Origin of the sequence: Microbispora hainanensis, assembly GCF_006874475.1 — a bacterium.
Lineage (GTDB): Bacteria > Actinomycetota > Actinomycetes > Streptosporangiales > Streptosporangiaceae > Microbispora > Microbispora hainanensis.
The window spans coordinates 1-56,097 of record NZ_VIRM01000016.1; the positions used below are offsets into that span (position 1 = coordinate 1).

At 70.9% G+C, this 56,097-nt stretch carries 54 protein-coding genes and 1 riboswitch (1 of these 55 only partly in view); of the genes, 30 read left to right on the forward strand and 24 right to left on the reverse strand.

Features of this window, described 5'->3' with window-relative positions; translation table 11 throughout:
• Positions 1-108: 108 nt before the first annotated feature.
• The 4 genes from FLX08_RS15095 to FLX08_RS15110 form a co-directional block, all read right to left on the reverse strand.
• Entirely contained in the window at positions 109-1,422 is a 1,314-nt protein-coding gene (locus FLX08_RS15095; protein ID WP_142619593.1) for a hypothetical protein, read from the reverse strand.
• A gap of 379 nt (positions 1,423-1,801) precedes the next feature.
• Positions 1,802-3,523 (reverse strand): arginine--tRNA ligase, encoded by a 1,722-nt coding sequence (argS, locus tag FLX08_RS15100; RefSeq protein ID WP_142619476.1) that lies wholly within the window; start codon positions 3,521-3,523, stop codon positions 1,802-1,804.
• Positions 3,524-3,573: 50 nt separating this feature from the next.
• Entirely contained in the window at positions 3,574-4,602 is a 1,029-nt protein-coding gene (gene plsX, locus FLX08_RS15105; protein ID WP_244312654.1) for a phosphate acyltransferase PlsX, read from the reverse strand.
• Positions 4,603-4,619: 17 nt separating this feature from the next.
• Positions 4,620-5,189 carry a DUF1707 SHOCT-like domain-containing protein gene (locus tag FLX08_RS15110; protein ID WP_142619477.1) on the reverse strand — a complete coding sequence of 190 codons (570 nt, stop codon included), beginning with the start codon at positions 5,187-5,189 and terminating at the stop codon, positions 4,620-4,622.
• A gap of 387 nt (positions 5,190-5,576) precedes the next feature.
• On the opposite strand from FLX08_RS15110, the gene FLX08_RS15115 reads away from it, so the two are divergent.
• On the forward strand, positions 5,577-6,521 hold the full coding sequence (locus tag FLX08_RS15115; protein ID WP_142619478.1) for a hypothetical protein: 945 nt from the start codon (positions 5,577-5,579) through the stop codon (positions 6,519-6,521).
• Between the two features lie 293 nt (positions 6,522-6,814).
• Here FLX08_RS15115 and FLX08_RS15120 read toward each other — a convergent pair whose 3' ends face one another.
• The 4 genes from FLX08_RS15120 to FLX08_RS15135 all read right to left on the reverse strand — a co-directional run bounded on the left by FLX08_RS15120 (position 6,815) and on the right by FLX08_RS15135 (position 9,337).
• Positions 6,815-6,994 (reverse strand): hypothetical protein, encoded by a 180-nt coding sequence (locus FLX08_RS15120; protein WP_142619479.1) that lies wholly within the window; start codon positions 6,992-6,994, stop codon positions 6,815-6,817.
• A gap of 61 nt (positions 6,995-7,055) precedes the next feature.
• On the reverse strand, positions 7,056-7,592 hold the full coding sequence (locus FLX08_RS15125; RefSeq protein WP_142619480.1) for a YbhB/YbcL family Raf kinase inhibitor-like protein: 537 nt from the start codon (positions 7,590-7,592) through the stop codon (positions 7,056-7,058).
• A 19-nt stretch (positions 7,593-7,611) separates the two neighbouring features.
• Positions 7,612-8,409, reverse strand: a complete 798-nt coding sequence (locus FLX08_RS15130) for an ABC transporter ATP-binding protein (protein WP_167530433.1) — start codon at positions 8,407-8,409, stop codon at positions 7,612-7,614.
• Positions 8,410-8,431: 22 nt separating this feature from the next.
• Positions 8,432-9,337 carry an ABC transporter permease gene (locus tag FLX08_RS15135; RefSeq protein WP_142619482.1) on the reverse strand — a complete coding sequence of 302 codons (906 nt, stop codon included), beginning with the start codon at positions 9,335-9,337 and terminating at the stop codon, positions 8,432-8,434.
• 399 nt (positions 9,338-9,736) lie between these two features.
• Here FLX08_RS15135 and FLX08_RS15140 point away from each other — a divergent pair, with 399 nt between their 5' ends.
• From FLX08_RS15140 to FLX08_RS15160, 5 genes are all read left to right on the forward strand, one after another.
• Entirely contained in the window at positions 9,737-11,416 is a 1,680-nt protein-coding gene (locus FLX08_RS15140; RefSeq protein WP_208761474.1) for a peptide ABC transporter substrate-binding protein, read from the forward strand.
• A gap of 134 nt (positions 11,417-11,550) precedes the next feature.
• Positions 11,551-12,477: an ABC transporter permease gene (locus tag FLX08_RS15145; protein WP_142619484.1), complete on the forward strand. Its 927-nt coding sequence runs from the start codon at positions 11,551-11,553 to the stop codon at positions 12,475-12,477.
• A complete protein-coding gene (locus FLX08_RS15150) occupies positions 12,470-13,417 on the forward strand; it encodes an ABC transporter permease (RefSeq protein ID WP_142619485.1) in 948 nt (315 codons plus the stop codon). Before FLX08_RS15145 ends, FLX08_RS15150 begins: the two co-directional genes overlap by 8 nt.
• Positions 13,418-13,430: 13 nt before the next feature.
• Complete coding sequence (locus FLX08_RS15155) at positions 13,431-14,462, forward strand: ABC transporter ATP-binding protein (RefSeq protein WP_208761475.1); 1,032 nt, start codon at positions 13,431-13,433, stop codon at positions 14,460-14,462.
• A complete protein-coding gene (locus FLX08_RS15160) occupies positions 14,446-15,462 on the forward strand; it encodes an ABC transporter ATP-binding protein (protein ID WP_142619486.1) in 1,017 nt (338 codons plus the stop codon). The genes FLX08_RS15155 and FLX08_RS15160 overlap by 17 nt, the downstream gene beginning before the upstream one ends.
• Positions 15,463-15,473: 11 nt before the next feature.
• Here the strand turns inward: FLX08_RS15160 and FLX08_RS15165 are convergent, their stop codons facing one another.
• A complete protein-coding gene (locus FLX08_RS15165) occupies positions 15,474-16,280 on the reverse strand; it encodes an SAM hydrolase/SAM-dependent halogenase family protein (protein WP_142619487.1) in 807 nt (268 codons plus the stop codon).
• A gap of 106 nt (positions 16,281-16,386) precedes the next feature.
• Here FLX08_RS15165 and FLX08_RS15170 point away from each other — a divergent pair, with 106 nt between their 5' ends.
• The 4 genes from FLX08_RS15170 (at position 16,387) to FLX08_RS15185 (ending at position 18,859) form a co-directional block, all read left to right on the forward strand.
• Entirely contained in the window at positions 16,387-16,668 is a 282-nt protein-coding gene (locus tag FLX08_RS15170) for a DUF3263 domain-containing protein (RefSeq protein WP_208761476.1), read from the forward strand.
• A gap of 86 nt (positions 16,669-16,754) precedes the next feature.
• Complete coding sequence (gene otsB / locus FLX08_RS15175) at positions 16,755-17,576, forward strand: trehalose-phosphatase (protein ID WP_142619489.1); 822 nt, start codon at positions 16,755-16,757, stop codon at positions 17,574-17,576.
• Between the two features lie 10 nt (positions 17,577-17,586).
• Positions 17,587-18,186 carry a hypothetical protein gene (locus FLX08_RS15180; protein ID WP_142619490.1) on the forward strand — a complete coding sequence of 200 codons (600 nt, stop codon included), beginning with the start codon at positions 17,587-17,589 and terminating at the stop codon, positions 18,184-18,186.
• A 70-nt stretch (positions 18,187-18,256) separates the two neighbouring features.
• Positions 18,257-18,859, forward strand: coding sequence for a hypothetical protein (locus tag FLX08_RS15185; protein WP_142619491.1), 603 nt, complete (start codon positions 18,257-18,259; stop codon positions 18,857-18,859).
• Positions 18,860-18,884: 25 nt separating this feature from the next.
• Here FLX08_RS15185 and FLX08_RS15190 read toward each other — a convergent pair whose 3' ends face one another.
• Entirely contained in the window at positions 18,885-20,054 is a 1,170-nt protein-coding gene (locus FLX08_RS15190; RefSeq protein ID WP_167530424.1) for an MFS transporter, read from the reverse strand.
• 89 nt (positions 20,055-20,143) lie between these two features.
• Positions 20,144-21,568: an alpha,alpha-trehalose-phosphate synthase (UDP-forming) gene (locus FLX08_RS15195; protein ID WP_142619493.1), complete on the reverse strand. Its 1,425-nt coding sequence runs from the start codon at positions 21,566-21,568 to the stop codon at positions 20,144-20,146.
• 103 nt (positions 21,569-21,671) lie between these two features.
• Between FLX08_RS15195 and FLX08_RS15200 the strand changes: the two genes are divergently transcribed.
• From FLX08_RS15200 to groL, 5 genes are all read left to right on the forward strand, one after another.
• Positions 21,672-22,223: an RNA polymerase sigma factor gene (locus FLX08_RS15200; RefSeq protein WP_142619494.1), complete on the forward strand. Its 552-nt coding sequence runs from the start codon at positions 21,672-21,674 to the stop codon at positions 22,221-22,223.
• 261 nt (positions 22,224-22,484) lie between these two features.
• Positions 22,485-22,624: riboswitch (SAM riboswitch) on the forward strand.
• A 14-nt stretch (positions 22,625-22,638) separates the two neighbouring features.
• Positions 22,639-23,913: a threonine synthase gene (gene thrC, locus FLX08_RS15205; RefSeq protein WP_142619495.1), complete on the forward strand. Its 1,275-nt coding sequence runs from the start codon at positions 22,639-22,641 to the stop codon at positions 23,911-23,913.
• A gap of 45 nt (positions 23,914-23,958) precedes the next feature.
• A complete protein-coding gene (locus tag FLX08_RS15210; protein ID WP_142619496.1) occupies positions 23,959-24,234 on the forward strand; it encodes a MoaD/ThiS family protein in 276 nt (91 codons plus the stop codon).
• A gap of 256 nt (positions 24,235-24,490) precedes the next feature.
• The gene (locus tag FLX08_RS15215; protein ID WP_030509192.1) at positions 24,491-24,691 is read left to right on the forward strand and encodes a cold-shock protein; all 201 of its coding nucleotides are present in this window, start codon (positions 24,491-24,493) and stop codon (positions 24,689-24,691) included.
• A 412-nt stretch (positions 24,692-25,103) separates the two neighbouring features.
• A complete protein-coding gene (gene groL / locus FLX08_RS15220) occupies positions 25,104-26,726 on the forward strand; it encodes a chaperonin GroEL (protein WP_142619497.1) in 1,623 nt (540 codons plus the stop codon).
• A 71-nt stretch (positions 26,727-26,797) separates the two neighbouring features.
• On the opposite strand, the gene FLX08_RS15225 is transcribed toward groL, so the two are convergent.
• Both FLX08_RS15225 and FLX08_RS15230 read right to left on the reverse strand, forming a co-directional pair.
• Positions 26,798-27,226: a GNAT family N-acetyltransferase gene (locus FLX08_RS15225; RefSeq protein WP_142619498.1), complete on the reverse strand. Its 429-nt coding sequence runs from the start codon at positions 27,224-27,226 to the stop codon at positions 26,798-26,800.
• On the reverse strand, positions 27,223-29,208 hold the full coding sequence (locus tag FLX08_RS15230; protein WP_142619499.1) for a HelD family protein: 1,986 nt from the start codon (positions 29,206-29,208) through the stop codon (positions 27,223-27,225). The genes FLX08_RS15225 and FLX08_RS15230 overlap by 4 nt, the downstream gene beginning before the upstream one ends.
• 137 nt (positions 29,209-29,345) lie before the next feature.
• Between FLX08_RS15230 and FLX08_RS15235 the strand changes: the two genes are divergently transcribed.
• Complete coding sequence (locus tag FLX08_RS15235) at positions 29,346-29,654, forward strand: hypothetical protein (protein WP_142619500.1); 309 nt, start codon at positions 29,346-29,348, stop codon at positions 29,652-29,654.
• Between the two features lie 622 nt (positions 29,655-30,276).
• Here FLX08_RS15235 and FLX08_RS15240 read toward each other — a convergent pair.
• The 3 genes from FLX08_RS15240 to FLX08_RS15250 all read right to left on the reverse strand — a co-directional run bounded on the left by FLX08_RS15240 (position 30,277) and on the right by FLX08_RS15250 (position 34,952).
• A complete protein-coding gene (locus FLX08_RS15240; protein ID WP_142619501.1) occupies positions 30,277-31,932 on the reverse strand; it encodes a DNA repair helicase XPB in 1,656 nt (551 codons plus the stop codon).
• Positions 31,933-32,004: 72 nt separating this feature from the next.
• On the reverse strand, positions 32,005-32,517 hold the full coding sequence (locus FLX08_RS15245; protein ID WP_142619502.1) for a hypothetical protein: 513 nt from the start codon (positions 32,515-32,517) through the stop codon (positions 32,005-32,007).
• Positions 32,518-32,564: 47 nt separating this feature from the next.
• The gene (locus tag FLX08_RS15250) at positions 32,565-34,952 is read right to left on the reverse strand and encodes a helicase-associated domain-containing protein (RefSeq protein ID WP_142619503.1); all 2,388 of its coding nucleotides are present in this window, start codon (positions 34,950-34,952) and stop codon (positions 32,565-32,567) included.
• Between the two features lie 196 nt (positions 34,953-35,148).
• Here FLX08_RS15250 and FLX08_RS15255 point away from each other — a divergent pair, with 196 nt between their 5' ends.
• Positions 35,149-35,547 carry a cold-shock protein gene (locus FLX08_RS15255; protein WP_142619504.1) on the forward strand — a complete coding sequence of 133 codons (399 nt, stop codon included), beginning with the start codon at positions 35,149-35,151 and terminating at the stop codon, positions 35,545-35,547.
• A 185-nt stretch (positions 35,548-35,732) separates the two neighbouring features.
• Here the strand turns inward: FLX08_RS15255 and FLX08_RS15265 are convergent, their stop codons facing one another.
• A complete protein-coding gene (locus tag FLX08_RS15265) occupies positions 35,733-36,971 on the reverse strand; it encodes an MFS transporter (RefSeq protein WP_244312655.1) in 1,239 nt (412 codons plus the stop codon).
• Positions 36,972-37,099: 128 nt separating this feature from the next.
• Here FLX08_RS15265 and FLX08_RS15270 point away from each other — a divergent pair, with 128 nt between their 5' ends.
• Together FLX08_RS15270 and FLX08_RS15275 are read left to right on the forward strand one after the other, a co-directional pair.
• Positions 37,100-37,897, forward strand: a complete 798-nt coding sequence (locus tag FLX08_RS15270; protein WP_142619507.1) for a DUF3027 domain-containing protein — start codon at positions 37,100-37,102, stop codon at positions 37,895-37,897.
• 2 nt (positions 37,898-37,899) lie between these two features.
• The gene (locus tag FLX08_RS15275; protein WP_142619508.1) at positions 37,900-40,857 is read left to right on the forward strand and encodes a sacsin N-terminal ATP-binding-like domain-containing protein; all 2,958 of its coding nucleotides are present in this window, start codon (positions 37,900-37,902) and stop codon (positions 40,855-40,857) included.
• 30 nt (positions 40,858-40,887) lie between these two features.
• Here the strand turns inward: FLX08_RS15275 and FLX08_RS15280 are convergent, their stop codons facing one another.
• Positions 40,888-42,093, reverse strand: coding sequence for an FAD-dependent monooxygenase (locus tag FLX08_RS15280; RefSeq protein ID WP_142619509.1), 1,206 nt, complete (start codon positions 42,091-42,093; stop codon positions 40,888-40,890).
• Between the two features lie 155 nt (positions 42,094-42,248).
• Between FLX08_RS15280 and FLX08_RS15285 the strand changes: the two genes are divergently transcribed.
• Positions 42,249-43,247 (forward strand): TetR/AcrR family transcriptional regulator C-terminal domain-containing protein, encoded by a 999-nt coding sequence (locus FLX08_RS15285; RefSeq protein WP_142619510.1) that lies wholly within the window; start codon positions 42,249-42,251, stop codon positions 43,245-43,247.
• Between the two features lie 13 nt (positions 43,248-43,260).
• Here FLX08_RS15285 and FLX08_RS15290 read toward each other — a convergent pair whose 3' ends face one another.
• A complete protein-coding gene (locus FLX08_RS15290; protein ID WP_208761477.1) occupies positions 43,261-43,521 on the reverse strand; it encodes a DUF2530 domain-containing protein in 261 nt (86 codons plus the stop codon).
• Positions 43,522-43,657: 136 nt separating this feature from the next.
• Between FLX08_RS15290 and FLX08_RS15295 the strand changes: the two genes are divergently transcribed.
• Entirely contained in the window at positions 43,658-45,121 is a 1,464-nt protein-coding gene (locus FLX08_RS15295) for an NCS2 family permease (RefSeq protein WP_244312656.1), read from the forward strand.
• 51 nt (positions 45,122-45,172) lie between these two features.
• Here FLX08_RS15295 and FLX08_RS15300 read toward each other — a convergent pair whose 3' ends face one another.
• Complete coding sequence (locus tag FLX08_RS15300) at positions 45,173-45,643, reverse strand: hypothetical protein (RefSeq protein ID WP_142619513.1); 471 nt, start codon at positions 45,641-45,643, stop codon at positions 45,173-45,175.
• A 34-nt stretch (positions 45,644-45,677) separates the two neighbouring features.
• Positions 45,678-46,241 carry a TetR/AcrR family transcriptional regulator gene (locus tag FLX08_RS15305; RefSeq protein WP_142619514.1) on the reverse strand — a complete coding sequence of 188 codons (564 nt, stop codon included), beginning with the start codon at positions 46,239-46,241 and terminating at the stop codon, positions 45,678-45,680.
• Positions 46,242-46,337: 96 nt separating this feature from the next.
• On the opposite strand from FLX08_RS15305, the gene FLX08_RS15310 reads away from it, so the two are divergent.
• From FLX08_RS15310 to thpR, 5 genes are all read left to right on the forward strand, one after another.
• Positions 46,338-46,820 carry a helix-turn-helix transcriptional regulator gene (locus tag FLX08_RS15310; protein ID WP_244312657.1) on the forward strand — a complete coding sequence of 161 codons (483 nt, stop codon included), beginning with the start codon at positions 46,338-46,340 and terminating at the stop codon, positions 46,818-46,820.
• A 10-nt stretch (positions 46,821-46,830) separates the two neighbouring features.
• The gene (locus tag FLX08_RS15315) at positions 46,831-47,256 is read left to right on the forward strand and encodes a VOC family protein (protein WP_142619515.1); all 426 of its coding nucleotides are present in this window, start codon (positions 46,831-46,833) and stop codon (positions 47,254-47,256) included.
• Positions 47,257-47,434: 178 nt separating this feature from the next.
• Positions 47,435-47,878: a MarR family winged helix-turn-helix transcriptional regulator gene (locus FLX08_RS15320; protein WP_142619516.1), complete on the forward strand. Its 444-nt coding sequence runs from the start codon at positions 47,435-47,437 to the stop codon at positions 47,876-47,878.
• A 5-nt stretch (positions 47,879-47,883) separates the two neighbouring features.
• On the forward strand, positions 47,884-49,137 hold the full coding sequence (locus FLX08_RS15325) for an MFS transporter (RefSeq protein ID WP_142619517.1): 1,254 nt from the start codon (positions 47,884-47,886) through the stop codon (positions 49,135-49,137).
• Entirely contained in the window at positions 49,100-49,669 is a 570-nt protein-coding gene (gene thpR / locus FLX08_RS15330; protein WP_142619518.1) for an RNA 2',3'-cyclic phosphodiesterase, read from the forward strand. Before FLX08_RS15325 ends, thpR begins: the two co-directional genes overlap by 38 nt.
• Before the next feature lie 159 nt (positions 49,670-49,828).
• Here the strand turns inward: thpR and FLX08_RS15335 are convergent, their stop codons facing one another.
• Together FLX08_RS15335 and FLX08_RS15340 are read right to left on the reverse strand one after the other, a co-directional pair.
• The gene (locus tag FLX08_RS15335; RefSeq protein WP_142619519.1) at positions 49,829-50,797 is read right to left on the reverse strand and encodes an aldo/keto reductase; all 969 of its coding nucleotides are present in this window, start codon (positions 50,795-50,797) and stop codon (positions 49,829-49,831) included.
• Positions 50,798-50,847: 50 nt separating this feature from the next.
• Complete coding sequence (locus FLX08_RS15340) at positions 50,848-51,417, reverse strand: PadR family transcriptional regulator (protein ID WP_244312658.1); 570 nt, start codon at positions 51,415-51,417, stop codon at positions 50,848-50,850.
• 55 nt (positions 51,418-51,472) lie between these two features.
• On the opposite strand from FLX08_RS15340, the gene FLX08_RS15345 reads away from it, so the two are divergent.
• From FLX08_RS15345 to FLX08_RS15360, 4 genes are read left to right on the forward strand one after another with little or no spacing between them, the layout of a single operon-like run.
• Positions 51,473-52,645 (forward strand): FAD-dependent oxidoreductase, encoded by a 1,173-nt coding sequence (locus FLX08_RS15345; protein ID WP_142619521.1) that lies wholly within the window; start codon positions 51,473-51,475, stop codon positions 52,643-52,645.
• A 37-nt stretch (positions 52,646-52,682) separates the two neighbouring features.
• Complete coding sequence (locus tag FLX08_RS15350) at positions 52,683-53,264, forward strand: TetR/AcrR family transcriptional regulator (protein ID WP_142619522.1); 582 nt, start codon at positions 52,683-52,685, stop codon at positions 53,262-53,264.
• 59 nt (positions 53,265-53,323) lie between these two features.
• Positions 53,324-54,751 carry an MFS transporter gene (locus FLX08_RS15355; RefSeq protein ID WP_244312659.1) on the forward strand — a complete coding sequence of 476 codons (1,428 nt, stop codon included), beginning with the start codon at positions 53,324-53,326 and terminating at the stop codon, positions 54,749-54,751.
• Complete coding sequence (locus FLX08_RS15360; protein WP_142619524.1) at positions 54,748-55,500, forward strand: SDR family NAD(P)-dependent oxidoreductase; 753 nt, start codon at positions 54,748-54,750, stop codon at positions 55,498-55,500. Before FLX08_RS15355 ends, FLX08_RS15360 begins: the two co-directional genes overlap by 4 nt.
• Positions 55,501-55,563: 63 nt before the next feature.
• Here FLX08_RS15360 and FLX08_RS15365 read toward each other — a convergent pair whose 3' ends face one another.
• Positions 55,564-56,097, reverse strand: the 3' portion of a protein-coding gene (locus tag FLX08_RS15365; RefSeq protein ID WP_142619525.1) for a helix-turn-helix transcriptional regulator. 513 nt of this gene lie beyond the right edge of the window; the window shows 534 of its 1,047 coding nt (coding positions 514-1,047); its start codon lies off the right edge, out of view — the gene reads right to left on this strand; the stop codon is at positions 55,564-55,566.

Genomic DNA, 56,097 nt, shown 5'->3' on the forward strand with positions numbered 1-56,097 from the left:
CCCATGCCGCACGAGGGCCACCAGCCACGTGGCCGACACCGGCCAGGTGCCACACCACGCACACGGCCCACCCACTGGGCCCACTGTGTCGGGGCCGGCGTGGCGTCGCTACGCGGCCCGGGGGCCTCGGCGCAGGAGTGTGGACACCTCGGTCAGGTCGCGGGAGGCCTCGGAGGCACGCTCCTCGGACTCTCTCGCGTACTCGTGCAGGGCCCAGACGGCCTTGTCGGCGAGGTCGGCGAGCTTGCCCGCGCGGGTCTGGACGAACCGTACGTCGGAGTGTTCCCGGACGCGGTGCCGCCAGAGCAGATGTCCGCCCACGGCGGCGATCAACAGGCCGACGAGGGCGAGCGGCGGCTTGACCGCGAACCCGGTGACGATGACGACGACGGCCAGGACCAGGAGGACGTAGCCGGGCCAGGGCCGGGTGCGCTTCGGCACGCACTCGGTGACGAGCCGCTGCTCGGCGGTCGCCATCGACTCCTGGTCGGGTCCTTCGGGCCTGAGCCTGATCGGATAGCCGAGGATCGGCACGTCCAGGGTGTCGGGCGGCGGCTCGCGCACCACCTCGACCAGGGACTCCGCCGCCGCCTTGACCGCCGGAGCCGCCACGTGCAGGGCGAGCGCGGCCATGTGCGGATCGGCGTCGGGAGCCAGGTCCTGGAGCAGATGCCCGGTGAGCGAGCTCAGCGGTCCTTCCTGGCCGCCCTGACCCGCCAGGGCGCGGAGCACGGCCAGCGGCTCGTCCTCGGCCCACACGGTGCCGCGTACGACCTTGGTGACCTCGCCGGCCTGCCGGGTGGAGGTGATCTCGGTGCAGCGCTCGCGCAGACGGCGCAGGGTGGCCGACGCCTGTAGCGACCGCTCGATCTCGGCTACCTTCGCCAGCTCGGGGAACGGCTCCAGAGAGGCGGGCACGGATGTTTCCGGCAGGCCGGGCACGAGGGCCTTGAGCCACCGTTCGTCGGTGGCCGGTACGTCCACCGCGTCGAGCTTGCGGAGCACGAAGATCTTGCCGACCGGTCCGTACGCCCCGCGAGCGGCGGCGAGCCACAGCGCCCGCTGGCCGGGCGTCACCGGACGGTCTTCGGACAGGTCGCCGAAGGCGGTGCCGAGCCAGGAGGCGTGGATGCGGTCGCCATGACCACAGACGGCGAGGGCCAGGCACAGGAACAGGGAGGTGCGCCGCTCGTCCAGCTCGTTGGCCAGCGCCAGCGGCTCCAGGGCGTCCTTGCCGGACAGGATGAGGACGAGGGTCTCGACGGCGGGCCCGAGCCAGTAGCCCGGCACGTCGGTGATCCCCGGCGGCAGGTCGGGCGCTGTGCCGTCGGCCGCCAGGCTGACGATCAGCGCCTCGGCGTAGCGGTGCAGCTCCGTGGCCTCGGCCAGGTTTCCTGGGTCCGGACTTGTGGTCAGGTCCATGCTCACGCGAAACGCTCCCCGAGGAGTCGGCTGGCACTCCCTTGACCGCGCCAGACTAGAGGCTTGGTGCGACAGTCACGGGCGAGGCGCGCCGTGGACGGCTCTGACCGGCGGGAACGGAAAGGACGGGCCGCCCTGAATCGGGCGGCCCGTGGTCGTGTAAGGGCGCCGTTCCCGGCCCCATCGAGGCGATCTGGTGCCCTGCGGATGCCGTCTCCGGTCGCGCACAGGCGATCTTTCGCCCCGGAGGCGCCATCCCCGGTCTCGCTAGCGCGATCTCCCGCCTCGGGGACGTGATCCCCGGAGTCGGCGCCTCCACTGTGGGAGGCGCCGGTGTCGCCTTCTCCCGTGTCCGCCGAAGCGGAATCAGGCACCCCGCTCACATTCGTTCGGGGACTTCGATGCCGAGCAGGTCGAGCCCGCGCAGCAGCACCCGCAGGGTGAGCGCCGACAGAGCCAGACGCGACTGCCGTACGGACTCCTCCTCGGCCTTGAGGACCGGGCAGCTCTCGTAGAACGACGTGAACGTCTGGGCCACGTCGAACAGGTAGTTGCACAGCCGGTGCGGCTCGGACAGCTGCGCGACGGCGGCGACCACCGAGCCGAAGCCGAGCAGCTGCAGCGCGAGCGCCCGCTCGGCGGGGTGGCCCAGCGTGATCGGGCCGGTGACCGACGCCGGGTCGATCCCGCCGTTGCGGAAGATCGACCGGATGCGGGCGGTGGCGTACTGGAGATAAGGCCCGGTGTTGCCGGTGAGGGCGAGCATGCGGTCGAAGTCGAAGACGTACTCGCTGTCGTGGCTCACCGACAGGTCCGCGTACTTGACCGCGCCCATGCCGACCTGGCGCGCGATCTGCCGGCGGGCCTCCGGCTCGTAGCCGCGGTCGGCGATGACGGCCTCGGCCCGCACGACGGCCTCGTCGAGCAGATCGGTGAGCTTGATCGACTCGCCGCTGCGGGTCTTGAACATCTTGCCGTCGCTGCCGAGCACGCTGCCGATCTGCACGTGCTCCGCCTTGACGTCGTCGTGCAGCCAGCCTGCCACGCGCGCCGCGGCGAAGACCATCTGGAAGTGGAGCGACTGGGTGGCGCCCACGACGTACAGGATGCGGTCGGCCTTCAGGTCGCGGACCCGGTAGCGGATCGCGGCGAGGTCGGTCGTGGCGTAGCCGTAGCCGCCGTCGCTCTTGCGGACGATGAGCGGCAGCGGCTGGCCGTCGCGGCCCTTGAAGCCGGGCGGGAACACGCACAGCGCGCCCTCGCTGATCTCGGCCACGCCCGTGCGCTCCAGCTCGTCGCAGACGTCGGGGAGCATGGGGTTGTACATGCTCTCGCCGGCGATGTCGTCGTCGGTGAGCGTGACGCCCAGCGTCCGGTAGACCTTGCGGAAGTAGCGGTTGCTGTATTCGATGAACTCGCGCCACAGGCGCAGGGTCTCCGAGTCGCCGCCCTGCAGGAGCGGCACCCTGCGGCGGGACCGCTGCTGGAACTCGGGATCGTTGTCGAACTTGTGCCGTGCCGCCTGATAGAAGGCGTTGCCGTCGCCGGCGGCCAGCATGCCGAGCGCCTTGTCCTCGCCGATGTCGAGGAGGTGCTCGATGAGCATGCCGAACTGCGTGCCCCAGTCGCCGAGGTGGTTCTGCCGGATCACCCGGTTGCCCAGGTACTCGTTGGTGCGGGCGAGGGTGTCGCCGACGATCGTCGTGCGCAGGTGGCCGACGTGCATCTCCTTGGCGGCGTTCGGCGCCGAGTAGTCGACGACCACGGTCTGCGGGGCCGGCTGCGGCACGCCGATGCGCTCGTCGAGCAGCCGCTGCCCGGCCTGCCCGGCGATCCAGCTGTCGCGCAGCGTCAGGTTGAGGAACCCCGGCCCGCTGACCTCCACGCTGACGTCGGTCGTGTCGAGGTGGTCGGCGATGGCCTGAGCGACCTCCCGCGGGGCACGTCGGAGCCGCTTGGCCAGGCTGAGCGCGACGTTCGCCTGATAGTCGGCGAACTGGGAGGGCCTGATCAGCGGGTCTTCGGTGGCGTGCTCCGGACCGAAGGCGGAACCCAGCGCCTGCTGGACCCGCTCGGTGAGCACGAGCTGCGGGTCGGTCATGCCCCAAGCTTATCGGCGTACGCCTTCTGCCCGCCGTTCCATATCGGCGGTCACCAGCGGCGGTGCGACTTGTTGGTGGAGGCGATCCGCTCGCCGATCCTGGCGATGATGCCCTGGGCCGACAGGCGGGCCGCGAGCTCGCAGGCGGCGGCCACACCACGTGCCCGCGACGAGCCGTGGGCGATCACCACGGTGCCGCTGAGGCCGAGCAGCACGGCCCCGCCGTGCGCCTCGGGGTCGAGCCGGCCGGCCAGCTCCCGCAGCCGGGCGCGCTGCAGCATCCCGCCGATCCTGGCCACCCGGCTCTCCGCGATCGTCTCCCTGACCTGCTCGAAGGCGTACCGTACGGTGCCCTCGACGGTCTTGAGCGCCACGTTGCCGGTGAACCCGTCGGTGACGATCACGTCGACCTTCCGGGTGAGCAGGTCGTGCCCCTCGATGTTGCCGGTGAAGTCGACGCCGGGCGTGGCGGCGAGCAGTTCGTGGGCCCGCTTGGCGAGCTTGTTGCCCTTCTCGGGTTCGGCGCCGATCGTGAGGAGGCCGACGCGGGGACGCCGCATGCCGAGTGCCGTCTCGGCGTACGCCACACCGAGGTGGGCGAACTGCACCAGCATCTCCGGCTTGGCGTCGGCCGTGGCGCCCGCGTCGAGCAGCACGGTCGGCTGGGGCAGGGTCGGCAGGCCGACCGCGATCGCGGGGCGTACGACCCCCTGCTGGGCCCGCAGCCGCAGCCGGCCGGTGGCGACGACGCCCGCCGTCGAGCCCGCGGACACGACCGCGCAGGCGTCGCCGCGCCGTACGAGATGGCAGGCGATGGCGATGCTGGAACGGGGGCGTCGCAGGCTCGCCAGCGCGCCCTCGTCCATCGCCAGCGCCTCCTCGGCCCGCACGATGGGGATCTCGGTGACCGCGTCGTGCCGGGCCAGCTCCTGGTAGAGCAGGCGGGGATGGCCGACGAGCACGACGGGCACGTCCCGCTCCCGGACGGCCTGTACGGCTCCCGCGACGATCTCCCCGGGCGCGTTGTCGCCGCCCATGGCATCGAGGGCCACGGGCAGCGCACGTCCGGCGGGCTGCATGGCCGCATCGTAGGGCGTCAGCGACGGGTCCCGCGGTAGACCACGATCTTGCCGAAGCGCGCGTTGCCGGTGACGCGGATCAGCGGGCCGTCGCCGTCGCCGCTCCCGCCGGTCACCGAGCGCTTGGAGAAGACCGCGCTGCCCTCGTCGATCACCCTGGCGTCGGCCGGCACGGTGACGATGAGCTTGCCGCAGAAGGAGTTCAGCTCCAGCGTCACCTCACGGCCGGGCAGGACCGCCTCGCTGAGATCCACGATCAGTGCGCCGAACACCGAGCTGAGCTCGGTGTGCCGCCCGGCGACCCAGCGCCCACGACGTATGATCTTGCTGAACACCGCGGAGACCCGGTGCCGCTCCGTGGGGAGCGTGGCCGGTGGGTGGGCGGTGCCGGGCAGGTCCCCGATCAGGGGCGTGAGGTCGCCGATGGTCACGGCGCTGTAGGCGGCGTCGAGCCTGTCGGCGTGTTCGACGCTGGTCAGGCGGCCGGTGGCCAGCGCCTCACCGAGGACGGCCGCCACCCGGTCGCGGTCGGCGTCCGAGGCGCGCTGTGCGGGATCGTCGCCCGCGTACGGAGTGAGGGAGGTCACTTCGCCAGCGTAGCTCCTATCGAGATATGTCGCGATAGGCCGGGTTCGTGGACGGTCCCGGACCGGCCGGGTCGCGACGTCTGCCGGCGCGTCGCTAAAAGTGAGCGGAAAGATCTGCCCCGGGGCCTGGGCTCGGTGTTTACCGTCGCTTTCTCCGGAGGCGGGATTGGGGTGACCGTCAAGTGCTCGTCCGGTGCTCGATATACCGACTTTCCGGACGGGGCGCGGCCGGGGATCCCAAGGTCAGCCGGGCTTTTCCCCGTGATCGGCAGTGATAGAAATGCCGACGTCTTTGTCGGCGTGCTCGCCGACGCACGGGGGTTCTTGGGTTCGTCATTCCCACTCTCGTGAAAAGGAATATGAACCGGGGGCAAGTCAATGAAACGAGTGGTTAGGACAGCCGTCGTCGCCGTCACGATCGGCATCGCCGGCATGCTGGCCGCGCCCGCACAGGCCGACGTGTGCGCCAAGAAGTGCACGGAGCACCGGGTCACGACGCTGGCGAGGCTTCTGGCCGATCTGCAGGGCACGGCCGTCGTCGGGGCGACAGGCGGCGTCGTCGCGCAGGCCGACGCGGCCGCCGAGGTGGCGGTGAACCTGACCGCTGACATCAGGGCCGACCTCGTCGCGGTCGCGAACCTCGCCGGCAGCGTCACCGCCAACCTGTCCGCCGAGGCGAACGCGCACATCTGCGCGGCCGCCGACATCGCGGCGGACGTCGTGGCCGACGCCGCCGTCACCGTCGACGCCAACGTCGTCGCCCGGCTGGAGGCCCACCTCTCGGCGGCCCTGGTCGCGGTCGCGGACGTCAACGCGGCTCTCGCCGCCAAGGCGACCGTCGCCGCGGGCCTCGTCGCCCAGGTCGGCAAGCCGGTCGTCGCCGCTTCCGGCCAGGCCGCCACGGCCGTGGACGCCTCGGCGGCGGCCGTCGCCGGCGCGGGCGCCGTGGTCCACGCCGGGCTCAACGTCACCGCGCGGCTCAACGCGCTGCTCAGCCTCAAAGGCGCCGTCGCGGCGACCGCCGGCAGCGCGGGCGGCCTGCTGGCGCTGGTGCCGTGCGAGACGCCGGCGGACGGCGCCATGAGCAGCACCCAGACGGCGGCCACCGACGCCGCCGCCCAGGCCGACGCCAACAGCCGCGCGGTCACCAGCACCATCAGGAACACCGCGGACGCCCCGGCGCAGGGAGCCGCCGCGACGGCGGGGGCCGCGGCCGACCTCGCCACCTCCGCCTCGGCCACGGCCGACGCCGCCGCGTCGAGCACGGTCTCGTCCGCCCCGGACACCGTGGCCGGCGTCGCGCCGACCGGGCGCCGCGGGTACGGCCGGTGACCCTCGCCTGAGGCCTCCGTCACCGTCGAGGCGGCCCGCCGGGTGCCGCCGGTGGTCCCGCGGCGGGACCATCGGACACCTACGGCGGGGCCATCGGAAAAGACGTCGATGACGAAAGCGGCCGGCGCCCCGAGGGGCGCCGGCCGTCCGGTGTCATGCCAGGGTGTCCTGCCTGGTTTTCCTGCGTGGTTTTCCTGCGTGGTTTTCCTGCCGGGGTGCTCGCCGCGGAGCGGACGCGGGCACGCACCCCCTGCGGCTGTCCCGCGGCCATCACCATGCGGCAGGGCCGGGCCTCAGTTGGGCGAGGCCGGCGAGTCGAAATGTGCGCGCAGGTGGGTGCGCCTGGCGATCTGGGCCTGCAGACGGGCCATCTGCCAGTGCAGCTCGATGAGCTGCTCCGCGATCAGCCCGACGGGAAGCTCCGAGGGATCTTCGGCGGCCAGATTGTCGATCGCCGTCGCGAGGTCGCTCATCCGCACCTCCCCTATGTCGAATCTCCGTTCGAATCATAGTGGAACGAGCGGCCCTCCCGCATCAGGTTTCGTACACAGGTACGATATAACCGCGGGCGAGCGTGTTGGCCGTGATGTTGAAGCCGACCACGGCCGGCGGCGTGTCGGTGTCGAGGCCCAGGGACTCCACGCCGAGGGCGTGCACGGCGAACACGTAGCGGTGCGGGTGGCCGGGCGGTGGCGCGGCTCCGCCGTACTCCTTGGTGCCGAAGTCGTTGCGCGCGTGCTTGGCGCCCTCCGGCAGCCCCTTGAAGTCGGGGCCGGTGCCCGCGCCGGTCGGCAGCTCCGTGACGGTGGCCGGGATGTCGTACAGCACCCAGTGCCAGAAACCGCTGCCCGTCGGCGCGTCGGGGTCGAAGCAGGTGACGGCGTAGCTCTTGGTGCCCTCCGGGGCGCCCGACCAGCGCAGGTGCGGGGAGAGGTTCTGCCCGCTCATGCCCCAGCCGTTGAACACGTGGGCCTCGGGGAGCCGCTCGCCGTCGCGTATGTCGTCGCTCTCGACGGTCAGCGCGGGCACCTCGGGCAGATGGTCGTACGGGATCGGTGGCGGCGTCGGCACGGTCACCCCTCCGTTTCTCTCAGGCCTTGTTGTACGCCTCCAGGACCTCCTGGGGGTCGCCTTCCATTCTGATCTTTCCCTTGTGCAACCAGATCACCCGGTTGCACGTCTCCTCGATCACGTCGAGGTTGTGGGCGACCAGGAAGACCGTGCCGGCGGCGTCGCGCATCTGCTTGATGCGCTGCTGGCTCTTCTTCTTGAACTCGCGGTCACCCGTCGCGAGGGCCTCGTCGATGAGCAGCACGTCGTGCGTCTTGGCCGAGGAGATGGCGAAGCGCAGCCGCGCACCCATGCCCGACGAGTACGTCGACATGGGGAACTGGACGAAGTCTCCGATGCCGGAGAAGTCGACGATCTCGTCGTACTTCTCGCGCACCTCGCTCGGCGTCATGCCCATCGCGTAGCAGCCGAGGATGATGTTGCGCTCGCCCGTCAGCTCCTTCATGAGGGCCGCGTTGACGCCGAGGAGGGACGGCTGGCCGTTGGTGTAGACGGCGCCCTTGTGCGGGGGCAGGAGGCCCGCGATCGCGCGCAGCAGCGTCGACTTGCCCGAGCCGTTGCGGCCGATGATGCCGATGGCGTCGCCGTGGTGGGCGACGAAGCTCACGCCCTTGACGGCGTGGACCTCCTTCATCTGCGGCCGGCCCTGCCGCCGCAGCATGCGCATGAGCGCGCTGGCCGCGTTGCCCTTCTCGGCGTCGCTGGCCGAGCCGTACACCTTGTAGACGATGTGGAGGTCGTCGACGATGACGGTCGGGGTCCCGGCCTTGGGGTTCTGCGTCTCGTGGTTCTGCGTCTCAGAAGTTTGGGGCGCCACCTGCGACAGCTCCTTGGTCAGCTCAGCCACGGCCGTACCTCTCCTCGGCCCGCCAGAAGTACCAGAAGCCGACGATCAGCGCGAACACTGCCCAGAATATGCATGTCACCCACGCCCAGCGCTCGGGGAACCGCTGGTAGATCAGCAGATCGCGCATGAACTCGATGTACGCGGCGGCCGGGTTGAACTCCAGTGCCCACCTGAGGAAGTCCGGCAGGTCCTTGGTGCGGTCGTCGATCGCGTAGAAGACGCCGGAGGCGTACAGCCAGGTGCGCGTGATGAACGGCAGGAGCTGGTTCATGTCCCGCATGAACGCGCCGAGGCGGGCCATGAACATGCCGGTGCCGATGTTGAAGACGAGCTGCATGAGCAGCACGACGGGGATCAGCAGCCAGAGCCAGCTCACCGGCTCTCCGGTGACGAGCACCAGGAGGACGAGCACGACCATGGAGTAGCCGAGCTGCTGGAGCTCCTGGATGACGTACGCCAGCGGGAGGGCGGCCCGGGGGAAGTGCAGCGCCCGGATGAGGGACAGGTTCGACGAGATGGACTTGGCCCCGCTGATCACCGTGCGCTGGGTGAAGGTGAATACCATGACGCCGGTGATGAGGAAGGCGGGGTAGTTCTCGATCTTCTTGCTCTGCCCGAGGATGACGCCGAACATCAGCCAGTACACCGCGGCGTTGAGCAGCGGGGTCAGCACCTGCCAGAGCTGGCCGAGCATCGACTCGGAATACTTGGAGACGTTGCGCGAGGTGGCGTACGTGAGGATGAAGTGCCGCCGGTCCCACAGTTGGCGCAGGTAGGCGGGCATGCTGGGGCGTGCGATGGCGCGTCGTAGTCCGTGACGCTCGGCAAGCGCGGCCAGCGACTCCGGGGCTCGGCCGCCACCCTGGGCCTCCGCGAGCGCGGATTCCGGCTGGCTCATGGCATGGACTCTATTGGATGGAGGTCGGTGGGACGGCTGTCGCACCGAACGTGGCTGCGACTGGTCAAAGGTAGCCCAGGACATCTTGATCTGGGGACCGGGGCACGGGGTGTCGCCCCTGTCCTCGATCAAAGGACTGGCGTTCTGTTGGTATATGTACCCTAAAGGGGAGTTTGATGCCGTGTTGGGCATTTAAGGTTGGGCTCGCAGGATTGTGTGTGACGCCCGACTGCCGCACGTGTGACCGAACTGCAACGTGCTGGAGACTCCTCTGGTGCGTCCGGTAAGGGATGCTCCGGACGACTGGCAGGACGTCAGCTGGTTTGACGATGCCCGGCAAACCGGGTGCCGACCAGCGCGAACGCCCATCCTTAGAGGGAGGACCAATCCACTATGCGCGTGACTAAGGGCGCGAAGATCGCCACCGGCACCGCGCTGCTTGCGCTCGGCGTCGCCGCGTGCGGCGGGGGCGGCGGCTCCAGTAGCGGCGGCGGGGACAACCCCCGGGCCGCGACCGGGACCGTCTACATCCGCGGTTGTGAGCCGCAGACCGGCTTCGTCCCCGGAAACATCAACGAGACCTGCGGTGGCACGATCAACGACTTCGTGTACAGCCGTCTCGTCAAGTACAACTCGGACACGGCCGCTCCCGAGCTCGACCAGGCGGAGTCGATCGAGACCACCGACAACAAGGTGTGGACGATCAAGCTCAAGCCCGGCCTGAAGTGGACCGACGGCACGCCGGTCACGGCGAAGAACTACGTCGACGCCTGGAACTACACGGCGTACTCGCCGAACGCGCAGCTCGGCAGCTTCTGGTTCGGTGACATCGTCGGCTTCGACAAGGTCAACACGGCCGACCCCGACGGCCCCGACGGCCCGAAGGAGGCCCCCAAGCCGGAGACCGACAAGCTGGAGGGCCTGGAGGTCGTCGACGACCTCACCTTCAAGGTCACGCTGACCGCGCCCGTCGCCGTCTTCCGCACCAAGCTGGGCTACTCGACCTTCTCGGCGCTGCCCGACGCCTTCTTCAAGGACCCGAAGGGCTTCGCGCAGAAGCCGGTCACCAACGGTCCCTTCAAGTTCGTGCAGTGGGACCACAACTCGCAGATCATCGTCGAGGCTAACCCCGACTACCCCGGGCCGGAGAAGCCCAAGGTCAAGAAGATCGTCTACAAGATGTACAAGGACGACAACGCGGCCTACGCGGACCTGGTCTCCAACAACCTCGACTTCACCGAGCTGATCCCGCCGTCGGCGCTCGCCGGCGACAAGTGGAAGACCGACCTCGGCGACCGCGCGATCGACGGCCAGCAGGGCGTCATCCAGACGGTCACCTTCCCGCTGTACGACAAGGAGTTCGGCGGCAACGCGGACTTCCGCAAGGCCGTGTCGTACGCGATCGACCGGAAGACGATCACCGACAAGATCTTCAACAAGGGCCGCGTGCCGATCAACGGCTGGGTCTCCCCGATCGTCGAGGGCTTCAAGGACGGGGCCTGCGGCGACCTGTGCACCTACGACCCCGCCAAGGCGAAGGAGTACCTCGCCAAGGCCAAGGCCGAGGGCTACACCCCGCCGGCCGAGTTCCCGATCTGGTCCAACGCCGACGGCACTCACAAGGAGTGGATCGAGGCCACGGTCAACAGCATCAACCAGGCCTTCGGCGCCGACTCCGGCGTGAAGTTCGTGCACAAGGACATGCCCACCTTCGCCGAGCTGCGTGACACCATCACCCAGCACAAGATCAAGGGCGCGTTCCGCACCGGCTGGCAGATGGACTACCCGCACATCGAGAACTTCCTGAACCCGCTGTACAAGACCGGCGCCTCCTCCAACGACGGTCTCTACAGCAACAAGGCGCTCGACGCGAAGCTTCACGAGGCCGACACCGCCACCGATCCCGCTCAGGCCAACGCCCTCTACCAGGAGGCCGAGGCTATGCTGCAGCAGGACATGCCCGCTATTCCGCTGTGGTCGTACGGCCTGCAGGCCGGCACCTCCAAGTGGGTGACCGGCGTGAAGGTCACTCCCTTCGGTGTGCTCGACCCGCTGTCGATCGCGATCAAGGAAGCGTAGGACAGCTCGTAGGTGAACCCCCCGAGGCCGGTTCCCCCACCCGGGGCCGGCCTCGTGGGCTGTCCATTCGCGACTTCCCGTGTTGACCCACGGGGGGCGCATGTACGACCTTTAGCGTCAGATCGGAGGTGCGCATGGGCCGATACGCGATCCGGCGCCTGCTGCAACTCGTGCCCGTCGTGCTGGGCACGACCTTCATCATCAACTACATGGTCTGGCAGCTCCCGGGCGACCCGTTCGCCGGGAGATGTGGCCAGCGGCCCTGTCCGGACAGCTATGTCACGGCCATGCGCGAGCAGTTCGGGCTGGACCAGCCCATCCTGGTGCAGTACTGGAACTTCCTGAAGAACCTGTTCACCGGCAACCTCGGCACCGACTTCAACGGCGTTTCCGTCGCGACCCAGCTCGGCGACGCCTGGCCGATCACCATCAGGCTCGCGCTGATGGCGGTGCTCTTCGAGGCGATCATCGGAATCGGCGCCGGCGTCCTGTCGGGGCTCAAGCGCGGCGGCTTCGTCGACAACGTGGTGACGGTCGCCACGCTGATCCTGCTGTCGCTGCCGATCTTCGTCACCGGTTATCTGCTGCAGTGGATCCTCGGCGTGCAGTTCGGCGTGATCGAGCCGACCGTGTCGGACGCGGCGGCGGTCCCCGAGCTGATCGTCCCCGCGCTCGTGCTGGCCAGCCTCAACATGGCCTTCACCGCGCGGCTCACCCGTACGAGCATCGTGGAGAACCTGCGCGCCGACTACGTGCGGACGGCCGTGGCCAAGGGCCTGAGCAACCGGCGGGTGGTCGGGATCCACCTGCTGCGCAACTCGCTCATCCCGGTGCTGACGTTCCTCGGCACCGAGATCGGCTCGCTGATGTCCGGCGCGATCATCACCGAGGGCATCTTCAACATCCACGGCATCGGCGGCCTGCTGTGGCGGGCCATCAACGGCCAGGACTACACGATCGTGGTCCCCGTGGCCACGCTGCTCGTGCTCGTGTACCTGCTCTCCAACCTGCTCGTCGACCTCCTCTACGGCGTGCTCGACCCGAGGATCCGCTATGAGTGACCCCACCGCGACGCAAGACCTGATCAAGGGTGCGGACGATCCGGCCGCGAGCCCGGTCGCGGTCCGGGGCGACAGGCGCAGCCTCTGGCGCGACACGTGGGACATCCTGAAGCGACGCAAGATCTTCTGGATCTCGCTCGTGATGCTGATCCTGTTCCTCCTGATGGCGGCGTTCCCGACGCTGTTCACGCACAAGGACCCGGAGTACGCCACGCTCGCCAAGAGCATGGAGGGGCCGAGCGCGGACGCCTGGTTCGGCTACGACCTGCAGGGGCGGGACGTGTGGGCCAGGACGATCTACGGCGCCCGCACCTCGATCATCGTGGGTGTGCTGGCCACGCTCGCCACCATCCTGCTCGGCGGTCTGACGGGCGTGCTCGCGGCCTACTTCGGGCGGTGGATCGACGCGGTCGTCTCCCGCGTCGGCGAGATGTTCCTCGGCCTGCCGTACGTGCTGGGCGCGATCATCATCCTCGGCACCGTCGCGCCGGCCCAGTCGAACCCGGGCAAGGCGATGATCATGGCGGTCGTGATCGTCGTGCTGGCCCTGCTGGGCTGGCCGATCCTGATGCGCATCGCCCGATCGGCCGTCATCCAGGCCAAGCACCAGGACTACGTGCAGGCCGCGAGGGCGCTCGGCGCCGGGCCGCTGCGGATCATCTTCCGGCATCTGCTGCCCAACTCGCTGGCGCCGATCCTCGTGTACGCCACGATCACGATCGGCAGCTACATCGGCGCCGAGGCCACGCTGTCGCTGCTCGGCATCGGCCTGCGCCCGCCGGTCATCTCCTGGGGCATCGCGATCGCCGACCACGCGTCGTACATGCGGACCGGCGCTCACGCGCTGCTGTTCCCCGCGGCGTTCCTGTCCCTGTGCGTGCTGACCTTCGTCATGCTCGGCGAAGCCGTACGCGACGCCCTCGACCCGAAGCTTCGATGAGGAGGCACAGCGAGTGACGGAAGTGCTTTCCGAGCAGGTGGGCAGAGGCTCCCACAGCGGCGCCCTGCTGGAGGTGGACAACCTCCACGTCGAGTTCCGCACCCGGGCGGGCGTGGCCAAGGCCGTCAACGGCGTGACCTACAGTGTGGACGCCGGCGAGACGCTCGCCGTGCTGGGCGAGTCGGGTTCGGGCAAGAGCGTCACGGCCCAGACCATCATGGGCATCCTCGACATGCCTCCGGGGAAGATCACCGGCGGTGAGATCCGTTTCCGGGGCGTCGACCTGCTCAAGCTGCCCGACGACCAGCGCAGGAAGATCCGTGGAGAGGGCGTCTCCATGGTCTTCCAGGACGCGCTGTCCGCGCTGAACCCGGTCTTCCCGGTCGGCTGGCAGATCGCCGAGATGTTCCGCATGCACCGCGGCGCGTCGCGGGCGGACGCCAAGAAGAAGGCCATCGAGCTGATGGACCGGGTCAGGATCCCGGCCGCCAAAGACCGCGTCAACGACTTCCCGCACCAGTTCTCCGGCGGCATGCGCCAGCGCATCATGATCGCCATGGCGATCGCGCTCGACCCGGAGATCCTGATCGCGGACGAGCCGACCACCGCGCTCGACGTGACCGTCCAGGCACAGATCATGGGTCTGCTCGCGGAGCTGCAGCGCGACAGCAACATGGGCCTGATCCTGATCACCCATGACCTCGGCGTCGTCGCCGACGTCGCGGACAAGATCGCGGTCATGTACGGCGGGCGCATCGTCGAGAACGCCCCGGTGCACGACCTGTACAAGAACCCGGCCCACCCCTACTCCAAGGGGCTGCTGGAGTCCATCCCCAGGGTGGACCACAAGGGCCAGGAGCTCTACGCGATCAAGGGCCTGCCGCCCAACCTGCTGGAGATGCCGACCGGCTGCGCCTTCCACCCGCGCTGCCCCTACCGGCGGGACAACTGCGTGACCGACGTTCCCCAGCTGTACACGATCAGTGGCACCCGCGGCAGCGCCTGCCACTACTGGAGGGAGGTCATCGATGAAGGCGAACGCTGAGTCGATCCTCGAAGTCCGCGACCTCGTCAAGCACTTCCCGCTCACCCAGGGCGTCGTCGTCAAGCGGCAGATCGGCGCGATCAAGGCCGTCGACGGGGTCTCCTTCGACCTGCACCGGGGCGAGACGCTCGGGATCGTCGGCGAGTCGGGCTGTGGCAAGTCCACCCTGGCCAAGCTGCTGATGGCGCTGGAGCGGCCCACCTCGGGCTCCGTGCGCGTCCACGGCAGGGACATCACCACGGCCAGGGGCGCCGAGCTCAAGCGGATGCGCCGCAACATCCAGATGGTCATGCAGGACCCCTACACCTCGCTGAACCCGCGGATGACCGTCGGCGACATCGTGGGGGAGCCGTTCGAGATCCACACGGACGTCGTGCCGAAGGGCGGCCGCCGGCGCCGGGTGCAGGAGCTGCTCGAAGTGGTCGGCCTCAACCCCGACCACATCAACCGCTACCCGCACCAGTTCTCCGGCGGCCAGCGTCAGCGCATCGGCATCGCCCGCGGTCTGGCGCTCCAGCCTGAGATCATCATCTGCGACGAGCCGGTCTCCGCGCTCGACGTGTCGATCCAGGCCCAGGTCATGAACCTGCTGGAGCGGCTGCAGAACGAGTTCGACCTCGCGTACATCTTCATCGCGCACGACCTGTCGGTGGTCCGCCACATCTCCGACCGCGTCGCGGTGATGTACCTCGGCAAGATCGTCGAGCTGGGCAGCGACGCCCAGATCTACGACGGCCCGACCCACCCGTACACCCAGGCGCTGCTGTCGGCCGTGCCCGTGCCCGACCCCGAGGGCCGGGAGACCCGTCAGCGGATCATCCTGCAGGGCGACCCGCCCTCGCCGGCCAACCCGCCGTCGGGCTGCCACTTCCGCACGCGGTGCTGGAAGGCGCAGGACATCTGCGCCGAGCAGACGCCCGCGCTGGAGCCGCGCCAGGGCAGCGGCCACCCCAGCGCCTGCCACTTCGCCGAGGTCCGCGACGTGGTGAACGCCCAGTAGGACCGGCCGGGTCAGCGCCCGGGCGACAGCCGTACGTGCGCGCCCGGGGGCAGACCCAGGCGGTCGGAGGCGTCCCCGGCGTTGATCGCCATCGCGACCAGCCCGGCGGAGTCGGTGAACGCCACCAGGTCGCCGGGCGGTACGGCGGTGAACGTCTCCCGGTAGGGCACGGCGACCTGGCGGCGCCCGAGCCACACGGCCACGGTGTCGCCGAGCCGCACGCCGATCTCGGCCATGTCGGTGGCGGTGATCGACAACTGGACGTTGCCGTGCCTGTCCACCGACAGCACCTCGCCCTCGGCCGTGCCGTCCCGCAACCGGCACGTCGGCGCGGGCAGGGTCACCAGGCGGTCCAGCGGCATCGGCGGCCCCACGTCGGCGACCGCGCGTCCGGTGCACAGGTGGGCGGCCACCGGGGCGAACAGGTCCCGTCCCGGGAAGGTCGGAGAGACGTTCTCCAGGCACAGGTCCTTGTTCGTGATCTCGTAGGCGGCGTCGGCGCCCCCCGCGGCGCGGACGGCCCACGACAGGATGCCGTTGTCCGGGCCGAGGAACACCCGTCCCCCCGCCTCCACGGCGACCGGGCGCCGGTTGCCGCCCACCGCGGGGTCGACCACCGCCAGGTGGACGCCCGCCGGCAGGTAGGGCAGGGTCTGCGCGAGGATGGCCGCGCCGCGGCGTACGTCCCCGGAGGGGACGAGATGGCCCACGTCGATGATCCGAGCCTGCGGGGCGATGCCCGCGATCACGCCGTGGCATGCGGCGACGTACCCGTCCTCCAGCCCGTAGTCGGTCAGAAGCGTGATTACAGAGCTCACATCACGTGACACTACGTCCGTCCCGCCCGGCCTGAACACCCCGGGTTCGCCTCGCGGGCTTGGCATTACCATGGGACGGGCCCGCGAGCCGATCGAGGAGGAGCCGATGGACACCGAACCGGCCGGCGGCGACGGGCCGGACCTCTCGGACCGCGACCGCGAGATGCTCGCGTTCGAACGCCAGTGGTGGCGTTACGCGGGTGCCAAGGAACAGGCGATCAGGGAGGCGTTCGGCATCTCCGCGACCCGGTACTACCAGTTACTCGGGGAGCTCATCGACCGGCCCGAGGCGCTGGAGCACGACCCCATGCTCGTCAAGCGGCTGCGCCGGATGAGAGCCGGCCGGCGGCGCGACCGCTCGGCCCGCCGCTTCGGATTCCACTCCTAGCTTTCCCTCCCCTTCACGCATGAGCCCCGCTTCCGGGGCATGAGGCCGTCGAGGCGTACGCACGGAACCCCCTTCGGAGTGAGGCCATGACCCTGCCCGCGCACGCAGGACTCGACGCGATCGTCGCCGATCCGGCCGGAGCCGTGATCGGGCTCGACTACGACGGCACGCTCTCCCCGATCGTGCCCGACCCCGCCGCCGCCCGTGTGCATCCCGGCGTGCCCGGCGTGCTGGCCGCGCTCGCCCCGCTGGTGCGCGCCGTCGTGATCGTCACCGGCCGCCCGCCGCGTACGGCTCTCGCCCTCGGAGAGGTCGCCGGCGGGCCGTCCCTCGCCGGCGTGCCCGGTCTGGTGATCCTCGGCCACTACGGGCTGGAGCGCTGGGAGGACGGCCGCCTGACGGCCCCGCCCCCGCCTCCCGGGCTCGACCTCGTCCGCGCCCGGCTGCCCGAGCTCGTGGAGGGCCTCGACGGCGCGTGGATCGAGGACAAGGACCGCGCCGTCGCCGTGCACACCCGGCGGTGCGCCGACCCCGCAGGGGCGCTTGAGGCGCTGCGCGGGCCGGTCATGGCGCTGGCCGGGGAGGCCGGGCTGGCGGTCGAGCCGGGCCGCATGGTGCTGGAGCTGCGGCCGGCCGGAATGGACAAGGGGAAGGCCCTGTCGGCCTTCCTCGCCGAACGGGACGCCCGCTCGGTCATGTTCGTCGGCGACGACCTGGGGGACCTCGCGGCCTTCGACGCGGTCGAGTCGGCCGGGATCCCCGGCGTACGGGTGTGCAGCGGGTCGGCGGAGGTGACCGCCCTGGCGGAACGCGCCGACGTGGTGGTGGACGGGCCCGACGGCGTCGTGGCCCTCCTCGGCGACCTCGTGGCACGCCTTCGCAAGTCCTCTGCAAGCGGCGAAGCCTAGGGTGCCGGGCATGAGGACAACGATCTCGGCCGTGGCGGCCGGCCTGACCGTGCTCGCGGCGTCCCTGGCGGCTCCGGCGGCGGCGTTCGCGAGCGACAGCGCGGCGACCAGGACCCTGCACCTGCGCAAGGGGCTGACGCTGAGGATCCCGTCGTCCTGGAAGGTCGACGCGAGTCGCAAGGACTGGCTGCGCGTCATCACCGGCTCGTGCCCCACCAAGGGCACGGACATGTACGGCTTCCGCGACTCGGGCTGCCACAGCTTCTGGATCATGGGGCCCAAGGCCATCGCCATAGGTCACGAGCTGTTCCAGAAGTACACGCCGGACGGCCCGTTCTATCCGGCCACCGACGTCGGGCCCTGCCCGGTGAAGAAGAACCTCGTCATCCGCAGGACCACGCTCGCCGAGAAGGGGCTGCGGCAGATCGGGCCGGGCCACAAGGCGTACTACCGCGACTGGGCGGGCACCTGCGGCACCATGACCTCGGGCAGGGTCAGGGCCCGCTACAACCAGCGCGAGTGGTATCTGCCGACGTCGAAGATCCTGGTGATCGACCAGTGGAGGACCCCGGGACTCGCCACCATCCTCAAGAACGCCACCTGGAACTGACGCCGCGTTCGGTGACTTCGCCTATCGGGCCGCAAGTCGTCCACAAGTGAACGCGCCTAATGTGCCGGACATGTTGAGAAAGACGATCTCGGTTGTGGCGGCGGGCGTGGCCGTGCTCGCGGCCACGCCGACCGCTCCGGCGGCGGCGGCCTTCGCGAGCGAAAGCCGCGCCACCAAGCAGGTCCATCTGCGCAACGGCCTGACCCTCACGATCCCCGCGTCGTGGAAGGTGGCCAAGGACGACAAGGACTGGGTGCGCGTCATCACGGGCTCGTGCCCCACCTTCGGCACGGAGGACTTCGGGTTCCGCGACTGGGGGTGCCGCGGCTTCTGGGTGCTGGGCCCGAAGGCGCTCAAGATCGGGCTGCGCACGTTCCAGGCGTACAAGCCGAAGTACGGCTACGACCCCGCGACCGACGTCAGCATCTGTCCCAAGAGCTACAAGCTCTACAAGGGCGAGTGGAAGCTCGCGGACAAGGGGCTGCGGCAGGTCGGGCGCGGCCACAAGGCGGACTACCACAGGTGGGCGGCGACCTGCGTCGACAAGAAGTGGCGGGTGAAGCTGCACTACAACCAGCGCGAGTGGTATCTGCCCACGTCGAAGATCCTCGTCCTCGACCAGTGGGACAACCCGCAGCTCAGCGCGATCCTCAGGAACGCGACCTGGCACTGACCGGCCCAGGCCCGGTAGGCGCCGGTCAGGAACGCGTCCGGGAGGCGGCCGCTCCTCCGGCGGCCACCGCGACCAGGGCGGGCGTGAGCAGGAACGCCGTGTGCGTCCCGAAGCCGTCGCCCAGCGCGCCGAGCACGAACGGCCCGCTGCCCGAGCCCACGCCCGCCCAGATCGAGGCCGCGCCCGACGCCTGGTCCGGCCGGCCTCCCGACACCTCGATCATGCGGGTGAGGCCCATGGGGAACTGGACCGAGATGCCGAGCCCGCTGAGCGCGAGCCCGGCGTAGCAGACTGGCGCCGAGGTCCCGGCCCAGAACAGCGCCCAGCCCGCCAGGGTCACCCCGAGCGAGCCGAGCAGCACCGACCCGGGCGCGAAGCGCAGGGCCAGCCGGGCGCCGCCGAACCGGCCCGCCGCCATGCCGGCCAGCATCGCGCTCAGCCCGGTCGCCGCCAGGCCGGGCGACAGCCCGGTGCGCTGGGAGAGCAGCTCGGCGGCCCACAGGTTGAAGGCGAACTCGATGGCCACGCAGCACAGCAGGACCACTCCGGCGACGTGGAAGCGCCAGCCGTACGGCGCCTTGCCGCCCGACGCCTCCGGCGCCTCCGTGGACGGCGGCGGGACGGGCGTCGGCGGCACCCAGACCCGGCCCATGAGCAGGGCCAGCAGGAGGGTGGAGGCCACCGGCACGAACAGCGCGGGCCGCCAGCCGGCCGGAGACTCGGCCACCACGCTGAAGGCGTAGGTGGTGGCGATTCCGGCGATCACGGCGACCGCGTTGGCCTCGCTGATGACGGCCGCCCCCGCAGGGCCGTGGTGGTCGCTGAGCACCGCCATCATCACGTAGAGCGCCGTCGAACCGCAGCAGCCGGCCAGCGTGAAACCGGCCAGCGTGAACGGGAGCGCGTGCCCGAACGCGACGAGGAGCACCCCGGCGTTCATCCCGGTCAGACCGGCCCAGATGACGACGCGCCGTCCGAACCGCCTCGTCAGCGCGGGCAGGGCCAGCCCGCCGGCGATGCCGCCCAGCGCCATCCCGGTGCCGTGCAGCCCGGCGACGGCCTGGGAGACGCCGAGTTCGGCGCGCAGGAGGGGGAGGGCGGCCGACAGGCCGTAGAGGTAGGTGGCGAAGGTGGCGAGCTGGAGATAGATCAACCAGGTGGGGCTGTCCCTGATGACCTTTATGTTGCGGTCCAAAACCAGGCAAGGGTAGCGCAGCCGATCATTCGGGACGAGGGTCGAACGCTGTGGCGTACAGCACCCGCGCCCGCACTGGATCGGCGGAGTCAGTGCAGTGCGGCGAGCTGGTCGTCGAACCAGCGCTGGGGCGGCAGGGCGGTGGCGGCCTCGCGCAGCCGCAGGCCGCGCCTGAGCCGCTCCTCCTCGGGCAGCGTCAGCGCGTCGTGCAGCGCCGCCGCCGTGCCGGACACGTCGTAGGGGTTGACGAGAAGGGAGTCGGCCCCCAGCTCGGCCGCCGCGCCCGCCTCGCGGGACAGCACGAGCGCGCACCGGGGCGACAGGATCGGGCCCTCCTTGGCCACCAGGTTCATGCCGTCCCTGATCGGGTTGACGAGCAGGACGTCGGCCAGCCGGTAGGCGGCCAGCGAGCGCGGGTAGTCGTCGTTCACGTTGAGGATCAGCGGGTCCCAGTCCTCGGTCGCGTACTCGTCCTCGATCTCCTTGGCGCAGCGCTGCACGGCCGCCGTGTATTCGCGATATTCCGGCAGGTCGTGGCGGGAGGGGTAGGCGAACGCGAGGTGGACGACCCGGCCGTGCCATTCGGGATGGGCGGCCAGGAACTCCTGGTAGGCCCGCAGGCCGCGCACGATGTTCTTGGACAGCTCGGTGCGGTCGATGCGCACGATCAGCTTGCGGTCGCCCACGAGGTCTCTGATCACGCTCATGTGCGACTCGACGTCCTGCTCGGCCGCCCGGGCCAGCAGCGCCTCGCCGTTCACACCGAGCGGGTGCACGCCGATCCTGGTGGTCCGCCCGTCGTGGGTGACCGTACGGGCGGCGTGGTCCACGTCGGCGCCGAGCAGGGCTTCGCAGCAGTCCATGAAGGCGCGGGCCCAGCGCGCGGTGAGGAACCCGGCGTGGTCGGCGCCGAGGATGCCGGTCAGCACCTCCGCCACGACGTCCTCGGGCAGCAGCGCGAAGTATTCCGGCGGCGCCCAGGGCGTGTGCGAGAAGTGGGCGATGCGCAGGTCGGGCCGCTCGACGCGGAGCATCGCCGGGGTCAGCGTCAGGTGGTAGTCCTGCACCATGACGCGCGCCCGGTGGGCCGCCTCCTCGGCCAGGGCCAGCGCGAACGCGCCGTTGTACGTGCGGTATGACTCCCACTCGCGGCGGAACCGCGTGCCGAACTCGGGGGAGAAGGGCGTGTTGTAAAGCAGGTGGTTGACGAACCACAGGGTCGAGTTGGCCACGGCGTTGTAGGCCCGGTGGAAGACCGCGGGCGGAATGTCCAGCATGCGGATCGGGCCCGTGTCGAAGGCCCGGTCGAGCCGCCCGCCGGGCGTCCGGCGCACCGCGCCCCGGTCGCCCTCCGACAGCGCCGCGCAGACCCACAGGACGTCGGTGTCCCTGACCACCTCGGACAGGCCGGAGACGAGCCCGCCGCCGCCCCTGCGCATGGTCAGGCCGCCGTCTTCCGACAGCGTGAAGGACACCGGGCCCCGGTTGGACGCGATCAGAACGGTGCTGCTCATCTTCGGGTTCCCTCGATCAGAGCGGGCGCGCATGCCGGAAGATTAATAAAAGCCGACCTCCGTCAATAGGATGTCAACCGATCGCGGGAGGGCTGGATACGGCATGGCACTGGACGACACGACCGAAGACCTGGCCCGATCTGCTGCCCAGGGGGACCACCGCGCGCTCGGCGAACTGCTGCGGCGCATCGAGCCCGACGTGCTGCGGCACTGCGAGCGGCTTCTACCGTATCGGCAGGACGCGGAGGAGGCGGCGCAGGACACGCTGCTCGCCGTGGCGCGCAACATCGCGAGGTTCGAGGGGCGGGCCAGGTTCAGCACCTGGCTGCACATCGTGACCGTCAACTGCGCCAGGACCACCTACCGCTCGCTCAAGCGGCGCTCGTCCGAGCAGGCGGAGGAGCTGCCCGATCAGCGGCCGGATCCCCGGCGGGTGAGCGTCATCGCGGGCTCTCGGCTCGACCTGCTCGACGCGATGGAGGCGCTGGAGGCCGAGCGGCCCGACCTCGCCCAGGCGCTCGTGCTGCGCGACATCTGCCAGCTCGACTACGCGGAGGTCGCCGACCAGCTGAAAATTCCCCTCGGGACGGTCAAGTCCCGCATCCACCAGGCGCGCAAGTACGTGCAGAGCGCGCTCGGCGAGGCGTACGGCTGATACAAAACGTCTCGCCATATGAGACGTCAGAACGGACACCGGGGACGCCGGGGTACAGTGCTAGTGCCGCGACTGACAAGATTTGCCCGCGCGGAGCGGTGGCCGGAGTAGTGCATCGCAAGGCGGAGGAGGAGCTCGTAGCCGGAGGCTACGGGCGACGACGACAACGCCGCGAGGTGCCGCTCTGGGCGACGCGACGGGGCAAAAGATTGGCAGGAGGGGCACTTAAGGACCTCCCTTGGAAGGTCCTACAACTGAACATGCTCATCCAGAGGGGTGGAGGGACCGGCCCTGCGAAGCCCCGGCAACCTCCCCGGTGTCGAACTCGTGCCCACGAGGCCCGGCCGGGACAGGTGCCAATTCCGGCTCGTGGCCAGGGTGGTCGCGAGCGAAGATGAGGGAAAGGCCTCGCTTCATGGCGCATACCAGCACTGCCGCTGCCACTCCCGCGAACACCGTCGAGTTCGGCCCCGCTACCGGACTTTCGTGTCGCGAATGTGGCGCTCTCTACGAACTCGGCCCGATTTTCGCCTGTACGGAGTGTTTCGGCCCCCTTGAGGTGGCGTACGACTTCGGCGAGATCCGCCGGGAGGACATCGAGTCCGGCCCGGCGAACATCTGGCGTTACCGCTCCCTGCTCCCCGTTCCCGCCGGCGTGGCGGCCAAGCCCAACCTCCAGCCCGGCTGGACCAAGCTCGTGAAGGCCGACAGGCTGGCGGCCGAGCTGGGCCTGCGGTCGCTGCACGTCAAGGACGACTCCGGCAACCCGACCCACTCCTTCAAGGACCGGGTCGTCGCGATCGCGCTGGAGGCCGCGCGCAACTTCGGCTTCCACACCCTGTCGTGCTCCTCCACCGGCAACCTCGCCGGCGCGGTGGGCGCGGCGGCCGCCCGGGCCGGGCTGGACTCCTGCGTGTTCATCCCCGCCGACCTGGAGCCGGCCAAGGTCACCATGGCCGCCGTGTACGGCGGCCGCCTGGTCGCCCTCGAAGGCACCTACGACGAGGTCAACCGCTTCTGCTCCGAGCTCATCGGCGACGAGCTGGGCGAGAAGTGGGGCTTCGTCAACGTCAACCTCCGGCCCTACTACGCCGAGGGCTCCAAGACCCTGGCGTACGAGATCGCCGAGCAGCTCGGCTGGCGGCTGCCCGACCAGATCGTCATCCCGGTGGCGTCCGGCTCGCAGCTGACGAAGATCGACAAGGGCTTCCGTGAGCTGATCAAGCTGGGGCTGGTCGAGGAGCGGCCCTACCGGATCTTCGGGGCGCAGGCCGAGGGCTGCTCGCCGGTCTCCCGGGCGTTCAAGGCCGGGCAGGACGTGGTGCAGCCGGTGCGGCCCGACACCATCGCCAAGTCCCTGGCCATCGGCAACCCGGCGGACGGGCCGTACGTGCTCGACATCGCGCGTCGGACGGGCGGCGCCGTGGAGGACGTGACCGACGAGGAGATCGTCGACGCGATCCGCCTGCTGGCCAGGACCGAGGGCGTCTTCGCCGAGACCGCGGGCGGCGTCACGGTCGGCGTGCTGCGCAAGCTGGTGCGCGAGGGCCGCCTCGACCCCGACGCCGAGACCGTGGTGCTGAACACCGGCGACGGGCTCAAGACGCTCGACGCGGTGGCCGAGCACGCCCGTCCCACCGCCGTCATCCGTCCTTCTCTCGACGCGTTCCGTGCGGCATTCGCCAACTGAAAGCGTTTCAAAAGGCCCATCAGCAGTAACGAAAGCGAGCGAACAATGAGCGTTTCCGTGCGGATTCCGACGATTCTCCGGACGTACACCAACGGGGCCGCGGAGGTGAGCGGCGAGGGAGGAACGCTCCGCGAGGTCCTGCAGAAGCTCGACGCGGACTACCCCGGCATCGGCGGTCGCATCCTGGACGAGACGGGTAAGATCCGGCGTTTTGTCAACGTCTACGTCGGAGAAGAGGACGTCCGATTCGCCGAGGGTCTGGACACGGCCACGCCGGAGGGGGTGCAGATTTCGGTCATCCCCGCCGTCGCCGGAGGCTGAGCCGCCGCACCGGGGCCGAGCACCTGACATGCGCTTCTATCGGGGAAGAAGTCATACGGTGCCATGGCAAATGGTGCAGCTCTCAACTATTAAACAGCAAAGTGAATATTCTTCGGTCCCGCTTTGAGCGAACGCCAAGTAGTAGTTTGCGGATTGACTCTGTTGTCCTACGGCTTGACACGGGTATGGTCGATGACGATCGACAAAACCGGGGGCTTCTTGGGTGTGGTCCCCAGCCCAGCAAGAGGAGTCGGAAGTGGCGCAGGGCACCGTCAAATGGTTTAACGCGGACAAGGGCTACGGCTTCATCGCGGTAGACGGTGGTAAGGACGTGTTCGTCCATTACTCGGCAATCATGATGGACGGCTACAAGGCCCTCGAGCAGGGTCAGCGGGTTGAGTTCGACATCACGCAGGGTCAGAAGGGCCCGCAGGCGGAAGCCGTACGCGCCGTCTGATCCCGTCATCGACCTACGGAAGGCCCGGTGCGCGAGCCCGCGCACCGGGCCTTCCGCCTGCTGTACGTCTTCTTCACTCCGCCCGGCTGTCGGCGCGGGGCATGGAGGGAGCCCGGCCCGTCGATCTCGGCTGGTGGGCGTGCCGCTCCGGAGGGAGCCCGGCCCCTCGGTCTCGGCCGGCAGGTGGGGCGCTCTGAAGGGATGCTCTAGACATACCGTACAAGCTGGTCAGCATGGCTTCCGCTTGCACTCTAAGGGGTAGAGTGCTAAATACTTGTTTGGCACTCTGAGGTCGAGAGTGACAACAACCGGGATCGGGGCGATGGGGCCCGCGCAGGGATAGCGGGTCCATGCCGTCGCGGGCGTCGGCTCGGTCCGTTGAAGACACCCTGCTACTGGGAGGTCTAGCCTAATGGCAGCCAAGATGATCGCGTTTGACGAGGACGCCCGGCGCGGTCTCGAGCGCGGTATGAACCAGCTCGCCGACGCCGTGAAGGTGACCCTCGGCCCGAAGGGCCGCAACGTCGTGCTGGAGAAGAAGTGGGGCGCCCCCACGATCACCAACGACGGTGTCTCCATCGCCAAGGAGATCGAGCTCGAGGACCCGTGGGAGAAGATCGGCGCCGAGCTCGTCAAGGAAGTCGCCAAGAAGACCGACGACGTCGCCGGTGACGGCACCACGACGGCTACCGTGCTCGCCCAGGCGCTGGTCCGCGAGGGTCTGCGGAACGTCGCCGCGGGTGCGAACCCGATGGCGCTGAAGAAGGGCATCGAGGCCGCCGTCGAGCGCGTCAGCGAGGAGCTGTCGAAGCTCGCCAAGGACGTGGAGACCAAGGAGCAGATCGCCTCCACCGCCTCCATCTCCGCCGCCGACACCGAGATCGGCGCACTCATCGCCGAGGCGATGGACAAGGTGGGCAAGGAAGGCGTCATCACCGTCGAGGAGAGCAACACCTTCGGCCTGGAGCTGGAGCTCACCGAGGGCATGCGCTTCGACAAGGGCTACGTGTCCGGCTACTTCGTGACCGACCCCGAGCGCATGGAGGCGGTCTTCGAGGACCCGTACATCCTGATCGTCAACTCCAAGATCTCGGCCAACAAGGACCTGCTGCCGCTGCTCGACAAGGTCGTGCAGTCCGGCAAGCCGCTGGTCATCATCGCCGAGGACGTCGAGGGCGAGGCCCTGGCCACCCTGGTCGTCAACAAGATCCGCGGCCTGTTCAGGTCCGTGGCCGTCAAGGCTCCGGGCTTCGGCGACCGCCGCAAGGCCATGCTGGGCGACATCGCCATCCTCACCGGTGGCCAGGTCATCTCCGAGGAGGTCGGTCTCAAGCTCGAGAACGCGACGCTCGACCTGCTCGGCCGTGCCCGCAAGGTCGTCGTCACCAAGGACGAGACCACGATCGTCGACGGCGCCGGTGACCCCGAGCAGATCGCCGGCCGGGTCAACGAGATCCGCGCCGAGATCGAGCGCACCGACTCCGACTACGACCGCGAGAAGCTCCAGGAGCGCCTCGCCAAGCTGGCCGGCGGCGTCGCCGTCATCAAGGCCGGCGCGGCCACCGAGGTCGAGCTCAAGGAGCGCAAGCACCGCATCGAGGACGCCGTCCGCAACGCGAAGGCCGCGGTCGAGGAGGGCATCGTCCCCGGTGGTGGCGTGGCTCTGCTGCAGGCCGGCGCCAACGCGTTCGACAAGCTCGAGGTCAACGGCGACGAGGCCACCGGTGCCGCGATCGTCCGCAAGGCCCTTGAGGAGCCGCTGAAGCAGATCGCCGTCAACGCCGGCCTCGAGGGCGGCGTCGTGGTGGAGAAGGTCCGCAACCTCCCGGCTGGTGAGGGCCTCAACGCCGCGACCGGCGAGTACGTCAACATGTTCGAGTCCGGCATCATCGACCCGGCCAAGGTCACCCGCTCGGCGCTGCAGAACGCGGCGTCCATCGCGGCGCTGTTCCTGACCACCGAGGCCGTCATCGCCGAGAAGCCCGAGAAGGAGAAGGCCCCCGCCATGCCCGGCGGCGGCGACATGGACTTCTGATCCATCTGCCTGCTTCGTCTCAACGGAAGGGCGGTTCCCCCCGGGGGAGCCGCCCTTTCCCGTTGAACGGGTCAGGTGAGGCGCCTGACCCAGCGGGCGCAGTCGGTCTGCATCGCGTATCCCGCCGCCGTCCAGGCGTGGTGTGCCAGGGCGTTGTCGTGCAGGACCATCGCGTCGGCACGGAACGCGCCGAACTTCCTGAACCGCTCCTCGGCGGCCCGGATCAGCAGTGATCCGATGCCCATGCGCCGGTGGGCGGGATCCACGGCGAGCCGGTAGAGGTGGGCGCGCCAGCCGTCCCACCCGGCGATGAGCGTGCCGGCCATGCGGCCGTCGATCTCGGCGACGAGCAGCGCCTCGGGATCGCGCTCGATCAGGGCCACCACCTTGCCGGCGTCGTCGTGCCTGTCGGTGTTCTCCGCGGCCTCCAGCCAGAACCGCAGCAGGGCCGGGACGTCGTCGAGCGCTCCGTGGCGGATGTGTACGTCGGGAGAGGTCATCGCAGCTCCTCGGGAAGATCGCGAGCGTGCAGGACGGTCAGCGACGTTACCGCTCGAGTGAGGACCACGTAGAGGCGGGCGAGGCCGCGCTCCTCCGCCTCCACGATCGCGGCCGGCTCGACGACGATCACGTGGTCGTACTCCAGGCCCTTGGCGAGCGTCGCCGGGACCAGCAGCACCCGGTCGTCGCCCGTCGAGTCGGGGCCGAGCACGGTGTGCGGCACCGTGGCGGCCTCCAGGGCCGCCGAGAGCGCGGGAAGGGCGGAGTCCGGGGCGATGACGCCGATCGAGCCCTCCTGCCCGAGGGCCTGCCGTACGGCCCCGGGGAGGGCGGCGGTGACGTCGGCCTCGCGGCGTACGGACAGGGAGCCTGCGCCGGGACGCAGCGAGCGCGGCGGGGCGAGATCCGGCGCCACGGAGGGCAGCAGCCGCGCGGCGAAGCCGAGGACCTCGTGAGGCACGCGGAAGCCGAGCGTGAGCTCGGTGACCTCGCCGGACGGCTGGCCGAGGTGGTCGAGCACGGTCTTCCACGAACGCGCCGACCAGGGAGTGGTGCCCTGGGCGAGATCGCCGAGCACGGTGGCCGAGCCGGTGCGGCAGCGGCGTCCGAGCGCCCGCAACTGCATCGCCGACAGGTCCTGCGCCTCGTCCACCACGAGGTGTCCCCGCGACGGCGTCCGTTCGATGAGGTCGGCCAGCTCGTCCAGCAGCGCCGCGTCCGCGGCCGTCCACTTGGCCGACCGGTGCGACTTGTACGGCTTGCGCCACAGGATGAGGTCCTGCTCCTCGGGCGAGAGGTCCGACTTCGCCGCCTTGGCGAGGAACTCCGCGTCCGACAGCAACCGGAACAGCACCTGCTCGGGGGTGAGCTTCGGCCAGACGGCGTCGAGCAGGGCCTTGACCGGCTTCGACCGGGCCACCGCGTCCTGGACCCGGTCGTCGGGCGACTCGCCGCGCCGTTCCATCTGGACGAGCACGGCGTGGGCGAGCCGCTGGGCCAGGGTGGTGCGGCCCGGGCCGTACCGGGTCGTGCCGCGCAGCGAGGCGACGATCTCGCGGACCTCGTGATCGGGCACCCGATAGCGGTTGATGCCCTTGGTGAACAGCACCCCGTCGACCGGCTTGGTCACGTGCAGCCACAGCGCACGCCTGACGACCTCGGCCATGCGGGCGTCGCCCTTCACGGCCGCCGCCGCGGGGTCCTCGGGATGGGCGTGGTCGCCCAGGACCCCGGCCACCGTCGTCTGGTCGACCTTCACCTCGCCGAGCGCGGGCAGCACCGAGGAGATGTAGGAGAGGAAGGCCCGGTTGGGCCCGACGATCGTCACGCCCGAGCGCGCCAGCTTCTCCCGGTGGGTGAACAGCAGGTAGGCCGCGCGGTGCAGGCCCACGGCCGTCTTGCCCGTGCCCGGCGCCCCCTGCACGCAGACGGTCACGCCGAGGTCGGCGCGGACGATCTCGTCCTGGTCGGGCTGGATGGTCGCCACGATGTCCCGCATCGGGCCGGTGCGGGGCCGCTCGATCTCCTCGGTCAGCAGCCTGCTCTGCCCGAGCGCCCGGCCGTCGAGCGGCTCGTCCTCGTACGCCGTGAGGTCGCCGCCCTGGTAGCCGAACCTGCGGCGCAGCGCCACTCCCATCGGGTCGGCGGGGCTGGCCTGGTAGAAGGCGCGGGAGACCGGGGCGCGCCAGTCGATCACGAGGGGCCGGCTGCTCTCGTCGTGGACGTGCCTGCGGCCGACGTAGACCGTGCTCGGCAGGTCGTCGCCGGCGGCGCGGTCCAACCGGCCGAAGAACAGCGGCGCGTCGGGGTGGTCGGCCAGCGCGGCCACCCGCTGGTCGAGCAGGCCCTGCAGGACCTGCTGCGACACCCAGTCGCCGGCGGCGTCCGCCGACAGCGACTGCGCGTGTTCGCGCATCGCTCGCAGTGCGGCGCGGGAGGCCGCGAGATGGGCGCGCTCGGCTTCGAGCACATCTCCTGGCATGCGAAAACTCCTCTGGGCATGACGAGGTCAGGACTTGTGGAAGCGGGAAACTCAAGAGCTTAGCGATGGACACCGCGATGCCGAAACGGTATTTCTCTCGCGTGTCGCCGTTTCCCGGCGCGGGTATCTGTACCCGGGTGACGCGCACCGTGGTTCCTCCGGCGATCCCGGCCGCGGCGAGCCTGCTGCTCGCCGCGCTGTGGGGGTTCGCGGTTTTCGGCGACTGGAGCACCCAGGCCTTCTGCGCGACGAGCGGGGGACCGTCGCCGGGCTGCGCGGACCGGATCGCCTCGGTGGTCACGCTGTCCGTGATGGTCGGGGTGGTCGCGGTGTGCGCCACCGGGGTCGCCTGGCTCGCCCGGCGCGAGTCCCTGTACGGCGTCGCCGTGGTGGCCTGGCTCGTCGCACTGGTGGTGCTGTTCGTCGGCGGCCTGACCGCCCAGTGACCGCGTCCTTGACCGGCGCGAAAAGCTTTCCGGAGGAGACGATGGAGCGCTCCATCGTCGGCCCGCCGGGGAAACGACATGCAGTAGTGGGGTGATTTGTCCTGATCCGCGGCGTTTGGTGAGCGGGGTTTCACCGTCTTGGGTGAGCCGGGCGCTCGACGGGCGAGATGACGGGCAGCGAGAAACCAGGATCAAGACGAAAAATGCGCATATTGTGTGATTCGCCTTGTCTGCTGGGTATTGCCGCCATCACGACTGCATCATGTGAGGGCAAAGCGCGAGGAGGTGATGTGGTGACCAGCCCCAAGGGCATCTCCTGGACCTAGTGAGCACACAGCCACCGGGCTCGGGGAGCGGAGCGGGCTTGGCGAGGACCGGGACCTGGCTCGCCGGTTCGCCGGTCATGCGTTCGGCCTGGTCGCGCAGCGCCCGCCCCGCGGTGGTGGTCGTCCCCTCGTCGTGGATCAGCCCGCGCGCGGCGAAATCAAGTCGCGCGCGGCGGCCTGCTCCTCGTCGCTCCAGCCGAGGCCCCGCGAAGCTCAGGCCCGCGAAGCTCTGTGTCGAGTCCGCGAAACCCTGCGCCGGGCCGGGAGCCTGCGCCGGCGCCTCTCCGGCCACGTCGTCAGCGCGCCGGGTCCTCTTCGCCCACGTCGTCGGCGTCGATGATGTGGTACGCGTACCCCTGCTCGGCCAGGAACCGCTGCCGGTGCGCGGCGAACTCCTGGTCGACCGTGTCGCGGCTGACCACCGAGTAGAACCGCGCGCCGCCGCCGTCGGCCTTGGGGCGCAGCACCCGGCCCAGCCGCTGGGCCTCCTCCTGGCGTGAGCCGAACGTGCCGGAGACCTGGATCGCCACGGCCGCCTCGGGCAGGTCGATGGAGAAGTTGGCGACCTTCGAGACCACCAGCACCCGGATCTCCTTGTCGCGGAACGCCTGGAACAGGCGCTCGCGCTCCTTGACCTTGGTCTCGCCCTTGATGACCGGCGCGTTCAGGTGCTCGCCCAGCTCGTCGAGCTGGTCGATGTACTGCCCGATGACCAGCACCTGCTCGTCGGCGTGCCGCCGCACCAGCGCCTCGGTCACCCGCGTCTTGGCCGGGGTGGTCGAGCAGAACCGGTAGCGCTCGTCGCTCTCGGCCATCGCGTACGCCAGCCGCTCGTCGTCGCTGAGCGTCACCCGCACCTCGACGCACTCGGCGGGGGCGATGTAGCCCTGGTTCTCCATCTCCTTCCAGGGTGTGTCATAGCGCTTCGGCCCGATGAGCGAGAAGACGTCGCCCTCCCGGCCGTCCTCGCGTACGAGCGTGGCGGTGAGGCCGATGCGCCGGCGGGCCTGGAGATCGGCGGTCATCCGGAAGATCGGCGCGGGCAGCAGGTGGACCTCGTCGTAGACGACGAGCCCCCAGTCGCGGGCGTCGAACAGCTCAAGGTGCCGGTAGGTGCCCTGCCGCCGGGTCGTCATGACCTGGTAGGTGGCGATCGTGACCGGCCGGATCTCCTTCTTGGTGCCGGTGTATTCGCCGATCTCGTCCTCGGTCAGCGAGGTGCGCCTGAGCAGCTCCTGCTTCCACTGGTGGGCCGAGACCGTGTTGGTGACGAGGATCAGCGTGGTCGCGCGGGCGTGCGCCATGGCCGCCGCGCCCACGATCGTCTTGCCCGCGCCGCACGGCAGCACCACGACTCCGGAGCCGCCGTGCCAGAACGCGTCGGCCGCCTCCTTCTGGTAGGGCCGCAGCGACCAGCCGTCCTCGCGCAACTCGATGGGGTGGTGCTCGCCGTCGACATACCCGGCCAGGTCTTCGGCCGGCCAGCCGAGCTTGAGCAGCGTCTGCTTGATGTTGCCGCGCTCGGAGGGGTGCACGGCCACGATGTCGGCGCCGAAGCGCTCCCCGACCAGCGGCTGGATCTTCTTGGAGCGCAGCACCTCCTCCAGCACGGCGCGGTCGGTGCTGGAGAGCACCAGGCCGTGGATGGGGTGCTTCTCCAGCCGCAGCCTGCCGTACCGCGCCATGGTCTCGGCGACGTCCACGAGCAGCGCGTGCGGCACCGGATAGCGGCTGAAGCCGATCAGCGCGTCGACAACCTGCTCGGCGTCATGCCCGGCGGCCCGGGCGTTCCACAGCGCGAGCGGGGTGACCCGATAGGTGTGGACGTGCTCGGGCGCGCGCTCGAGTTCGGCGAACGGGGCGATGGCCTTCCGGCACTCGTCCGCCCTCGGGTGGTCGACCTCCAGCAGCAGCGTCTTGTCCGACTGGACGATCAGCGGCCCGTCACTCAATGCCTGCTCCCCCTCGTACGGCTAACGCCTATCAAACACGAGGCCGGGCCGAATCAGTCCCGGTCGCCGGAATCAGTCGTCGAGGTAGCCGTTGACACCGGCCCAGATGATCGCGCCGATCCCGATCACGAACAGGACGGCGTTGATGCCGATGGCGATCCACGTCCACTTGAGCAGCTTGCGGGACTGGTCCGGCTCGGTGTCCACCTTGCCGAGCGCGATCCCGGACAGGATCGCCCCGGCGATGCCGCCGAGGGTGAAGTAGCAGCTCAGCGCCAGCACGATGCTGACGACGAGGGCCACGATCGCGTGCGTGCGCGGGCCCTGCTGCCTCGGCGGATAGCCGCCGGGCGGGTAGTAGCCGTAGCCGTACTGCTGCTGCCCATACTGCCCGTACTGCTGCCCGTATTGCTGGTTGGGATCGGGCCCCGGCGGCGGGCCGTACGGGCCGTACTGCTGCTGTCCGTAGGGCTGCTCGCCATAGGGGGGCTGTCCGTAGGGGGTGGAGCCGGACGGCGGTCCATAGGGGTTGGACGGCGTCTGCCAATCCTGGGGCCCCTGCCCCGGCTGCTCTGGAGTCGTCATCCTGAGATCCTTTACTACGGGGGACCTCAAGATTTACCACGGATATGTCATCGGCCGATCTCGGCGATGCCCGTGATGCGGTGCAGGGCGAAGCGGTGGACGGTCGCCCGGGTCTCGTCGTACGCGGTGAGGTAGCCGCCCTCCATCCGGGCCGGTTCGAGGATGCGGCTGGTGGCGTGTCCCTGCGAGTCGAGGTAGCCGATCCACACCCGCGATCCCTGCCGGATGGCGTCCTGGAGCGCGCTGATCGTGGCGGTCGCCGGGGAGCGGGGCACCTGGCCCTCGGGCGCCTCCACGGGCCGCCGCCGGGAGTCACCCGCCCGCATTGCCCGTACGGCCGCGGCGACCACCTCGGGATCGGGCGCGGTGTTCGCGGTCACCCGGGCGGCGAGCTGTCCCTCGGTCCGCCGGGCGTCGGCCCGCGCGACGACCACGTCGCCCTCCAGCGACTCGGCCACCGGCGCGTACCCCATCGCCCGCAGCGAGTCGACCAGCGCGGCCCTGGAGGTCTTGGACGCCAGCACGGTCGGCGCGAGCCGCCGCAGCCGCAGCAGGTGGGCCCGCTTGTCGGCGAGCACCTCGTCGAGCAGCGCCGGGTCGTCGCACCGGATGTACGCCGACGCCGTGCCGACCCGGATCCGCCCGTGGCGGCGGGCCACATCGGTGACCAAATAGCGCAGCGGCTGCGGGACCGGGGTGGCCGAGTGCCGTTCCAGCACGGTGAGCAGGTCGTCGGCCGAGTGCCCCGCGTCGAGCGCCCGGCGCACCGACTGCTCCGAGAAGCGGTAGACCGTCGCCGCGCCCTTGCTCTCCACGTCGGCCATGAGCGCGAGCCTGCGGCCGAGGTCGGTGGTCAGCGGGCCGGGCGCCACGGCCGTCAGGTCGGCCTGCAGCAGCACGTGGTCGACCGCCTCGGGCAGTAGCGGGCCGAGCAGGCCGGCCGCCGCGCCGTCGCCCCGGGCCACGGCGCGGCCGTGTGAGGACGGCACGCCGAGCCCGGTCACGCCGATGTGCTCGGCCTCGCGCAGGGCGAAGCGTACGAGCCGGTCGCGCAGCGCGGGGCGGCGGCGGGGCTGCTCCCAGGCGAGCCGGGCCAGCACGGACTCGGGCGTCGGCGCGAGGCCGGGCGGCGCCGACTCCAGCACGGCGAGCGCGCGTGCCCGCGTCTGGGCGGCCCCCGGCCTGCGCAGATCGGGGTGGAGGGCGTTCATGGGACGGTCGCGGTCGTCCCGTTCGCCGATCAGCCCGGGGGCGCGCTCCATCGCGGCCCACGCGTCGGCGAGCACCGCCCATCGGTCCTCGGTGGCCTTGATCCGCCAGCCGTCGTAGCCGCCCGTCGGCAGCCATTCGCCCTCGCCGGCCGCGACCAGCCCGGCCGCGTGCGCGACCTCGACCACCAGCCCGGCCGCCCACTCCGGCAGGTCGAGGAGCTGGGCCGTCCGCCTGAGGTCGCGGATGGCGAGGCCGCCCGCGCGCAGCACGCCCGGCGGGTCGACGCTCCACAGCTCGCACAGCTCCTCGACCATGCGCACGAACGTGAAGGCCTGCCCGGCGGCCGTCCGGTCGGCCAGGTCCTGGTCGCGTACGGACCCCTCCAGGGCGGGCGGGCCGGGGGACAGATCACGGTGCACCCGGCCCTCGCGCAGCACGAGGGCGACCTCGCGGGGGAGCGCGACGGTCTCCTCCCCGGTCGCGCCGAGCAGCCCGCGGGCCAGCAGCTGTTCGATGGGCGACTGGGCGCTCGCGGCGTCCACCTCGCGGCGGGCGTTCGGCAGCCGCCCGCTCGCCGGGCCCCAGACCAGCTCGTTCAGGGCCGTCTGCGCCTGCGGGGAGACCTCGCCGACGAGGCGCGCGACCGTCGCGGCGTCGGCCAGCAGCGCCGCGAGCCGTTCCCTGGCCGGCCGGCCGCCGTCCGTGTGGCCGCCATCCGTGTGGCCGCCGCCCTCGTACGCCGGGTCGATGTCCCCCAATAGCACGTCGAGCCGTTCGGGCGGGTGGTGGCGGAACACCTCGGCGGCCGGCGGCCCCAGGGAGGCCGGGGGTTCGAGCGCCTCGGCCACGCCCGGCGCGGGCAGCAGCGCGTCGGCGGTGCCGTAGACCAGGGCGCGGGTGGTCAGCACGTCGAGCGCGGCGTCGAGGGCGGACGCGACGGCCTTGTCGTCGTGATCAGCGGGAACGGCACGGCGGAGCAGGGGCAGCAACGTCCCACGATCGGCGGGGCCGGGCCGCAGGGCCAGGGTCTCCAGCACGGCGAGCGTGAACCGGTCGAGCCGGTCCAGCGCCCGGCCGATGGCCGAGGGGCTGGAGGCGCGGGCGGCCAGGCCGTCGATGTGCGCGGGGACGGGCGTCACGAGTTCGGGCCGCGCCGCCACGAGCGCCTGCAGCAGCTCGTCGGAACGGCCGCGAAGCCAGTCGGCGAAGTCCGTGCCCGTCATTCTCTCCATGGTAGGGCTCGGCCTTGCTCCGGCCGCCGGAGCGCCCGTGTGGCAGGGGTTCGCGCACTCGCCGGAAAGATCGACAAGAATCTCGTCACGGGACGCTTCATTGGCCTTCGAGTGGGTCCATGGGGCCGGTCTCTGGGCATAACCTACCTACAGTCACCTTCACGACAGTCTGAACGAGGTCACCCCTGTGCCGAGTGGCAAGGTCAAGTGGTACGACGCCGACAAGGGTTTCGGCTTCCTCACCCGCGACGACGGCGGTGAGGTCTTCGTGCATTCCTCCGCTCTGCCCAAGGGGGTCGAGGCGCTCAAGCCCGGGCAGAAGGTCGAGTTCGGTGTCGCCGAGAGCCGCCGCGGTCAGCAGGCGCTCTCGGTGCGGGTGATCGACCAGCCCCCGACGCTGGCCAAGACCGCCAAGGGCAAGGCGAAGCGGAAGAAGCCCGACGAGATGGTCGTGATCGTCGAGGATCTGATCAAGCTTCTCGACGACATCTCGAACTCCTATCAGCGGGGCAAGCACCCGGACGCGGCGCACGCCAAGAAGATCGCCACCGTGCTGCGCGCCGTCGCCGACGACCTCGACGCCTGACCGGCCCCCTCTCGGCCGCGTCCGTTCCCGCCGCCCGGCCAAGCTCCGGGCGGCCCCTGGGCGGCCCTGCGCGGCACCTGGGCGGACGCGGGCCGTGGCGGTGCGGGCGGGTGTGTAGGCGGACGTGGTGGCGCGGGCGGCCGATTCAAGGCGGCCGGTTCATGTGGCCGGTTCATGTGGCCGGTTCATGTGGCCGTGGCGGTGCGGGCGGCGAGCCTGCGGCGGCGGAGGATGACGAGGCGGCCGAAGGAGAGCGCGAGGGCGGCGGACATCACGCCGAGCCCGGCGGGACCGGCCACGAACAGCGACATCACCAGGCCCAGCAGGCCGCCGAGGACCCAGGCGATCTGGAGCAGCGTCTCGGCGACGCCGAACGCCGAGGAGCGCACCTCCTCGCCGATCTCGCGCTGCACGATGGCGTCGAACGCGAGCTTGCCGAGACCCTGGGCGAACGCGCCCACGAGGGCTACCACGGCGGCGGTCCACACGTCGAAGAAGAAGGCCGCGGCGACGGTGGCGACCGTGGCCAGCGCGAGCGTGGCCATGACGGTCAGATGCGGCGACCGGGAGCGCGACCAGGAGCCGGCGGCGGCCCCGGCCAGACCGCCCGCGCCCGCGGCGGCGGCCAGCAGCGCCAGCGCGGCCTTCGGATCCACGCCGCGCAGGTGGCCGTCCTGGACGAGGAACAGCAGGAAGAACACGAGGAAGCCCGACTGCACCCGGATCGCGGCGTTGGCCCCCATGGCCTCGCCCACCACCGGGCCCAGGTTGAGCACGGTGCGCCAGCGGGGGCGCGGCCCGGTCTCCTCCAGGTCGGGCGCGTCCACGTGCCGCGGCAGCCGTACGGCGAACGCCCCGGACAGCAGGAACAGCGGCACGGCGACGCGCAGCACCCAGTCGGCCCCGGCCGTGGCGGACAGGCCGGCGGCCACACCGGCGCCGGCGCCTGCCGACACCAGCGCGAACAACGCGACCCTGGCGTTGGCCGTCACCAACGGGATGTCGGCGGGCAGCACGCTCGGCATGACCGCCGCCCGTGACACGTTGTAGGCCTTCGACAGGACAAGCACGGCGAGCGCCGAAGGAAACAGCGTGACCGTGTCGGAGGCGTGGACGGCGCCGGCCATCCCCCAGCACAGCAGGCCCCGCGCGAGCAGGGTGCCGGCCATGATGTAGCGGCGGCCCGAGCGGAGCCGGTCGAGCACCGGCCCGACGAAGGGCGCCACCACCGCGAACGGCAGCATGGTGATCAGCAGATATGCCGCGACCTGGCCGCGGGCCTGGCCGACCGGCAGCCCGAACAGCAGCGCCCCGGCGAGGGCCACGGTGACCAGAGCGTCCCCGGCGGAATGGGCGGCCGTCACCTCGATGAGGCGGCCGAGACCGGTGCGGCCGGCCCCCTGGGCGTGCGTCAACCGGCGCATCGCCCGCGCCGGTGCCCTCACAACACGCGTAACTTTCGCCCAAATCTTCACCATAGGCACCGAGGGTCCTTCCATGTTTTGCCCATCGAGCCGGTGCGGTCCGCTCGCGGCGTGGGTGAAAATGGAGTGTGAGTCGTACCCGAATCCGTAGCACTCCAGTCGACCAGGCCTGTGCGGCGGCGGTCGACCTCGCCCGCCGGGCCGCCGAAGACATCGCGCGCCCCGGGGAGGTGGGAGAGCACCTGGGCTTCGACAACGAGGGCGACCGGATCGTCACCCATTACTTCGAGTGCCTCGACCGCGCCTACCGCGGCTGGCGCTGGGCGGTCACCGTCACCCGCGCCTCCCGCGCCCGTGTCGTGACCGTGAGCGAGACCGTGCTGCTGCCCGGCGCGGGCGCGCTGCTCGCTCCCCGCTGGGTGCCGTGGAACGAGCGCCTGCGCCCCGGCGACCTCGGCGTGGGCGACCTGCTGCCCGCCGAGGCCGACGACGACCGGCTCGTGCCCGGGTTCGCCTCCGCCGAAGAGGACATCGACAAGCAGATGATCTTCGAGCTGGGGCTTGGGCGCGCCCGCGTCCTGTCCGTGCTCGGCCGTGACCTCGCCGCGCGGCGCTGGCGCGCCGGTGAGGCGGGACCGCACACCCCGATCGCGCACGCCGCCCCCGCGCAATGCTCCACCTGCGGCTTCTACTGGCCGCTCGCCGGAGCGCTGGGCCTCGGCTTCGGCGTCTGCGCGAACGAGTACGCGCCGGACGACGGCCGCGTGGTGTCCGCCGACCACGGCTGCGGGGCGCACTCCGAGGCGACCACCGTGCCCTCGATGGTCATGGACCCGGCGCCGCCGATCCTGGACGACATGGGATATGACCTCATCGAGTCGGGCTCCGTGGACGAGGCCGGCTCCGAACCTCTGGGCCACGCCTGATCATGTTCGATACCGCGCGCCTGCGTGACACCGTTCTCGCGGCCTGGACGGCCTCGCCTGCCCGCTTCCGCGAGGACGCCAACGCCGAGGAGGACTTCGCCCTCGGCGGCTATCGCGACCGGCTGGTCGTGGAGCTCGCCCAGAACGCCGCCGACGCCGCGCTGCGGGCCGGCGTGCCGGGCCGCCTGCGGCTGACGCTCGCCGACGGCGTGCTGCGGGCCGCCAACGCCGGGGCGCCGCTCGACCAGACCGGCGTCGAGGGCCTGTGCACTCTGCGTGTCTCGGGCAAGAAGGACGAGGTGGGCGCGGCCGGCCGGTTCGGCGTCGGCTTCGCCGCCGTGGTGTCGGTCACCGACACGCCCTCGATCGCCTCCCGGCTGCCCTCGGGCGAGGTCCACGGCGTGCGCTGGTCCCGCGAGGAGACCGCCGCGCTGGTCGCCGCCCGGCCGGAGCTCGCGGCCGAGCTGGAGGGCCGCGAGGGGCACGTCCCGCTGCTGCGGCTGCCGTTCTCCGACGACTCGCTTGAGGTCCCCGAGGGATTCGACACGCTCGTACGGCTCCCGCTGCGCGACGAGGCCGCCGAGCAAGCCGTACGGCGGATGCTCGAGGAGGCGGGGCCCGCGCTGCCGCTGTCGATGCCGGCGCTGGAGACCGTCGAGATCGAGGTGGACGGGCAGGTCCGCACGATCTCGGCCGAGGGCTGGCACGTGGTCGCCGAGTCGGGCACGTTCACGCCGGAGCAGGTGGCCGAGCTGTTCGCCGACCGGCCGACCGAGGAGCGGGCCCGGCCCTACTGGGAGGTCCGCTGGGCCGTCCCCGGCGACCGCCGTGCCGATGTCCGCGGGCTTGTGCACAGGGTCGTGCATGCTCCGACGCCGAGCGACGAGCCGCTCGACCTGCCCGCGCTGCTGATCGCGTCGTTCCCGATGACCACCGACCGGCGGCACGTCGCCCCCGGGCCGCTCACCGACTTCCTGGTCGCGAGGGCCGCCGATGCGTACGTACGGCTGCTGGGGGAGCTTCCGGCGACCCCGGACCTCCTCGGCCTCGTGCCCGGCCTGATGGGCAAGGGCGCGCTCGACGCGGCGATCAGGCGGGAGATCGTCAGGGCGCTGCCGGACACGCCGCTGCTGCCGACCCTCTCCGAGGGCGTGGTGCCGGGCAACCAGGCACGGGCGGTCGAGGGACCGGCCGAGTTCCTGGAGAAGATCGCCGGCATCGTGCCGGGGCTGCTGCCGGCGGGCTGGTCCTCCCGGCACCCGGCTCTGACCACGCTCGGCGTGCGCCGGGTCGAGCTGGCCGACGTCGTCGACATGCTGTCGGGCGAGGCCGTGGAGGACAAGGACCCGGCGTGGTGGCGGTCGCTCTACGAGGTGCTGCCCGCCGACGACCCGGAGGCGATCGGCGCGATCGCCGTGCCGCTGGCCGACGGCCGCCTGGTGCGCGGCCCGCGCGGCACGCTCGTGCTGTCACAGGAGTCGGGCACTTTCGACCCCGCCCTGCTCGCGCCGCTGGGGCTGCGGATCGTCCACCCGGACGCCGCGCACCCGCTGCTGCTGCGGCTGGGCGCGGCCGAGGCGACCCCGCGTACGGTCCTGGAGGACCCGCTCACCCACGCGGCCGTGGCCGAGTCGCTGAACAGCGCCGACCCCGAGCCGGTGGCCCAGGCCGTGCTGGCCCTGGTCGACGCGGCGGGCCTGACCGCGGGGGAGGCCCCCTGGCTGGCCGAGCTGGCGCTGCGCGGCGCCGACGGCGAGCTCTACGCGGCGGGCGAGCTGCTGCTGGCCGAGGGCTCGCTGGCCGGGCTGATCGACCCCGAGGTGCCGTTCGGCGTCGCCGCCCCCGACCTGGTGGAGAAGTTCGGCCCGCACGTGCTGGCGGCGGCCGGGGTGCTCGACGGCTTCGCCGTGGTCAACGACTCCGACGTGCTGCTCGACTCCGCCGAGTGCGACCACGACCTCGATCTCGAAGACGAGTGGCTGGAGGCCGTGCTCGACCTGCTGCCGGATCTCGACGTGCCGCCGGTGGTCCGGGAGTTCACCGCCGTACGCGACCTGGAATACGTCGCCGACTGGCAGAACGCCCTCGCACTGCTGTCGCGGCCCCCGCTGCGTGCCGCCCTGCGGCCCATGCGGGTGCTCGCCGCGGGGGAGACCGTCGAGGTGCCGTCCTACACGGCCTGGTGGCTGTCGCGGCACGAGGTGCTCGCCGGGCGCAGGCCGACGGAGCTGCGGCTCCCGACGGGCGACCCCCTGCTGTTCGGCCTGTACGGCGAGGCGCCGGCGGGGATCGACGACGACGCGCTGAAGATGATCGGCGTCCGGTCCACGCTCGCCGACCTGCTCGACTCGCACGGCGGCCCGGAAGAGCTGCTCGACCTGCTGGCCGACTCGTCCCTTGAGGTCGACCGGGCCCAGCTGCGGTCCCTGTGGATCGCGCTGGCGGCCGTCGATCCCGCCCGGGTGAGCCCGCCCGAGGCCGTACGGGCCGTGCTGAAGGGCACGGTCACGGTCGCGGACGTCGAGGACGGCCCGGTCGTGGTGGAGGCGCCCGACCTGCTCCCCCTGGTGGAGGACCGGCCGCTCGTGCTCGCGCCGTTCGATCTGGCCGAGGCGCTGTCGGAGGTGCTCGACCTGCCGCTCGCCGGTGAGGTGGTCACCGGCGCGGTCACCTCGGCCGGAACCGAGAAGCCCGTGCCGCCCGAGGTGCGGTCGCTGCTGCCCGGCGCCCCCGCCACGTACGTCGAGCACGACGAGCTGCTCGTGGACGGCAGGCCGGCGCCGTGGCGGTTCTTCGAGGGCGCGGTGCACGCGACCGGCGTGGACGGCCTGGCCAGGGGTCTCGCCTGGGCGGCCGGTCAGTGGGGCGACCGCCTCGCGGTGGCGGCGCTCCTGCGCGACCCCGCCCGGGTCCCCCTGCTGCTCGCCGAGGCCGACCTCGACCCCACGGCCTCGCTGTAGCCCACTGCCCGCCGGGGGCGTTGTGGGGTCTCAGCGCAGGGCCGGCAGGTCGTAGTCGGGCAGGTCGATGCTCGACGCCTTGGCGAACTGCGCCGCGATCAGGTTCCGCATCGGCCGGCGTGTCATGGCGCGCATGGAGGCGGTCCGCATCCGGATCGCGAGCGCGGAGCGCGGGGCGAAGCCGTTGACGCCGCCGGGCGGCAGTTTCTGCGCATCGTCGACGTAGGGGCGCATGATCCGGTCGTAGTTGCGCAGCGCGACGCGGTGGTCGCCGGTGGTGGCGAGCTCGCCGGCCAGGACGTACCCACCGACCAGGGCGAGGCTGGTGCCCAGGCCGGTCAGCGGCGTCGGGCAGTAACCGGCGTCGCCGAGGAGCACCACGCGGCCGCGCGACCACCGGTCGAGACGCACCTGCCCCACCGATTCGAAGAAGAAGTCGGACGCGTCGGCCATCGCCGCGAGCAGCCGTGGCGTCTCCCACCCGGCGTCCGAGAAACGGCCGGCGACGATCGCCTTCTGCGCCGCCACGTCCCCACGGTCGTAGGCGATCGGGGCCGAGCGGAAGGCGAAGCTTGCCTTGATCTCGCCGGGCAGCCGTCCGGGGCGCGCCGAGGCGACGAGGCCGCCCGGGGCGTTGTACATCTGAAACCAGCCGTCGAGGTCCAGCTCGTCGCGGGCCGTGAACCACGAGTTGTAGAGACCGAGCGGACGGATGTGGCGTGCGTGCGGGCCGAAGGCCAGCGCGCGTACGGTCGAATGCAGCCCGTCGGCGCCGACGACCAGCGAGAACCGGCGCGGTGCGGACTTCTCGAAGGTGACGTTCACCCCGTCGTCGTCCTGCTCCAGCCCCGTGACGGTGTCGTCGAAGACATACTCGGTGTGCGGGAGCGACGCGTCGTAGAAGAGGCGGGCGAGGTCGCCCCGCAGGATCTCGATCTCGGAGACGATCCCCTCGCCGCCGAAGCTGTCGGCAGGGAGGCGGGCCGTGACACGGCCTTTCCTGTCGACCAGGGCGAAGCCGCGCTGCTCGATGGAGATCGCCCGCGCCCGGTCCAGCAGGCCCATCCGGGTGACCACCGTACGGCCCGCGCCGCGCAGGTCCACGGTCTGGCCACCCGGGCGCGGAGCGGGCGCGCGCTCGACGAGGGTGACGGCGAAGCCGGCCCTGCCCAGCCAGTAGGCCAGCGCGGGTCCGGCGATTCCACCACCGGATATGAGGATGTCCTTGTTCGGCATAGTGCGCACTGTACGGCGTACGCAAACGTCGAACAAGTCTGTTTACTGGGAAAACTTCGGTGCAGCACTAGTGCGGTTACGCGGCCGGAGCGGTGGGGGTGCGCCGTCGCCGCAGCGTGCGCGGCTACAGTGGGTGCACTAGTGCGGGAGGTGTGGTGTCCGGTCCGGGAGCGGGGCGATACCAGGAGATCGCCGCCGAGATACGCGGGCGGATCGAGGCGGGCGAGCTCCGGCCGGGCGATCGCGTGCCGTCGACCCGGGAGATCGTCCGGGAGTGGGGCGTCGCCATGGCGACCGCGACGAAGGTCCTCACCGAGCTGCGCCGCGAGGGGCTCGTCCACGCCGTGCCGGGCGTGGGCACGGTCGTCGGCACGGTCGCCGGCACAGGCGGTCGTGCGGTGCCGCCGTCCGCGGACGGCCGTGGCGAGGCGGCCTCGGAGGCGGCTTCGGCGGGGGCCTCCGTCCGTGCCAGGAGGCGGACCGTCCCGGACGGAGCGCTGACGCCGGATAGCATCACCGCGACGGCCGTCGCGGTCGCCGACGCCGAAGGGCTGGAGGCGGTCTCGATGCGCCGCGTGGCGGCCGAGCTCGGAGTGGCGACGATGTCCCTGTATCGGCACGTCGCGGACAAGGACACCATGCTGCTCCAGATGATGGAGGCGGTCTTCGGACGGATGCGGTTTCCCGAGCAGCCGCCCCCGCACTGGCGGAGCAGGATCGAGCTGGCCGCCCGGATGCTGTGGGCGACGTTCCGGCGGCATCCGTGGCTCGCACCGGCCATGTCGGTGACACGACCGCAGCTCATCCCCAGTGCGCTGCCGTTCATGAGATGGGTGCTCGGCGCTCTCGACGGTCGCGGCCTCGACGCCGAGACGACGTTCACCGCCTACATCACCGTGTTCAACCACATCCGGGGCACCGCGATCAACCTGGAGTTCGAGGCGGAGGCCGAGGCGCTCACCGGGCTGGACGCCGACGCCTGGATGGACGCCCGCAAACCGGCGTTCGAGGCGATCACGGCGGGGGGCGGGCTGCCGCTGTTCGAGCGGCTCCACGCGGCCGGCGGATACGACTTCGACATGGACGCCCTGTTCGAGTTCGGCCTGCAGCGACTTCTCGACGGCATCGCGGCGCTCCTCGCCGGAGCGCGCTGAGCGGGAGCCGCGGTCAGCGGTGACGGGGCTCCGAGTCGCCGGCTTCGGCGGCGGGGACGGGCTCGCGCAGCCGGGCGTCGCGGCGGCGGATGTAGAGGACCCCGAACACGCCGAGGCCGATCCCGGCGACGCAGATCCAGACCGGCCGCGGGTCGGCCGGCCTGACCACCAGCAGCACGACGACCAGGGCGATCGCCCACAGGGCCGTCCCGACCAGGATCGTGAGGGTGTCCCTCGTCCTGAGGGGTTTGGGGTCCGGCCGGCGCTCGCTCACGCCAGCCAGCTTAGAAGGTCATGGCAGCAGGCCGGTATCTTCATGACAAACCCGTCACGAAAGGACAACGCTGCCCCCCTGGCTCTTTCCGCGGATGGTAAGGGCCTGCGACTCTGCGCGCGTGAATGCGAACCCCATGAACACGTCTGGTTTTCTCGATCGATACTTCTCCATCTCAGCCCGTGGTTCGTCCGTCGGACAGGAGGTCCGCGGCGGCTTCGCCACCTTCTTCACGATGGCCTACATCGTGGTGCTCAACCCGCTCATCATCGGCACCGTCGCCGACAAGACGGGCGAGTTCCTCGGCGACGGGAAGAACCCCAACATCGCCCTGGTCGCCGCGGCCACGGCGTTCGTCGCGGGCATCCTCACGATCATCATGGGCGTCTTCGGCCGGGTGCCGTTCGCCCTGGCCACCGGCCTCGGACTGAACGCCTTCCTCGCCTTCGGCATCGCCAGCCAGATGTCGTGGGAGGACGCGATGGGCCTGGTGGTGCTGGAGGGCATCGTCATCGCGATCCTCGTGGTGACGGGCTTCCGGGTGGCGGTGTTCCACGCGATCCCCGCCCAGCTCAAGACCGCGATCAGCGTCGGCATCGGCCTGTTCATCGCGCTGATCGGGTTCGTCGACGCCGGGTTCGTCCGGCGCATGCCGGACGCGAGCGGCACCACGGTCCCGGTGAAGCTCGGCGCGCTGGGCAACGGCTCGCTGACCGGGTGGCCCACGCTCGTCTTCGTGGTCGGCCTGCTCGTGACGGCCTTCCTCGTCGCCCGCAGGGTCAAGGGCGCCATCCTGCTCGGCATCGTCGGCACCACCGTGCTCGCCATGGTCGTCGAGGCGATCGGCAAGATCGGGCCGCAGACCCCCGACGGCAGCAACCCCAACGGGTGGTCCCTCAACGTGCCGGCGGTGCCCGACACGTGGATCGAACTGCCCGACCTGTCGCTGCTCGGCCAGTTCAGCCTGTTCGGCAGCTTCGCCAAGATCGGCGGCCTGGCGGCCGTGATGTTCGTCTTCACCCTCATGCTCGCCGACTTCTTCGACACGATGGGCACGATCGTCGGCGTGGGCCGCCAGGCGAACCTCGTGCAGGAGGACGGGACCGTCGAGCGCACCAAGGAGATCCTCCTCGTCGACTCCCTCGCGGCGGCGGCCGGCGGCGCGGCCGGCGTGTCGTCCAACACCACCTACATCGAGTCGGCGGCCGGCGTCGGCGAGGGCGCGCGCACCGGTCTGGCGAGCATCGTCACCGGCCTGCTGTTCCTGCTGGCCATGTTCTTCGCCCCGCTGACGGAGATCGTGCCGTTCGAGGCGGCGACCCCGGCTCTCGTGGTCGTCGGCTTCCTGATGATGACCCAGGTCAAGGAGATCGACTTCAGCGACTTCGAGACCGCGATCCCCGCGTTCCTGACCATCGTGCTCATGCCGTTCACCTACTCGATCACCGCCGGGATCGGCGCGGGCTTCGTGAGCTACATCGCCATCAAGGCGTTCCGCGGCAAGGCGCGCGAGCTCCACCCGCTGATGTGGCTCGTGGGCGCGCTGTTCGTCGTGTATTTCGCGCTGGAGCCCATCAAGAGCCTGCTCGGCCTGGGCTGATCCGCGTGCGCAGGGAGGCCGCCGTGGCGACGCCGCGGCGGCCGACGCATGTCACAGGGTCATCGCGGCGGTGAGCACACCGGCGGTGGCGACGAGCATGAGCGTGTGCAGGATCATGTGCTCGAGGTTGGGCCGCGGCGCGTCACCCCGCCGGGGGAGCACAGTTATGGTCTTGGCGTAGGTTCTCGCGTGCAGCGCGGCCCAGGTCTCGCCCGTGCCCGCCGTCGCCCACGGCACGGTCAGCCCGGTCAGGTACGGCAGCCACCACAGGGCCAGGCCGCCCAGGAGCGCGAGCAGTTCGACGGCCGCCCCGGCGTAGGCGAGGACGGGCAGGCCGGCCGCGGACGCCCAGACGAGCAGCAGGGCGGGGAGGGCCAGGATCGGCCCGTTCACGGCCACCTCGGTCAGCTTCTCCGACCGTTTCGCCTCCCGCACGTTGTTGAACGGGAAGAAGTCGGCGAGCGTGGTGACGACGAAGTAGGCGTCGGCGGCGACGACCAGGAGCAGCGCGGTGAGCAACACGGCCGGAAGTCCTTCCTGAGCGCGAATCGGGGGGTCACGCGCCGTGCCGCGCCTGGATGCCGTCCAGGAACGTCGAGACGGCGATGTCGAACCAGGCGTCGTAATAGGCGGCGGGCGCCGCCGGCGGCTCCGGCGTCTCGCCGAACTCGGCCAGCGCGAGACCGGTCACCAGGACATACAGCGACTGCACCAGATGCAGCGCCTCGTCGTCGGTGAGGCGCAGCCTTTCGTGCATGGCCGACAGGACGAGGGGGACGGCCTTCTCGAACACCTCGGGCGAGGCGTTCCGCACGGCGACGACGGCGGCCGCGCCGGGGTGGGCCCGCAGGGCCCCGCGCAGGTCGCGCGCCATGCCGTGCAGCAGTTCCCGCCAGGGCAGGCCGGGGGTGAACGCATCGATCACCTGACGCGCGACGCGGTCCGCGACCAGCTGGAGCAGGGCCGCCTTGTTGGGCACGTGGTAGTAGAGCGACGCCGCCTTCACCTCCAGGTGCGCGGCCAGCGTGCGCATCGTGAGCGCGGCGAAGCCGTCCCGGTCGAGGACGTCGAAGGCGGCGCGGACGATCCGCTCGGTGTCGATGCGTGGGGCCGGGCTCATACGGTGCCTTTCTAACAGCGTTAGAACGAATCTAACGATGTTAGAAAGCGATGGCAAGTGCGGAAATCTGTCGGTGGGGCCGATTAGGGTCGTGACGTGGCCGTGAGGGGACAGCGGGCGGTGCCGGCGGAGTTGCTGCCGCGACTGCGCCTGGCCAGAGACCGCATGGACCGCGACTACCGGAGCGAGCTCGATCTCGATCGGCTCGCGGCCGTCGCCGGGGTCTCCAAGTTCTACTTCGTCCGCTGCTTCGAGGCGGCGTACGGCGAGACGCCGATGCGCTACCTCACCAGGCGGCGGCTGGAGCGCGCCCAGGACCTGCTGCGTTTCGCCAACCTGACCGTGACCGAGGTCTGCATGTCCGTCGGGTTCAGCAGCCTGGGCTCGTTCTCGGCCAAGTTCCGCCGGATGGTGGGGGAGAGCCCGAGCGAATACCGCGACCGGTGGGCGGCGCGCGGCGGCCCCCGCGTCCCCGGCTGCTTCCTGTTCATGAACGGCGTGCTCGACCTGCGCGGTGCGCCGAAGCGCGACGACGATTGTGCAATTTCGGAGAAGTCCAGGTCAGAGGGCGCGCAGTAGCGTCTTCCGCATGATTCGGAACGTCTCCTTGATCACGCTTTACTGTCAGGACCAGGACGAGGCCCGCGACTTCTACGTGGACGTCCTCGGCTTCGTCTCCAACACCGACATCCAGATGGACGGGTTCCGCTGGGTCACCATCAACCACCCGGACCACCCGGAGCTGGAGATCACGCTGATGAAGCCGGGGCCGCCGCTCGACGACGAGGGCGCCGACTTCTATCGCAGGCAGCTCGACAAGGGCCAGGCCGGCGGCCTGGGGCTGCGCGTGGACGACTGCCGCAAGACCTGCCAGGAGCTCACGGCCAAGGGCGTGACGATCCTCCAGGAGCCCTCTGACCGGCCGTACGGGGTGGAGGCGGTCATCCGCGACAACCAGGGCAACTGGCTCGTCCTGGTCGAGCCGAGGGAGTTCGCGCCGGAGGACTTCGCCTGACGCGAGGCGCACAAAGGCCCGGCCCCCATGCGGGGGCCGGGCCTTGATCGTTCGCGGCCCGGATCGCGCCGGTACGGTGTGTCGCGATCGGCGTGCAGGGTCACACAATTTGCCTGCATAGTCGGACGATTTGGAGGAATGCGGACATGCGTCATATAGTTAGCAAAGGTAATGAGTCATGCTAACGAACGCCCAGAACTTGCGCAGCGACGCCGCTCTCGCGTCCGCCCTGCGCGTGTCCCTCGCCCGGCTGACGCGACGGATGCGCAAGCAGGCCGCGCACCATTCACTGACGCCTACACAGCTCGCGACGCTTGTCGCCGTCGAGCGCCACACCTCAATGACCCCCGGCGAGCTCGCGGAGCACGAGAAGGTGCAGCCGCCCTCGATAACCCGCGTGATCGCGAAGCTGGAGGCCAGGGGTCTGCTGGAGCGCAAACCACATCCGACCGATCGCCGGCAGGTGACGGTGAGCGTGACGCCGCAGGGAGCGGCGCTGCTGAAGGAGGAGCGCCGCACCAAGGAAGCCTGGCTGGCGCAGCGGCTCAAGGACCTGACTCCGGAGGAGAGGGCGACGCTGCGAGCGGCGGCGCCGATTCTGGAGAAGCTGTCCACGATGTAGGCGGCATGTTCCGCTCGCTGCGGACCTACAACTACCGCCTGTTCGCCTCCGGCGGCGTGATCTCCAACGTCGGCACCTGGATGCAGCGCACCGCCCAGGACTGGCTCGTCCTCGACCTCGCGCACGGCCGCGGCTCGGCGCTCGGCGTCACCGTGGCGCTGCAGTTCCTGCCGACGATGCTGTTCGGCATGTTCGGCGGGGTGATCGCGGACCGCTACCCCAAGCGCCGGATCCTCATCGTGGCCCAGACCCTCATGGGCCTGCTGGCGCTCACCATGGGCGTGCTGGTCATCACGGGGACCGCCCAGGTCTGGCACGTGTACGCCATGGCGTTCACGCTCGGCCTGGTGTCCTGTGTCGAGGTGCCCACACGGCAGTCGTTCGTGGTCGAGATGGTGGGCCGGCGCGACCTGCCGAACGCCATCGCGCTGAACAGCTCGACCTTCAACCTCGCCCGGGTCGTCGGCCCGGCGGTGGCCGGTCTGCTGATCTCCTGGATGGGCACCGGCCCGATCTTCGTGCTGAACGCCGTGTCATTCGCCGCCGTCATCTCGGGGCTCGCGCTCATGCGGACGTCCGAGCTGCGCTCGCCGGAGCCCGTGCCGCGCGGCAAGGGCCAGTTGCGCGAGGGCCTGCGCTACGTCGGCGGCCGCCCCGACCTGCTGCTGCCGCTGCTGCTCGTGGCGTTCATGGCGATCTTCGCGCAGAGCTTCTCGACCAGCATCGCGCTGATGGCCAAGCAGGCGTTCGGCGCGGGCGCGTCCTCGTTCGGCGTGGCGTCCAGCGCGTTCGCCGTCGGGGCGTTCGGCGGGGCGCTGCTGGCCGCGCGCCGGGTCAAGCCGAGCCGCAGGTTCCTGATCGCCGGGGCGCTGTGCTTCGGGCTGTTCCAGGTCGTCGCCGGGCTCGCCCCCGTGTACGCGGCGTTCCTGCTGATGCTCGTGCCCGCGGGCATGGCGATGATCACGGTCAACACGACCGCGAACACGATGGTGCAGCTCGGCGCCTCCCCCGAGATGCGCGGCCGGGTCATGGGAATCTACGTGCTGGTCTTCACCGGGGGAGCGCCGATCGGGGCGCCGCTGGTGGGCTGGCTCTCCGAACTGGCCGGTCCCCGGGCCTCGGTCGTGGCCGCCGGTGTGCTGAGCATGTGCGGCGTCTGCCTGGCGGTGCTGGTGACCCGGATGGTCGCGGCCCGCGCGGCGCGCAGGGAAGAATCGGCACGTGAGCAGATTGTTCGTGGCGCTGCTGCCGCCGCCTGAGGCGCTGGCGGAGATCTCCACGGCGGTCGAGACCGTACGCGCCGAGTGGCCGGAGCTGCGCTGGGTCGATCCCGCGCTGTGGCACGTGACCGTGGCCTTCCTCGGCGAGGTGCCCGACGACGTGCTGCCCGAGCTGAGCGTGCGGCTGGCCCGCGCGGCCGCCCGCTATTCCCCCGAGACGGTGTCGTTCGGCGGCGCCGGAGCCTTCCCCTCCGCCTCAAGGGGACGCATTTTCTGGGTCGGCCTGGAGGCCGGGCCGGCGTTGACGAGGCTCGCCGGGTCGGTCGCGGCCGGCGCCCGGCGGGCCGGGGCGGCGGAGACGGACCGCAAGCGGTTCCATCCCCACCTCACCCTGGCCCGCTCACGGACCCGGTCACGCCACGGCGACGACCTGCGCCCCCTGGTCGGCGCCCTGGGCGCCTTCGGCGGGCGGCGCTGGGAGGTGTCGTCGGTGCACCTCGTACGCAGCCACACCGGGGCGAGCGTGCGGTATGAGCAGGTCGAGGCGTACCCATTGGCCGTCCGCGACTAGGCTCCATGGCGTGGATCGTCCTCGTCGCTGGTTGCTGCCCACGGTGCTCGCGCTGCTCGTGTTCATCGTGATCATCGGCGCGCTGCTCAACAGCGCCTGATCTACCAGCGCCTGATCACCGGGGCCCGATCACCGGGGCCCGATCGACCAGCGCCTGATCTACCAGGCGTACTCCTCCGGAGCGGTCTTGAAGCCGGGGAAGATCTCGTCGAGCCGGGCGAGCGCCTTGTCGTCCAGCTCGATCTCCAGCGCCCGGATCGTGCCGTCGAGCTGCTCGACCGTACGGGGCCCGATGATCGGCGCGGTGACCGCCCGCTGGTGCAGCAGCCACGCCAGCCCGACGTTGGCCGGGTCCTCGCCGAGATCGTCGCAGAACGCCTCGTACTGCTCGATCTTGTCGCGGTGCTTGTCGAGCTGGGCCGCGATCTGGTCGGATGCCGAGCGACCCTTGTCGATCTTCCGCAGGATGCCGCCGAGCAGGCCGCCCGCGAGCGGGCTCCACGGGATCAGGCCGAGGCCGTAGTCCTCGCAGGCCGGGATGACCTCAAGCTCGGGCGCGCGGACGAGCAGGTTGTAGTGGGACTGCTCGCTGACCAGGCCGAGGGTGTTGCGGCGGCGGGCCGACTCCTGGGCCTTGGCGATGTGCCAGCCCGCGAAGTTCGACGAGCCGACGTACAGGATCTTGCCCTGCTGCTTGAGGATGTCCATGGCCTCCCAGAACTCCTCGAACGGGGTGTCCCGGTCGATGTGGTGGGCCTGGTAGACGTCGATGTAGTCGGTCTGCATCCGGCGCAGCGAGGCCTCCGCCGCCCGCCGGATGTTCAGCGCGGACAGCTTCTCCTCGTTCGGCCAGTCGCCCATGGAGCCGTAGAGCTTGGTGGCGATGACCGTACGCTCACGACGGCCGCCGCCCTTGGCGAACCAGCGGCCGATGATGTTCTCGGTGATCCCCTCGCCCTTCTTCCAGCCATAGACGTTGGCCGTGTCGAAGAAGTTGATCCCGAGCTCGTGGGCGCGATCCATGATCGCGAAGGAGTCCTCCTCCGTGGTCTGCGGACCGAAGTTCATCGTTCCCAGGCAGAGCTTGCTGACCAGCAGGCCGGTGCGGCCGAGGTGTCCGTATTCCATGGCCTCCACCCTAGGTGCCTGGAGTGGACTCCAGGCGAGCCCGGCACGCCTCAGATCGTGAAGTCCCAGGTGAGACGGCCCTCGCTCAGGTCGCCGGCGAGGCCGCGTACGAACTCCAGCTCCGTGGCCACCTGGGCCCGCTGATATTCGGACTCCACGAGGAAGAGACGGGGCACGGAGGTCAGACTGTCGGCCATCTCGGTGTCGAGCGCGGACAGCCGGGCCTCCAGCGCCGCGATCCGCTGCCGCAGCGCCGCCAGCGCCTCCTCCGGCGTCAGCACGGGCAGGAAGGCGAGCGCGGCGGGAAACTCGGGGAACTCCCTGGCCGGGGTGGACAGCATGGTCCGCATCCACTGCTTGAGCGTCTCGCGGCCCGTCTCGGTGGCCTCGTAGACCGTCCGCTCCGGCCGGTTCTCCTCGCGCGTGGTCTCCCGGATCGCCAGCAGCCCGTCGCGGAGCAGGCGCTCGATCGTCTGGTAGACGCTGTTGCGCTGCGCGACGTTGACCACGTCGTCCTGGTGCCGTTCCTTGATCAGCTGCTGCATCCGGTATGCGTGCATCGGCGACTCGCAGACCAGGGCGAGCACGGCCGTGGCCAGAGGGGAGCGCCGTGTCGACATGGCGCCCATCATAGGGGCCTTGCCGACAATTAGTCATAATATGTATAGTCATCGCATGACCAAGAGAGCACTGATCATCGGTGGCGGTATCGCGGGTCCCGTCACGGCCATGGCGCTGCAACGCGCCGGAATCGACAGCGAGGTCTTCGAGGCCTACGACCGGGGCGCCGAGGGTGTCGGCGCCTTCCTCACGCTCGCGGTGAACGGCCTGGAGGCCCTGCGCCTGCTCGACCTGCACGATCTCGTCGGCGACCTCGGCATGGACACGCCGGTCATGGAGATGCGCAACGCACGCGGCAGGCTGCTGGCGACCACGAGCCAGCCGAGCCGCACACTCCGGCGCGCCGACCTCTACCAGGCGCTGCGCGACGAGGCCGTACGGCGGGGCGTGCGGATCCACTACGGCAAGCGGCTCGCCGACGCCTCGGCGACTCCGGACGGGGTGCGGGCGGTCTTCGCTGACGGCGGCGAGGCCGAGGGCGACCTGCTGGTGGGGGCCGACGGGCTGCGCTCGCGCACCCGCGCCCTGATCGATCCCAACGCCCCTCGCGCCCGTTATGTCGGGCTGCTGAACACCGGCGGCTACGCCAAGGGGGTGCGGGCGCCGGGCAGACCGGGGGTCTGCAACTTCATCTTCGGCAGGCGGTGCTTCTTCGGGTACATGATCCACCCGGAGGGGGAGGTGTGGTGGTTCGCCAACCCGCCGAGCCGCAGGGAGATGACCTCCGAGGAGCTCGCAGCGATCACTCCCGAGCGGTGGCGGGCCCGGCTCATGGACCTGTTCGAGGGCGACGCCGGGCCGATGCGGGAGATCATCGAGGCGACCCCGCACATCCTGCCCGGCTGGAACACCTACGACTTCCCAAGGGTGCCGAAGTGGTCCGGCGAGCGCATGATCCTCGTCGGGGACGCCGCCCACGCCACCTCGCCGTCCTCTGGGCAGGGCGCGTCGATGGCCATCGAGGACGCCGTGGTGCTCGGCAAGTGTCTGCGCGACGTGCCGGACCTGGCGGGGGCGTTCGCCGCCTTCGAACGGCTGCGGCGCGAACGGGTCGAGCGCGTCGTGGCGCAGGGCAAGCGCAACGGGAACGGCAAGGCGCCGGGCGCCGGCGGGGCCTTCGTCCGCGACCTGATCCTTCCCGTGGTCATGCGGCAGGTGGAGAAGCGCAACGCGCTGGCCTGGATGCACGACTATCGGATCACCTGGGATGACCCCGTCACGGCTTAATTGACCGATCGTTCCCGATTGGTCTAAGGTCGAGGGCATGGCGAGGACCAAGGAGTTCGACCCCGACGTCGTGCTGGAGCGGGCGCTGGATCTGTTCTGGCGGCGCGGCTACGAGGCCACCTCCATGGCCGACCTGGTCGAGCACCTCGGCATCGGCCGGGCCAGCCTCTACGCCACCTTCGGCGGCAAGCACGACCTCTATATGAAGGCGCTGGAGCGCTACGCGCAGACCTGCGACCCCAACCCCATCGAGCTGCTGTCGCAGCCCGGTCCCGCTCTGCCGGCCGTACGGACGCTGGTCGAGCGCTACACCGAGGACTCGATCCGCGACCGCGAACGGCGCGGCTGCATGATCGTGAACGCGGCGACCGAGCTCCTCCCGCGCGACGAGCCGGTCGCCCGGCTTGTCGAGGCCAACTGGACGGGCCTGGAGACGGCGCTGACCTCGGCTCTCATCCGTGCCCGCGCCCAGGGGGAGATCTCCGCCGAGTCCGACCCCCGGGCGCTGGCGCGCTTCATGCTCGTCTTCCTGCAAGGGCTGCGGGTGATGAGCAAGGGGCACGGCGACCCCGCCCGCCTCCGCGACGCCGCCGCGCAGGCCCTCGCGATGCTCCGCTGATCTCTCCTGGGAAGCCGTCTCGTAAAGGAAGGGGAGGGCGTTTTTTCATGCCCTCATTCTTGACCAATCGATCCAAAACTAGCGCGGCTCGATCCAAGAACAGCGCGGCTTTCGCCGTGCTCGGCGGGGCGCAGGTCACGCTCGTCGCGGCGATCACGCTTCTCACCGTGCCGCTGCCGGCCATCCAGCGGGAGTTCGGCCTCGGCCAGGGAGACCTGGCACTGCTGACCTCGGCGTACGGGCTGACCTTCGGCGGGCTGCTGCTCCTCGGGGGCAGGCTCGCCGACAGGTGGGGCGCCCGGGAGACGTTCCTCGCCGGGATGGCCCTGCTCGCGCTGGCGTCGGCGGCGGGCGGGCTGGCTCCTGGCCACGCGGTCCTGCTCGCCGCGCGCTTCGCGCAGGGAGCGGGCGCCGCCGTGGCCGCTCCCGCGGCCGTTTCACTGGTGACGCGGCTCCGCCCGGACGTCCGGGAGCGCGAGCGCGCCCTGGCGGTGTGGGGCACCCTGTCGGTCACCGGGGCCGTCGCCGGCAGCCTGCTGTCCGGTCTCGTCGCCGCCGCGGCCTCGTGGCGCTGGTCGTTCCTCCTGCCCGCCGCCGTCGGCATCGCGGCCGTGGCCGCCGGGATCGTCCTGCTGCCGCCCGCGCCGCGTACGGCGGCCCGCCTCGACGTGCCCGGCGCGCTGCTCGTCACGGCGGGGCTGATCGCGTTCGCCTACGGCCTGCTGGAGGGGACGACGGCCGTCGTCGTCGCCGGCCTGGTGCTGACGGCCGGCTTCGTCGTCCTCCAGGCGAGGACGCCCCGGCCGCTGCTGCCGCTCCGGCTGGTGGCGGATCCCCGCAGGGGCGCCGCCCTGCTCGTCGTCTTCGTCACGGCGGCCGCCAGCGCGACGACCACGTTCCTGCTCAGTCTCTACATGCAGCAGGTGCGCGGGCTGTCGCCGATCGCCACGAGCCTGGCCTTCCTGCCCTTCCTTTTGGTCGTCGTCATGGGCCCGGTGAGCGGCCGTCTGCTGCGCCGCCTCGGTGTGCGGCACGTGCTGGTCGCCGGGCTGCTGCTCGCGGCGGTGTCGATGCTGCTGCTCGGCCGTGTCGCGTCCGAGGGGACCGTGCTCGCCGGGCTGCTGGTCTTCCCGGTCGCCTCGGGGCTGGCCTTCTCCGGCGCCACCGTGGCGGCCCTCGACGGCGTACGGGCGGAGGACGCCGGGGCGGCCGGGGGACTGGTCAACACCGCCATGGAGGCGGGGCCCACGGTGGGCCTCGCCGTGCTCGTGGCACTCGCCGCCGCCCGCGCGGGGGCCGTACCCGCGGGCGGCGCCCGGGCCATGACGGAGGGCTACGGGTTCGCCCTCACCGCCATGGCACCGGCCTTCCTTCTCGCGGCGGCGACGGTCGCCGCCGCGTTCGCATGGACGGATTCGCAGCGGACGGATTCGCAGCGGACAAGTTCGCAGCGGACGGATTCGCACGGACAAAGGAGCGATGGATGAGGTTCGCGGACAAGGTCGTGCTGGTCACCGGAGCGGGCTCCGGCGCCGGCCGGGCGATCGCCCGGGGGTTCGCCCGGGAGGGCGCCGTCGTCGTGGCGGCGGCCCGGGGAGGTGACGCGCTGGAGCAGACCGTCAAGCTCATCGAGGCCGAGGGCGGCCGTGCCCTCGCGCGCACGGTGGACGTGACCGACTCGGCCGGCGTGGCCCGGCTCGTCCGGGGAATCGTGTCGGACCTCGGCCGGCTGGACATCGCCGTCAACAACGCGGGGACGTTCGTCGCGGGCCCGGTGGCGGACCTGGCGGAGGACGACTGGGCGCGGGTCATGGAGGTCAACGCGACGGGAATGTTCCTCGCGATGAAGCACGAGATCGCCGCGATGCGCGCGCAGGGCAGCGGCGTGATCGTCAACATCGGCTCGCGCGTCGGCGCGCACATGCGGGTGCCGGGGCTGGGCGCCTACGGCGCGTCCAAGGCCGTCGTCAGCGTCCTGACCCGTACGGCCGCGCTGGAGTGCATCAGGGACGGCATCAGGATCAACGCGATCAGCCCGGGTCCGCTGGACACGCCGATGTCGATGCGGCCGGGCGAGACCGAGGCGGACCGGACGAACCGGCTGCGGAAGGAGCTGCCCATCGGCCGGGTCGGCACGCTGGACGAGATCACCGGCACGGTGCTGTGGCTCGCCTCCGACGACGCCGGATTCGCGGTGGGGCTCGACCTGGCGCTCGACGGCGGCGCCACGGCCTGACCGCTCGCCTCAGCCTCAGCCCTGGCACCTAACCTCAGCCTGGCCCCCCTCAGCCTGGCACCCTCAGCCTGGCCTCTCCGTCGCCGCCTCCGGCTCCGCGCCGGCCTCTGCCGCCGTAGCCGCCGGAGCCGCCGGAGCCGCTGAGGCCGCTGAGGTCGCGGCGGTCGCGCGGGCGTAGCGGGCGGTCAGGGCGCGCAGGTGCTCGACCAGCTCGGGCGGGCCGGTCACCTCGAAGTCGAGGTCGAGCAGGCCGAGGTGGACGGCGAGCGATCCCACGGTGTCGGCCCCCGTCACGAGCACGCAGGTGCGGCCGTCGACGTCCTCCACCACGCCGACGGCCGGGTTGATCCGCGCGGCGACCACCTCGGCGGGGGCGTGGACGAGCACCCAGGCGTGGTGCCGCCAGGCCGCCGCCGACACGCCGCGGGCGACGTACGCCGCCGCGCCGCCGTCCGGCGGGTCGCGGGGCGGGAAGCGCGGGCCGGTGGGCGTGCGCGGTGTGATGCGGTCCACCCGGAACGTGCGCCAGTCGTCGCGGTCGACGTCCCAGGCCACGAGGTACCACCGGCGGCCCCAGGACACGAGCCGATAGGGCTC

Bases quoted from the DNA above. Each gene is read 5' to 3' on its own strand.
- FLX08_RS15120 (WP_142619479.1), bottom strand. From the start codon at position 6,994: ATGAGCGACCTCGCGACGGCGATCGACAATCTGGCCGCCGAAGATCCC.
- FLX08_RS15210 (WP_142619496.1), top strand. From the start codon at position 23,959: ATGAGCGTTTCCGTGCGGATTCCGACGATTCTCCGGACGTACACCAAC.
- FLX08_RS15195 (WP_142619493.1), bottom strand. From the start codon at position 21,568: ATGAGCAGCACCGTTCTGATCGCGTCCAACCGGGGCCCGGTGTCCTTC.
- FLX08_RS15275 (WP_142619508.1), top strand. From the start codon at position 37,900: ATGTTCGATACCGCGCGCCTGCGTGACACCGTTCTCGCGGCCTGGACG.
- plsX (WP_244312654.1), bottom strand. From the start codon at position 4,602: ATGCAGCCCGCCGGACGTGCGCTGCCCGTGGCCCTCGATGCCATGGGC.
- FLX08_RS15265 (WP_244312655.1), bottom strand. From the start codon at position 36,971: ATGCGCCGGTTGACGCACGCCCAGGGGGCCGGCCGCACCGGTCTCGGC.
- FLX08_RS15170 (WP_208761476.1), top strand. From the start codon at position 16,387: ATGGACACCGAACCGGCCGGCGGCGACGGGCCGGACCTCTCGGACCGC.
- FLX08_RS15135 (WP_142619482.1), bottom strand. From the start codon at position 9,337: ATGAGCCAGCCGGAATCCGCGCTCGCGGAGGCCCAGGGTGGCGGCCGA.
- FLX08_RS15325 (WP_142619517.1), top strand. From the start codon at position 47,884: ATGTTCCGCTCGCTGCGGACCTACAACTACCGCCTGTTCGCCTCCGGC.
- FLX08_RS15280 (WP_142619509.1), bottom strand. From the start codon at position 42,093: ATGCCGAACAAGGACATCCTCATATCCGGTGGTGGAATCGCCGGACCC.
- FLX08_RS15145 (WP_142619484.1), top strand. From the start codon at position 11,551: ATGGGCCGATACGCGATCCGGCGCCTGCTGCAACTCGTGCCCGTCGTG.
- FLX08_RS15245 (WP_142619502.1), bottom strand. From the start codon at position 32,517: ATGACGACTCCAGAGCAGCCGGGGCAGGGGCCCCAGGATTGGCAGACG.
- FLX08_RS15320 (WP_142619516.1), top strand. From the start codon at position 47,435: ATGCTAACGAACGCCCAGAACTTGCGCAGCGACGCCGCTCTCGCGTCC.
- FLX08_RS15250 (WP_142619503.1), bottom strand. From the start codon at position 34,952: ATGACGGGCACGGACTTCGCCGACTGGCTTCGCGGCCGTTCCGACGAG.
- FLX08_RS15295 (WP_244312656.1), top strand. From the start codon at position 43,658: ATGAACACGTCTGGTTTTCTCGATCGATACTTCTCCATCTCAGCCCGT.
- FLX08_RS15225 (WP_142619498.1), bottom strand. From the start codon at position 27,226: ATGACCTCTCCCGACGTACACATCCGCCACGGAGCGCTCGACGACGTC.
- FLX08_RS15350 (WP_142619522.1), top strand. From the start codon at position 52,683: ATGGCGAGGACCAAGGAGTTCGACCCCGACGTCGTGCTGGAGCGGGCG.
- FLX08_RS15180 (WP_142619490.1), top strand. From the start codon at position 17,587: ATGAGGACAACGATCTCGGCCGTGGCGGCCGGCCTGACCGTGCTCGCG.
- argS (WP_142619476.1), bottom strand. From the start codon at position 3,523: ATGACCGACCCGCAGCTCGTGCTCACCGAGCGGGTCCAGCAGGCGCTG.
- FLX08_RS15200 (WP_142619494.1), top strand. From the start codon at position 21,672: ATGGCACTGGACGACACGACCGAAGACCTGGCCCGATCTGCTGCCCAG.
- FLX08_RS15360 (WP_142619524.1), top strand. From the start codon at position 54,748: ATGAGGTTCGCGGACAAGGTCGTGCTGGTCACCGGAGCGGGCTCCGGC.
- FLX08_RS15340 (WP_244312658.1), bottom strand. From the start codon at position 51,417: ATGTCGACACGGCGCTCCCCTCTGGCCACGGCCGTGCTCGCCCTGGTC.
- FLX08_RS15305 (WP_142619514.1), bottom strand. From the start codon at position 46,241: ATGAGCCCGGCCCCACGCATCGACACCGAGCGGATCGTCCGCGCCGCC.
- FLX08_RS15150 (WP_142619485.1), top strand. From the start codon at position 12,470: ATGAGTGACCCCACCGCGACGCAAGACCTGATCAAGGGTGCGGACGAT.
- thrC (WP_142619495.1), top strand. From the start codon at position 22,639: ATGGCGCATACCAGCACTGCCGCTGCCACTCCCGCGAACACCGTCGAG.
- FLX08_RS15230 (WP_142619499.1), bottom strand. From the start codon at position 29,208: ATGCCAGGAGATGTGCTCGAAGCCGAGCGCGCCCATCTCGCGGCCTCC.
- FLX08_RS15185 (WP_142619491.1), top strand. From the start codon at position 18,257: ATGTTGAGAAAGACGATCTCGGTTGTGGCGGCGGGCGTGGCCGTGCTC.
- otsB (WP_142619489.1), top strand. From the start codon at position 16,755: ATGACCCTGCCCGCGCACGCAGGACTCGACGCGATCGTCGCCGATCCG.
- FLX08_RS15095 (WP_142619593.1), bottom strand. From the start codon at position 1,422: ATGGACCTGACCACAAGTCCGGACCCAGGAAACCTGGCCGAGGCCACG.
- FLX08_RS15335 (WP_142619519.1), bottom strand. From the start codon at position 50,797: ATGGAATACGGACACCTCGGCCGCACCGGCCTGCTGGTCAGCAAGCTC.
- FLX08_RS15315 (WP_142619515.1), top strand. From the start codon at position 46,831: ATGATTCGGAACGTCTCCTTGATCACGCTTTACTGTCAGGACCAGGAC.
- groL (WP_142619497.1), top strand. From the start codon at position 25,104: ATGGCAGCCAAGATGATCGCGTTTGACGAGGACGCCCGGCGCGGTCTC.
- FLX08_RS15160 (WP_142619486.1), top strand. From the start codon at position 14,446: ATGAAGGCGAACGCTGAGTCGATCCTCGAAGTCCGCGACCTCGTCAAG.
- FLX08_RS15345 (WP_142619521.1), top strand. From the start codon at position 51,473: ATGACCAAGAGAGCACTGATCATCGGTGGCGGTATCGCGGGTCCCGTC.